Annotated in this window: 54 protein-coding genes; 21 read left to right on the top strand and 33 right to left on the bottom strand. The window is 70.5% G+C overall.

The window, feature by feature from the left end; translation table 11 throughout:
* Window positions 1-242 precede the first annotated feature (242 nt).
* Window positions 243-1,400 (top strand): tRNA dihydrouridine synthase DusB, encoded by a 1,158-nt coding sequence (gene dusB / locus O2L52_RS19285; RefSeq protein WP_270117539.1) that lies wholly within the window; start codon window positions 243-245, stop codon window positions 1,398-1,400.
* 71 nt (window positions 1,401-1,471) lie between these two features.
* Here dusB and O2L52_RS19280 read toward each other — a convergent pair whose 3' ends face one another.
* Together O2L52_RS19280 and O2L52_RS19275 are read right to left on the bottom strand one after the other, a co-directional pair.
* On the bottom strand, window positions 1,472-1,726 hold the full coding sequence (locus O2L52_RS19280) for a type B 50S ribosomal protein L31 (RefSeq protein ID WP_270117537.1): 255 nt from the start codon (window positions 1,724-1,726) through the stop codon (window positions 1,472-1,474).
* Window positions 1,723-2,979: a CobW family GTP-binding protein gene (locus O2L52_RS19275; protein ID WP_270117535.1), complete on the bottom strand. Its 1,257-nt coding sequence runs from the start codon at window positions 2,977-2,979 to the stop codon at window positions 1,723-1,725. Before O2L52_RS19275 ends, O2L52_RS19280 begins: the two co-directional genes overlap by 4 nt.
* A 63-nt stretch (window positions 2,980-3,042) precedes the next feature.
* Here O2L52_RS19275 and rpmB point away from each other — a divergent pair, with 63 nt between their 5' ends.
* The 4 genes from rpmB (at window position 3,043) to O2L52_RS19255 (ending at window position 4,229) form a co-directional block, all read left to right on the top strand.
* Window positions 3,043-3,279 carry a 50S ribosomal protein L28 gene (gene rpmB / locus O2L52_RS19270; protein ID WP_270117533.1) on the top strand — a complete coding sequence of 79 codons (237 nt, stop codon included), beginning with the start codon at window positions 3,043-3,045 and terminating at the stop codon, window positions 3,277-3,279.
* Between the two features lies 1 nt (window position 3,280).
* A complete protein-coding gene (gene rpmG / locus O2L52_RS19265) occupies window positions 3,281-3,451 on the top strand; it encodes a 50S ribosomal protein L33 (RefSeq protein ID WP_270117532.1) in 171 nt (56 codons plus the stop codon).
* Window positions 3,452-3,492: 41 nt separating this feature from the next.
* Window positions 3,493-3,798 carry a 30S ribosomal protein S14 gene (gene rpsN, locus O2L52_RS19260; RefSeq protein ID WP_270117530.1) on the top strand — a complete coding sequence of 102 codons (306 nt, stop codon included), beginning with the start codon at window positions 3,493-3,495 and terminating at the stop codon, window positions 3,796-3,798.
* 227 nt (window positions 3,799-4,025) lie between these two features.
* Window positions 4,026-4,229: a hypothetical protein gene (locus tag O2L52_RS19255; RefSeq protein ID WP_270117528.1), complete on the top strand. Its 204-nt coding sequence runs from the start codon at window positions 4,026-4,028 to the stop codon at window positions 4,227-4,229.
* A gap of 48 nt (window positions 4,230-4,277) precedes the next feature.
* On the opposite strand, the gene O2L52_RS19250 is transcribed toward O2L52_RS19255, so the two are convergent.
* Window positions 4,278-5,429 (bottom strand): hypothetical protein, encoded by a 1,152-nt coding sequence (locus tag O2L52_RS19250; protein ID WP_270117527.1) that lies wholly within the window; start codon window positions 5,427-5,429, stop codon window positions 4,278-4,280.
* A 66-nt stretch (window positions 5,430-5,495) separates the two neighbouring features.
* On the opposite strand from O2L52_RS19250, the gene O2L52_RS19245 reads away from it, so the two are divergent.
* Window positions 5,496-6,383 (top strand): hypothetical protein, encoded by an 888-nt coding sequence (locus O2L52_RS19245; RefSeq protein WP_270117526.1) that lies wholly within the window; start codon window positions 5,496-5,498, stop codon window positions 6,381-6,383.
* A 4-nt stretch (window positions 6,384-6,387) separates the two neighbouring features.
* Here the strand turns inward: O2L52_RS19245 and O2L52_RS19240 are convergent, their stop codons facing one another.
* From O2L52_RS19240 to O2L52_RS19230, 3 genes are all read right to left on the bottom strand, one after another.
* Entirely contained in the window at window positions 6,388-7,764 is a 1,377-nt protein-coding gene (locus tag O2L52_RS19240) for a glycine--tRNA ligase (RefSeq protein WP_270117524.1), read from the bottom strand.
* A 232-nt stretch (window positions 7,765-7,996) separates the two neighbouring features.
* Window positions 7,997-10,900 carry a tetratricopeptide repeat protein gene (locus tag O2L52_RS19235; protein WP_270117523.1) on the bottom strand — a complete coding sequence of 968 codons (2,904 nt, stop codon included), beginning with the start codon at window positions 10,898-10,900 and terminating at the stop codon, window positions 7,997-7,999.
* 59 nt (window positions 10,901-10,959) lie between these two features.
* A complete protein-coding gene (locus O2L52_RS19230) occupies window positions 10,960-12,771 on the bottom strand; it encodes an HSP90 family protein (protein WP_270117521.1) in 1,812 nt (603 codons plus the stop codon).
* A gap of 233 nt (window positions 12,772-13,004) precedes the next feature.
* Between O2L52_RS19230 and O2L52_RS19225 the strand changes: the two genes are divergently transcribed.
* Together O2L52_RS19225 and O2L52_RS19220 are read left to right on the top strand one after the other, a co-directional pair.
* Window positions 13,005-14,300: a hypothetical protein gene (locus O2L52_RS19225; RefSeq protein WP_270117519.1), complete on the top strand. Its 1,296-nt coding sequence runs from the start codon at window positions 13,005-13,007 to the stop codon at window positions 14,298-14,300.
* Between the two features lie 16 nt (window positions 14,301-14,316).
* A complete protein-coding gene (locus tag O2L52_RS19220) occupies window positions 14,317-15,072 on the top strand; it encodes a hypothetical protein (protein WP_270117518.1) in 756 nt (251 codons plus the stop codon).
* 10 nt (window positions 15,073-15,082) lie between these two features.
* On the opposite strand, the gene O2L52_RS19215 is transcribed toward O2L52_RS19220, so the two are convergent.
* The 9 genes from O2L52_RS19215 to O2L52_RS19175 all read right to left on the bottom strand — a co-directional run bounded on the left by O2L52_RS19215 (window position 15,083) and on the right by O2L52_RS19175 (window position 21,974).
* Window positions 15,083-16,075, bottom strand: coding sequence for a hypothetical protein (locus O2L52_RS19215; protein ID WP_270117517.1), 993 nt, complete (start codon window positions 16,073-16,075; stop codon window positions 15,083-15,085).
* Window positions 16,072-16,446: an antibiotic biosynthesis monooxygenase gene (locus O2L52_RS19210; RefSeq protein ID WP_270117515.1), complete on the bottom strand. Its 375-nt coding sequence runs from the start codon at window positions 16,444-16,446 to the stop codon at window positions 16,072-16,074. The genes O2L52_RS19215 and O2L52_RS19210 overlap by 4 nt, the downstream gene beginning before the upstream one ends.
* A 10-nt stretch (window positions 16,447-16,456) precedes the next feature.
* Complete coding sequence (locus O2L52_RS19205) at window positions 16,457-16,855, bottom strand: Fur family transcriptional regulator (protein ID WP_344472634.1); 399 nt, start codon at window positions 16,853-16,855, stop codon at window positions 16,457-16,459.
* A 26-nt stretch (window positions 16,856-16,881) separates the two neighbouring features.
* Window positions 16,882-17,193: an ArsR/SmtB family transcription factor gene (locus tag O2L52_RS19200; RefSeq protein ID WP_270117512.1), complete on the bottom strand. Its 312-nt coding sequence runs from the start codon at window positions 17,191-17,193 to the stop codon at window positions 16,882-16,884.
* A 62-nt stretch (window positions 17,194-17,255) separates the two neighbouring features.
* Window positions 17,256-18,137 carry a metal ABC transporter permease gene (locus tag O2L52_RS19195; protein ID WP_373897048.1) on the bottom strand — a complete coding sequence of 294 codons (882 nt, stop codon included), beginning with the start codon at window positions 18,135-18,137 and terminating at the stop codon, window positions 17,256-17,258.
* A gap of 11 nt (window positions 18,138-18,148) precedes the next feature.
* Window positions 18,149-18,913: a metal ABC transporter ATP-binding protein gene (locus O2L52_RS19190; RefSeq protein ID WP_270117510.1), complete on the bottom strand. Its 765-nt coding sequence runs from the start codon at window positions 18,911-18,913 to the stop codon at window positions 18,149-18,151.
* Window positions 18,914-18,928: 15 nt separating this feature from the next.
* Entirely contained in the window at window positions 18,929-19,963 is a 1,035-nt protein-coding gene (locus O2L52_RS19185; RefSeq protein ID WP_270117509.1) for a metal ABC transporter solute-binding protein, Zn/Mn family, read from the bottom strand.
* 260 nt (window positions 19,964-20,223) lie between these two features.
* Window positions 20,224-20,931 (bottom strand): TIGR03943 family putative permease subunit, encoded by a 708-nt coding sequence (locus O2L52_RS19180; RefSeq protein ID WP_270117508.1) that lies wholly within the window; start codon window positions 20,929-20,931, stop codon window positions 20,224-20,226.
* The gene (locus O2L52_RS19175; RefSeq protein WP_373897015.1) at window positions 20,928-21,974 is read right to left on the bottom strand and encodes a permease; all 1,047 of its coding nucleotides are present in this window, start codon (window positions 21,972-21,974) and stop codon (window positions 20,928-20,930) included. The genes O2L52_RS19180 and O2L52_RS19175 overlap by 4 nt, the downstream gene beginning before the upstream one ends.
* 73 nt (window positions 21,975-22,047) lie before the next feature.
* Between O2L52_RS19175 and O2L52_RS19170 the strand changes: the two genes are divergently transcribed.
* Window positions 22,048-22,899 (top strand): ion transporter, encoded by an 852-nt coding sequence (locus tag O2L52_RS19170; RefSeq protein ID WP_270117505.1) that lies wholly within the window; start codon window positions 22,048-22,050, stop codon window positions 22,897-22,899.
* Between the two features lie 254 nt (window positions 22,900-23,153).
* On the opposite strand, the gene O2L52_RS19165 is transcribed toward O2L52_RS19170, so the two are convergent.
* Complete coding sequence (locus O2L52_RS19165) at window positions 23,154-23,939, bottom strand: isoprenyl transferase (RefSeq protein ID WP_270117504.1); 786 nt, start codon at window positions 23,937-23,939, stop codon at window positions 23,154-23,156.
* Between the two features lie 501 nt (window positions 23,940-24,440).
* Here O2L52_RS19165 and O2L52_RS19160 point away from each other — a divergent pair.
* Window positions 24,441-25,196 (top strand): alpha/beta fold hydrolase, encoded by a 756-nt coding sequence (locus tag O2L52_RS19160; protein WP_270117502.1) that lies wholly within the window; start codon window positions 24,441-24,443, stop codon window positions 25,194-25,196.
* A 57-nt stretch (window positions 25,197-25,253) separates the two neighbouring features.
* Here the strand turns inward: O2L52_RS19160 and recO are convergent, their stop codons facing one another.
* On the bottom strand, window positions 25,254-26,000 hold the full coding sequence (gene recO, locus O2L52_RS19155) for a DNA repair protein RecO (protein WP_270117501.1): 747 nt from the start codon (window positions 25,998-26,000) through the stop codon (window positions 25,254-25,256).
* An 83-nt stretch (window positions 26,001-26,083) separates the two neighbouring features.
* Here recO and O2L52_RS19150 point away from each other — a divergent pair, with 83 nt between their 5' ends.
* The gene (locus O2L52_RS19150; RefSeq protein ID WP_344472515.1) at window positions 26,084-26,725 is read left to right on the top strand and encodes an MOSC domain-containing protein; all 642 of its coding nucleotides are present in this window, start codon (window positions 26,084-26,086) and stop codon (window positions 26,723-26,725) included.
* A 228-nt stretch (window positions 26,726-26,953) separates the two neighbouring features.
* On the opposite strand, the gene O2L52_RS19145 is transcribed toward O2L52_RS19150, so the two are convergent.
* From O2L52_RS19145 to O2L52_RS19135, 3 genes are all read right to left on the bottom strand, one after another.
* Window positions 26,954-27,403, bottom strand: coding sequence for a hypothetical protein (locus O2L52_RS19145; RefSeq protein WP_270117500.1), 450 nt, complete (start codon window positions 27,401-27,403; stop codon window positions 26,954-26,956).
* 82 nt (window positions 27,404-27,485) lie between these two features.
* Window positions 27,486-28,172, bottom strand: coding sequence for an endonuclease V (locus tag O2L52_RS19140; RefSeq protein WP_270117498.1), 687 nt, complete (start codon window positions 28,170-28,172; stop codon window positions 27,486-27,488).
* A gap of 53 nt (window positions 28,173-28,225) precedes the next feature.
* A complete protein-coding gene (locus O2L52_RS19135; protein ID WP_270117497.1) occupies window positions 28,226-28,609 on the bottom strand; it encodes a hypothetical protein in 384 nt (127 codons plus the stop codon).
* Window positions 28,610-28,742: 133 nt separating this feature from the next.
* Between O2L52_RS19135 and O2L52_RS19130 the strand changes: the two genes are divergently transcribed.
* Window positions 28,743-29,849: an NAD-dependent epimerase/dehydratase family protein gene (locus O2L52_RS19130; protein WP_270117496.1), complete on the top strand. Its 1,107-nt coding sequence runs from the start codon at window positions 28,743-28,745 to the stop codon at window positions 29,847-29,849.
* A gap of 52 nt (window positions 29,850-29,901) precedes the next feature.
* Here O2L52_RS19130 and O2L52_RS19125 read toward each other — a convergent pair whose 3' ends face one another.
* From O2L52_RS19125 to O2L52_RS19085, 9 genes are all read right to left on the bottom strand, one after another.
* On the bottom strand, window positions 29,902-30,603 hold the full coding sequence (locus O2L52_RS19125; RefSeq protein WP_270117494.1) for a DUF2127 domain-containing protein: 702 nt from the start codon (window positions 30,601-30,603) through the stop codon (window positions 29,902-29,904).
* A gap of 116 nt (window positions 30,604-30,719) precedes the next feature.
* Complete coding sequence (locus tag O2L52_RS19120; RefSeq protein WP_270117492.1) at window positions 30,720-32,075, bottom strand: hypothetical protein; 1,356 nt, start codon at window positions 32,073-32,075, stop codon at window positions 30,720-30,722.
* The gene (locus O2L52_RS19115; protein WP_270117491.1) at window positions 32,075-34,393 is read right to left on the bottom strand and encodes a GTPase-associated protein 1-related protein; all 2,319 of its coding nucleotides are present in this window, start codon (window positions 34,391-34,393) and stop codon (window positions 32,075-32,077) included. Before O2L52_RS19115 ends, O2L52_RS19120 begins: the two co-directional genes overlap by 1 nt.
* Before the next feature lie 3 nt (window positions 34,394-34,396).
* Window positions 34,397-35,605 carry a zinc ribbon domain-containing protein gene (locus O2L52_RS19110; protein WP_270117490.1) on the bottom strand — a complete coding sequence of 403 codons (1,209 nt, stop codon included), beginning with the start codon at window positions 35,603-35,605 and terminating at the stop codon, window positions 34,397-34,399.
* Between the two features lie 2 nt (window positions 35,606-35,607).
* A complete protein-coding gene (locus O2L52_RS19105; RefSeq protein ID WP_270117489.1) occupies window positions 35,608-36,789 on the bottom strand; it encodes a hypothetical protein in 1,182 nt (393 codons plus the stop codon).
* Between the two features lie 54 nt (window positions 36,790-36,843).
* Window positions 36,844-37,995, bottom strand: a complete 1,152-nt coding sequence (locus O2L52_RS19100; protein WP_270117487.1) for a uroporphyrinogen-III synthase — start codon at window positions 37,993-37,995, stop codon at window positions 36,844-36,846.
* Window positions 37,995-38,336, bottom strand: a complete 342-nt coding sequence (nirD, locus tag O2L52_RS19095) for a nitrite reductase small subunit NirD (RefSeq protein ID WP_270117486.1) — start codon at window positions 38,334-38,336, stop codon at window positions 37,995-37,997. The genes O2L52_RS19100 and nirD overlap by 1 nt, the downstream gene beginning before the upstream one ends.
* Before the next feature lie 5 nt (window positions 38,337-38,341).
* Window positions 38,342-40,819 (bottom strand): nitrite reductase large subunit NirB, encoded by a 2,478-nt coding sequence (gene nirB, locus O2L52_RS19090; RefSeq protein ID WP_270117485.1) that lies wholly within the window; start codon window positions 40,817-40,819, stop codon window positions 38,342-38,344.
* Complete coding sequence (locus O2L52_RS19085; RefSeq protein WP_270117484.1) at window positions 40,816-42,237, bottom strand: FAD-dependent oxidoreductase; 1,422 nt, start codon at window positions 42,235-42,237, stop codon at window positions 40,816-40,818. The genes nirB and O2L52_RS19085 overlap by 4 nt, the downstream gene beginning before the upstream one ends.
* Before the next feature lie 358 nt (window positions 42,238-42,595).
* On the opposite strand from O2L52_RS19085, the gene O2L52_RS19080 reads away from it, so the two are divergent.
* Window positions 42,596-42,859: a hypothetical protein gene (locus tag O2L52_RS19080; RefSeq protein ID WP_270117483.1), complete on the top strand. Its 264-nt coding sequence runs from the start codon at window positions 42,596-42,598 to the stop codon at window positions 42,857-42,859.
* Between the two features lie 135 nt (window positions 42,860-42,994).
* Here O2L52_RS19080 and O2L52_RS19075 read toward each other — a convergent pair whose 3' ends face one another.
* Genes O2L52_RS19075 through O2L52_RS19070 form a run of 3 tightly spaced genes read right to left on the bottom strand, consistent with a single transcriptional unit; the run spans window position 42,995 to window position 44,362 of the window.
* Entirely contained in the window at window positions 42,995-43,228 is a 234-nt protein-coding gene (locus O2L52_RS19075; protein WP_270117482.1) for a DUF397 domain-containing protein, read from the bottom strand.
* Window positions 43,229-43,271: 43 nt separating this feature from the next.
* Window positions 43,272-43,502 carry a DUF397 domain-containing protein gene (locus tag O2L52_RS25490; protein WP_344472523.1) on the bottom strand — a complete coding sequence of 77 codons (231 nt, stop codon included), beginning with the start codon at window positions 43,500-43,502 and terminating at the stop codon, window positions 43,272-43,274.
* The gene (locus tag O2L52_RS19070; protein WP_270117480.1) at window positions 43,499-44,362 is read right to left on the bottom strand and encodes a helix-turn-helix domain-containing protein; all 864 of its coding nucleotides are present in this window, start codon (window positions 44,360-44,362) and stop codon (window positions 43,499-43,501) included. The genes O2L52_RS25490 and O2L52_RS19070 overlap by 4 nt, the downstream gene beginning before the upstream one ends.
* A gap of 222 nt (window positions 44,363-44,584) precedes the next feature.
* On the opposite strand from O2L52_RS19070, the gene O2L52_RS19065 reads away from it, so the two are divergent.
* The 3 genes from O2L52_RS19065 to O2L52_RS19055 all read left to right on the top strand — a co-directional run bounded on the left by O2L52_RS19065 (window position 44,585) and on the right by O2L52_RS19055 (window position 47,704).
* Window positions 44,585-44,959 carry a hypothetical protein gene (locus O2L52_RS19065; protein ID WP_270117478.1) on the top strand — a complete coding sequence of 125 codons (375 nt, stop codon included), beginning with the start codon at window positions 44,585-44,587 and terminating at the stop codon, window positions 44,957-44,959.
* Window positions 44,956-45,264 carry a hypothetical protein gene (locus O2L52_RS19060; protein WP_270117476.1) on the top strand — a complete coding sequence of 103 codons (309 nt, stop codon included), beginning with the start codon at window positions 44,956-44,958 and terminating at the stop codon, window positions 45,262-45,264. Before O2L52_RS19065 ends, O2L52_RS19060 begins: the two co-directional genes overlap by 4 nt.
* Window positions 45,265-45,364: 100 nt before the next feature.
* Window positions 45,365-47,704: a terpene synthase family protein gene (locus tag O2L52_RS19055; RefSeq protein WP_373897014.1), complete on the top strand. Its 2,340-nt coding sequence runs from the start codon at window positions 45,365-45,367 to the stop codon at window positions 47,702-47,704.
* Here the strand turns inward: O2L52_RS19055 and O2L52_RS19050 are convergent.
* The gene (locus tag O2L52_RS19050) at window positions 47,620-48,339 is read right to left on the bottom strand and encodes a hypothetical protein (RefSeq protein ID WP_270117473.1); all 720 of its coding nucleotides are present in this window, start codon (window positions 48,337-48,339) and stop codon (window positions 47,620-47,622) included. The two genes, O2L52_RS19055 and O2L52_RS19050, sit on opposite strands and share 85 nt — an antisense overlap.
* 76 nt (window positions 48,340-48,415) lie before the next feature.
* Between O2L52_RS19050 and O2L52_RS19045 the strand changes: the two genes are divergently transcribed.
* The 5 genes from O2L52_RS19045 to O2L52_RS19025 all read left to right on the top strand — a co-directional run bounded on the left by O2L52_RS19045 (window position 48,416) and on the right by O2L52_RS19025 (window position 54,220).
* Window positions 48,416-49,198: a bestrophin-like domain gene (locus O2L52_RS19045; protein ID WP_270117472.1), complete on the top strand. Its 783-nt coding sequence runs from the start codon at window positions 48,416-48,418 to the stop codon at window positions 49,196-49,198.
* Between the two features lie 93 nt (window positions 49,199-49,291).
* Window positions 49,292-50,716 (top strand): family 2B encapsulin nanocompartment shell protein, encoded by a 1,425-nt coding sequence (locus O2L52_RS19040; protein ID WP_270117471.1) that lies wholly within the window; start codon window positions 49,292-49,294, stop codon window positions 50,714-50,716.
* A gap of 217 nt (window positions 50,717-50,933) precedes the next feature.
* Window positions 50,934-51,950 (top strand): polyprenyl synthetase family protein, encoded by a 1,017-nt coding sequence (locus O2L52_RS19035; protein WP_270117469.1) that lies wholly within the window; start codon window positions 50,934-50,936, stop codon window positions 51,948-51,950.
* 121 nt (window positions 51,951-52,071) lie between these two features.
* Window positions 52,072-53,043, top strand: coding sequence for a 4-hydroxy-3-methylbut-2-enyl diphosphate reductase (ispH, locus tag O2L52_RS19030; RefSeq protein WP_270117467.1), 972 nt, complete (start codon window positions 52,072-52,074; stop codon window positions 53,041-53,043).
* Between the two features lie 565 nt (window positions 53,044-53,608).
* A complete protein-coding gene (locus O2L52_RS19025) occupies window positions 53,609-54,220 on the top strand; it encodes a DUF1349 domain-containing protein (RefSeq protein ID WP_270117465.1) in 612 nt (203 codons plus the stop codon).
* Window positions 54,221-54,298: the final 78 nt, after the last annotated feature.

Below are 54,298 nucleotides of genomic sequence, written 5' to 3'. Positions count from 1 at the left end.
GGGGCGCGTGGGTGACGGTGGACCTCTATTAGACCCAGCCCTTTCTCTGCCCGCCCGGCGATCGCCGGGCGGCCTTCGTCGTTCGACGCGGACCGTGGCGAGCGGTCACGGCAGTACGGCAGCCCCGCCTGCGGCACCGCCGCCGCTACGAAGGGGCGGATTCGCCGCATGGAGGCCGAGGGCTCAGGTGCGGCGCGTCACCGGGTAGGGCGGCCCGCCCGGTCCGCTGGAATAATGGACCGGTGACACAGCAGCTCTCGCTCGCAGGCACCACGGTCGACCCGCCGGTGGTGCTGGCACCCATGGCCGGGATCACGAACCTCCCGTTCCGCAAGCTCTGCCGCGAGCAGGGTGCGGGCATCTACGTCTGCGAGATGATCACGACGGTGGCGCTCACCGAGCGCAACCCGAAGACGATGCGGCTGATCGAGTTCGATCCCGAAGAGCAGACCCGCAGCCTGCAGCTGTACGGCGTCGACCCGGCCGGGATGCGCAAGGCCGTGCAGATGGTCGCCGACGAGAACCTCGCCGACCACATCGACCTCAACTTCGGCTGCCCGGTCCCGAAGGTCACCCGCCGCGGCGGCGGCTCCGCGCTGCCGTGGAAGCGGCGGCTGTTCCGCGAGATCGTGACCGCGGCGGTCGGCGCGGCCGGGAGCATCCCGGTCACCGTGAAGATGCGCAAGGGCATCGACGACGACCACCTCACCTACCTCGAAGCGGGGAAGATCGCCCAGGACGCGGGCGTCGCGTGGGTCGCGCTGCACGGGCGCACCGCCGCCGAGCGGTACTCCGGCACCGCCGACTGGGACGCGATCGCGAGCCTGAAGGAGCACCTGGACCTGCCGGTGCTCGGCAACGGCGACATCTGGGAGGCCGACGACGCGCTGCGCATGGTCGAGCAGACGGGCTGCGACGGCGTCGTGGTCGGCCGCGGGTGCCTGGGGAGGCCCTGGCTCTTCGGGGACCTTGAGGCGGCGTTCAACGGCCGGGAACAGCGCATCATGCCGTCCCTCGGCGAGGTCGCGAAGGTCATGTACCGCCACGCGGAGCTGCTCGTCGAGTGGATCGCGGGCGCCGAGTCGTACGAGGCCCGGCGGAACATCGCCGCCGAGGAGCACGGCTGCCGCGAGTTCCGCAAGCACGTGGCCTGGTACCTCAAGGGCTTCCCGGTCGGGGGCGACATGCGGCGGGCGCTCTCGATGGTCTCCCACCTCAGCGAGCTCGAAGACCTCCTCGGCAAGCTCGAGGCGGACGCACCGTTCCCCGAGTCGACCATCGGCAAGCCGCGCGGCCGCACCAACAGCCCCGGCAAGGTGACCCTCCCGGAGGGCTGGCTCGACGACCGGGACGACCTCACGGTCCCCGAGGGCGCCGAGATCGACTCGTCCGGCGGCTGACGCCGGGCGCGAGACGCGAAAAAGGGGAGGCCTCCGGTGCCGGGAGGCCTCCCCTTCGCTCTTGCCCGCCCTTACTCGGCGGGGGTCTTGCCGTACTTCTTGTAGAACTTGGCGACACGGCCCTCGTCGTCCAGGACGCGGCTCTTACCGGTCCAGAACGGGTGCGACGCCGAAGAGATCTGCACGTCGATCACCGGGTAGGTCTTGCCGTCCTCCCACTCGACGGTCTCGGCCGAACCGACCGTGGACCGGGTGAGGAAGGCGAAGTCCGCGGCGCGGTCGCGGAAGACGACGTAGTCGTATTTCGGGTGAATACCTTGCTTCATTCCTGGTTCCTCTCCTTGCTATCGAAACAACCGTCGAAGGGGTCGGGGTATTCCCGCCAGGCGGCGGCCCCTTCGGCCGCTTCGGCGTCGGTGAGCAGGCAGGCGTCGAGGACGGCCGCGAGCTCGTCTGCCGCGAAGTGGATGCCCACGAACGCGAGTTCGATGCCCCGGTCACCGAAATCGGCGTCCCAGTGCAGGTCGGCGTTGACGCGCCGCTCGGGGCTCGACTCCTCCCACTCCTCGTCGGGGGTGGCCGCGAGCCAGCGCCCCAGGTCGCCCATGGAGACGCCGCCGCCGCTGGACTCCCAGGCCACGATCGTGTCGGGCTGTCCGGCGAGCCACAGGTGGCCGCGGCCGCGCAGGGTGCGGCCGGCCAGCGTCGGGAGCGCCCGGTGGAAGCGCTCGGGGTGGAAGGGGCGGCGGGCGCGGTAGACGGTGGCGACGACGCCGCAGTCGGGTTCGGGCTCGTGGCAGCCGACGGCGTAGCCCTCGAGGCCGCGGCCGTGCGGTTCGGGCGCTTCCGGATCGAAGCGGCCGCTGCGGCGGATGCGCGCGGAGAGCCAGGCCGGTTCGGGAAGGTCGAGCACCAGGTGGCGGGCCCAGGGGTTGAGCCGCTGGAGCAGCACGGACAGGCGCGTGTGCTCGTAGTCCCGCTCGGAGTCAGGTGCCCAGAGGAGCACGGTGTCGGCGAACTCGATCTGGCGGGCGGCGACCTCGGAGACGGAGCGAGTGTCGTCGTCGGCGGCCTGCAGGCGGCGGTCGGCGAGGTCCTGGTCGGAGTCGAGGGTCTCGAGGAGGGTGCCTGGGTCGCAGACGGCGACGACGGAGTCGATGCGGATGGCGTCGGTGACGGGCGCGCCGTCGACGTCGCACCAGCCGCAGGCGGTGGTGACGGCCTCGGGCTCCATCGAGGGCGGGAGGACGAGGGCGAGGTCGACGGCGGGCCGGGCGCGGGCGAGGCGCACGAGGGCCGGGAGGAGGTCTTCGCGGATGGTGCAGTTGATGCAGCCGTGATCGAGGGTCACGCGCTCGTCCTCGATGGGGCCGCGTCCGTCGTGCACGAGGCGGCGGACGGTGCCGTTGTCGAGGAGTTCGGCGAGGTCGTAGGTGACGACGAGGAGGCTCGGGTCGGCGAGGGTGAGCAGGTCGGCGGCCTCGCGGGTCGCTTTGGGGGCGAAGCCGGTCAGGAGTGTCAGGGCCGGCCGGAGGTCGGCCGGTGACACCGAGGAACCGGGTTGGGCGAGCTGGCTCATGAGGCCTCCGATCTAATTGAAAACGATTGTCATTATACTAGAACTTGCGAAGGGAGGACGACAGTGTCCAGAACATGCGAGGTGACCGGCGCCGGGCCCGGCTTCGGCAACAACGTGCCGTGGTCGAAGCAGAAGACCAGGCGCAAGTGGAACGTCAACCTGCAGAGCAAGCGGTACTACCTGCCCAGCGAGGGCCGGCACGTGCGGCTTCGCTTGTCCGCCAAGGGCATCAAGGTGATCGACCGCGACGGCATCGAGTCCGTCGTGGCGCGGCTGCGAGCAGAAGGAAGGAAGATCTGAGATGGCGAGCAAGAGCACCGATGTGCGGCCCGTGGTCAAGCTGCGGTCGACCGCGGGGACCGGCTACACGTACGTGACCCGCAAGAACCGCCGCAACGACCCGGACCGCTTGGTCCTCAAGAAGTACGACCCCGTCGTGCGCAAGCATGTCGAGTTCCGGGAGGAACGCTAGTGACGACCCGGAACCAGAAGCACAGCCGGGAGGACCGCTAGATGGCGAAGAAGAGCATGATCGCCAAGCAGCGGCAGCGGGAGGTGCTGGTCGAGCGCTATCGCGGGCAGCGTGCCGAGCTCAAGCGGCTCGTCGCCCATCCGGGAACCGATCCCGAGGTCCGGGCGGCGGCCGTGGTGCGGCTCCAGAAGCTGCCGCGGGACTCCTCGGCCACGCGCCTGCGCAACCGGGACGTCGTGGACGGGCGCCCGCGCGGGTTCAACCGCAGGTTCGGACTGTCGCGTGTCCGACTCAGGGAAATGGCACACCGCGGCGAATTGCCCGGAGTGCGAAAAGCGTCCTGGTAGTAATTCCCCGCACACCGGGCAAACGCCGCACCAGGTCGGCGCCCTCTTGCGACTCCATGGAATGAAAGCGTTATACGACCGTCGCAAGGGGGCGCTAGTGTGGGCGTTGCGAGTGCGCTGTGAGACTGCTCTCAAGCCCGGAACCATGTGAGCTCCTCCTGCGTTTGACTCGATGAACGAAGGAGCGGCCTCGGCGAAGCTCGCGAGCCGCGATTGAGGAGAGTGCGATGGCCCAGCAATTGGAGACCGCCCCGGCAACGACGCCCGAAGGGGTGAGCGAGCCCAACCCGCTCGCCGCGACCTCCGCCGACGTGCCCGCCAGCCCCGCCGCCCTCTGGGCCTCGGAGAGCCGCGCGAACTACTCCATCACCCACACCGACCAGGTCGAGCACGCCTGGATCGACTGCGGCTGCGTCATCCACAGCGAATAGCGCGTACCGCCGCCATGCCTGGGGCCTGACCTGCGGATCAGGAGCGCCCTAGACCTCGACGAGCGAGCGGCAGTGGTCCTCGAACATCTCGTAGCCGGCGTCGATCGAGAAGCCAACTTCGAAGTCGAACGCCGCGTAGAGCCCGTTCACCCGGATGGGGCAGCTGACCAGCGCCGTGCGCGTCTGGCCGTCCTCGGTAATCTCGACCTGCACTTGCGCCTCGCCAGGCAGGGACGACTCGAGGCCGAAGCCCGCGCCGTGCTCGTACCAGAGCCGCTCTGAGCGCACCTCGGGGTAGACCGCGACCTGCCACTGCGCGCCGGGCGCGAGCGCGAGTTCGCGCGCGGGGTCCTCGGGGAATTTGAACGGGCAGCCCTCGACCGTAGGGTCGGCGGCGCACCCGTCGTAGAACTCGCGCAGGGCCGCGTTCACCGCGTCCTCGCCCTCCTGGGAGACGACCACCCACGGCGAGGGCATCCACTCGTCGAGCACGCCGGACTCGATCTGGAGGAACTTGCTCCCGAGCACCATCATCGCGCCGTCGTCCTCGAACTCCATCGTGGACGGCAGGTCGGGGTAGAACTCGTAGTACCCGGGCAGGAGCAGGATGTAGACGGGCCCCTGCTCCAGGTCGAGCTCGAGCTTGACGCCGTTCAGGTCGAGGTAGTCGAAGGACCCGTAGGCCTCGTGCTCGATCATGGCCCCCTCGATCTCGGCGTGGCCGCGGTCGATCGCCACGTGGTAACGGGTGCCGATGAGGGCGTGGTCCGGGCCCTCGATCTCCGCGTAGACCTCGGCCGTCGCCTTGCCGTCCCCGGTGTCGGTGTACGCGACCTGGGCGACCCGGGTGATCTCCCAGCGCGCGTCGAGCGCCTCGGGCACCAGGTACGGGCCTTCGGCGTCCCTCTGGTCGGTGAAGGCGAGCGCGGCCTCCACATCGCCGTCGTGGACCGCTTCGAGAAATCCGGTGACTGTGGACTCGGCGAGCGGCCGGTGCAGCGGCGACCACTTCACGACCGTGACGACCGCGGCGGCCAGCGCGATGGCGATGGCCGCGTATGCCAAGGCGGCGTTGGGGATCCGCAGAAATCGGCGGGGTTGCGAGGGGGCTGGTTCGGGCTCCGGGCCGGCTTCGCCGACGGCGCCCAGATCGATCATGTGCTCCTCGCCCCACCGCTGCGGAGAGGCGGATTCCGACACGCTCGCTCCTGTGATTCGACTGCTACCGTTGCTGTGGAAAGTGTAGCGGCCTCAGCTAGGAACCCCATGCCCTCGAACCGGTGGCCCAGGCGCCTCGCCCGCGCGGTGCGGGACCTCGCGACCCATGCCCACATGCGAGCGGAGCTCCTGCCGAGCCTGCCGTTCGTGATCGCGCTCGTCGTCTCGGCGGTGGCGCTGGTGGTCGCGGTCGAGCACCGGCCGGCGACGGACGCGAAGGTCGCCTCGGTCGACGAGCAGACCTCCGCGGGCCCCGAGGAGTACACCGACGAGGCGGCCCTCGTCGAGCAGCGGGTCGAGCTCGAGATCGTCGAGCAGGGCTTCAGCAAGATCGTCGACCAGCACGGCGAGGAGCGCATCCTTGTGGCCGTGGTGGTCCGCAACCCGCACGACGGCGAGCTGGTGCCGGGGGCGCTCTCGATCAACACGGAGACCGCGCGCGGCTACCCGGTCAACCTGGACACCCTGTACCTCGGTTCGATCCCGCCGCTCGCGACGGCCTCGGTCGGCTACGTGATGGCCGTCGACGTCACCGCGGTCGAGGTCGAGGACCTGAAGCTGAAGCAGGAGGAGCCCACGGTCCTCTACCCGTCGGAGTACCTGGAGGACGTGGACGGCATGGAGTGGTTCGAGATGTCGCCGCTGCCGGCGTTCTCGTTCACCGGGCTGGAGCCGATGGCGAGCCCGGACGGGTACCGCGTGCACTTCCGGGCCGAGACCGCCGAGGAGACCGATGCGCAGATCGCGGTGCTGTTCCGCGACGGCGACGGGAAGCTGCTCGGGGGGCTCCCCGCCGGCAGCGACTCGGAGTACTACACGGGCGCGTTCCGGACCCTCCCCGAAGGGGTGTCGGATCAGTACGTGGACGTGGCCGCGGAGTGGATACCCGAAGGGGCCGACCTCGATCGGATCGAGATCGGCCCCAGCCGGTACTGACGTCTTACAGGCGCTCGAGCAGGAACCGCTCGACCTGGTCGATGGCGACGCGCTCCTGCTTCATCGAGTCGCGGTCGCGGATGGTCACGGCCTGGTCTTCGAGGGTGTCGAAGTCGACGGTGATGCAGTACGGCGTGCCGATCTCGTCGGCGCGGCGGTAGCGGCGGCCGATCGCGCCGGCGTCGTCGAAGTCGACGTTCCAGCGCTTGCGCAGGGTCGCGGCCAGGTCCTTCGCCTTCGGCGAGAGGTCCTCGTTGCGGCTCAGCGGCAGCACCGCGGCCTTGACCGGCGCCAGGCGCGGGTCGAAGCGGAGCACCGTGCGCTTGTCGACGCCGCCCTTGGTGTTCGGGGCCTCGTCCACGTCGTAGGCCTCGATGAGGAAGGCCAGCACCGAGCGGGTCAGGCCCGCGGCGGGCTCGATCACGTACGGGGTCCAGCGCTCGCCCTTGGCCTGGTCGAAGTACGACAGGTCGGCGCCCGAGTGCTTCGAGTGGGTCGAGAGGTCGAAGTCGGTGCGGTTGGCGATGCCCTCGAGCTCGCCGAACTCGCTGCCGGCGAAGTTGAACTTGTACTCGATGTCGACGGTGCGCTTCGAGTAGTGGGAGAGCTTGTCCTTCGGGTGCTCGTAGCGCCGCAGGTTCGCTTCCTTGAGGCCGAGGTCGACGTACCAGTCCCAGCGGGTCTGCAGCCAGTACTCGTGCCATTCCTCGTCGGTGCCCGGCTCGACGAAGAACTCCATCTCCATCTGCTCGAACTCGCGGGTGCGGAAGATGAAGTTGCCCGGCGTGATCTCGTTGCGGAAGGACTTGCCGGTCTGCGCGATGCCGAACGGGGGCTTGCGGCGGGACGCGGTCATGACGTTCGTGAAGTTCACGAAGATGCCCTGCGCGGTCTCGGGGCGCAGGTAGTGGGTGTTCTCGGTGTCCTCGGTGGCGCCGAGGAAGGTCTTCATCATCCCGTTGAACATGCGCGGCTCGGTGAAGGAGCCGCGGGCGCCGCAGTGCGGGCAGGTGAGGTCGGCGAGGCCGTTCTCGGGCTCGCGGCCGTCGTGCTTCTCCTGGTACGCCTCGATGAGGTGGTCCGCGCGGTAGCGCTTGTGGCAGGACTGGCACTCGGTGAGCGGGTCCGTGAACTCCTCGAGGTGGCCGGAGGCCACCCACACCTGCGGGTTGAGGACGACGGCGGAGTCGAGGCCGACCACGTCGTCGCGCTCGCGCACCATCGCGTTCCACCACTCGCGGCGGATGTTCTCCTTCAGCTCCACGCCGAGCGGGCCGTAGTCCCAAGCGGAGCGGGTGCCCCCGTAGATCTCGGAACTGGGGAAGACGAAGCCGCGGCGTTTGGACAGGCTGATGAGCGCTTCGGTGCGATCTTGGGACACGATGATTCCTCTCGATCCGGCTGGCGGTCGGTGAGACTGCGGATGATTGCTCTCGGTTGAGATCCTCTGGACAGACTGCCCAGGCGGCGGATACTCGGTCAACTCGGTTTCGCTGCTGAGTCGTCCCCGAGTCGCACGTCAAGTACGGTCCGCCAGTGGGCAAGCGTACCTCGCAGCGGACCCGGGACTCGCCGCGGCCCGCTCGGCGGGTCACCGCCTCACAGCACCCCGCTCAGGCTTCTGCCGCACCCTGCCGGAGGTCGGCCAGATGCCCCTCGAAACCCTCCCTGGCCTCGGCGGACTCCGGCGCGGTGAGCCAGGTCAGGGCGTCCTCCCCCACCTCGATCGCGCCCTGCGCGTCGCCGAGCTCGGCCAGCAGCCACATGGTCTGGTGGGCGGTCAGGCTCGCCCGTTCGAGCAGCAGCGGACCCTCCCGGAACACGGCCAGCGCGCGGCGCTGGAGGTCCAGCACCGGCTCGGCCTCGTCGCGGTGCAGGCCCTGCTCGCCGGCCTGGCTCTCCAGGAACTGGAAGGTCAGCTGGGCGTGCTGGCGGTAGGTCTCGCCGAGCTCGAAGCGGGCGGCCTCGCGGAGCGTCTCGGGCGCCTCGGCGTCGGCGCGCACGGTGTGGAGGCGGGCGGCGATCTGCGCCATCGTCTGGAGCCCCTCGCCGAACGCGGCGTCGCCCATGATCGTGCGCAGGAGCCACGCTCGGGAGCGGCTGACGCGGGTCCAGCAGGCCAGGTCGCCGACGGCGTCGGCCGCCTCGATCGCGCGGGTGTACACCTCGAGGGCGTGCTCGTGCTCGCCGAGCTTCTGGAGCAGCTCGCCGGTGAGGAACAGCGTGTCGGCGTACAGGTTGACGAGGTAGTCCTCCTCCGCGGACTCCATGAGCGCCAGGGCCGCGAGGCCGTGCTCCACGCCTTGGCGGGTGTCGCCCTGGCGGTCGTAGGACTCGGCGAGGTTGAAGCGCACGTTGCAGATCCGCCACAGCTCGTGGGGCGGGAGGTCCTCCAGGGCGGCCTCCAGGAGCGGCACGGCCTCGGCGCGGCGGTCGAGCTCGACCAGGGCCACGCCCATGAGGTGGCGGGCGACGGCGGCCGGGACGGTCATGCCCACGGCGTCGCAGTGGACGGAGGCGGCCAGCGCGTGCTCGTAGGTCGCGTCGTGGTCGGCCGCGCGCATGGTGAACTCGGCGGCCTGGAGGTGGAGCTTCGCGGCGACGGTGTGGGAGGGCTCGCCGCCGAGCGCGGCGAGGCCTTCGCGGCAGATGGCAAGGGCCGCTTCGAAGTCGCCGGTGAGGCCGACCTGGTCGGCGAGGTCGGCGCTGGCGCGGGCGACCGCCCAGCCGGCGCCGGCGGCGCGGGCGAGCTCGATCTGGGCGGCGAGGAGCGCGGTCTTCGCGGCGGGGTCGGGTTCGAGGCGGGCGCGCAGGTCGAGGAGGTCGCAGCGGCGGATGAGCGCATAGCGCCGGTCGGGGAAGGCCGCGAGCTCCGCTTCGAGCGTCCGGGCGCGTTCGTCGAGGTCGGCGCGGAGCAGGTCGGGCCTGGCGGTGGCGGCGAGGTACTCGGCGCGCATGGCGAGGACCTGGCTGGTGTGGAAGCTGCGGTCGTCGATGCGCTGCTCCGCGCTCAGGGTGCGGGCGGCGGCGGTGATGCGGCCGGCGCCGTCGCCGATGGCCTCGGGCTCGGTCTCGGAGCGGTGGATGAGGAGGAAGGACTCGGCGACGAGGGCGCGGCCGGGCTGGGCCGCGAGCCCGAAGAGCTCGATGGCGCGGGTGAGCCCCGATGCGACGGCCTCGGGGTCGTCGGACTGGGCCGATTCGGCGTGCGCGATCTCGGCGCGGTGCTCCGGGATGAGCTCGATGCCGAGCGCGTCCGCGAGGGCGCCGACGCGGAGCCAGGCCTTCCACGTGTCGGGCGAGCAGTCGTCGTAGGCGGCGTACGCGGCGTCGATCGCGGCGTCGAGGTCGGGCCCCTGGACCTCCTCGGGGGCCGGGAGCAGTGCGGCCACTTTCGGCTTGGGCTCCTTGAGGCCCAGGTGGACCGGCTTCTCGTAGGGAGTGGACTCGGTGACGCAGACGGACATCCGGGAGTGGTGGTCGTTGCCGTTGCGGGCGTCGAAGCGGGCGCAGATCGCGGCCCGCTCGGCCTCGGCCCAGTCGTGGAGCGTCGCGACGGTCCAGTCGGTCCCGGTGGGGCCGGGCATCGCCGTGTCGGTGAACCCGAGGGCGGTGAGGCGCCGGCAGGTGAGGACGGTGACCTCCATGAGGCGCTGGCGGTCGCGCACGCCGAGGTCGAGGTCGTAGAAGCGGGCGTGGTCGGTGAGGATCTCGAGGGCGCGGTGCTCGTTGCCGGTGAGGGCGCAGAACTCGACATGGAGGGCCCACATGTGCACCATGTCCTCCTTGCCCTTGCACATCGGGTAGCCGCGCAGGTGGTTGGCGCGGGCCTCGTCGATGCGGCCGAGCTCGACCAGGGGCAGGAGGGAGAGCGCGAGCCCGTAGTGGGGTTCGTGGGCGCAGGTCTGCTCGCCGGAGAGGACCGGTTCGAGCATCTCCATCGCGGCGTCGGCGGCGTCCTCCTCGGCGTAGAACACGATGGTGGCCAGCGAGGTGTACTGGCAGGCGGTGCAGTCGGACATCTCGTCCTCCTCGGCCTCGCCGAGGGCCTCGATGGCGGCGGCGACCCGGTCGTAGTCGCCCACGTGGTAGGCCAGCTGCATCTCGTAGGCGGCCGGGGCGTGCATGGAGTAGCCGGCCTCGCGGTAGCGGCGGCGCATCTCCTCGAGCCAGTGCTCGATGGATTCGAGCGGCACGTCGGGCTGCTCGATCATCGTGTCGACGATCCACTTGAACGTCCAGTACAGGGAGCGCGTCAGGTAGGCGTCGAAGTGCGCGGGCTGGGAGTCGAAGTTGCGCAGGAGGCGGGCGAAGGGGACGAGGAGTCGGGTGGAGTCGCGGGAGAACTCGTAGGCGTCGACGAGGCCGTTGAGGGCGTAGTTCTGCAGTTCGGGGTCGCCGACGGCGTCGGCGGCCTCGACCGCCCGCTCGAGGGCCGCGACCTTCGCCTCACTGGCCTCTTCGAAGCGGGCCTCGTTGAGCAGTCGCCAGATCTCGTCGGGGTCGGGAGTGGCCATACCAGTCCTTAACTGTCCTATGTGAGGAGTGAGCCGCGGGTCAGACGATGGGGTGCGGCTCAGTCCTGCGTGATGTGTTCCAGCAGGTTCATGAAGGAACGGTTGAGGAGCGCGGTGTCGGCGCTGCGCAGCGGCCGGTGGCTCATCAAGAGCGCCTGGCCGTACAGGGATTCGACCGCGGTGCCCGCGAGCTGGGGGTCGCCGATGGCACTGACGCGGCGGACGGTGGGGTTGCGGTGGTTGAGGACGAGCTGGGCGCGGGGCGCGTGCTGCTTGATGGAGGCGAGGATGCCGCCCCACAGGTCGTCGGCCTCGGCTTCGGCTTCGGCCCGTTGGCGTTCGCGGCGGGACTCGCGGTCGTCGAGGAGCAGCGCGGGTACTGAGACGGGGTTGAACTCGCGCACGACCACGTCCACGTCGACGCTGTCGAGGCGGGCGCGGGCGGCATTGAGGAAGGGGTGCAGTGCGAGCTCGGTGCCGGTGTCGACCGGGTCGAGGCTCGCCGAGATCACGCCCGGCTGCAGGTTCTCGACCTTGACCTGCGGGTCGAGGCGCGGCAGGGCCTGCACGAGCTCCGCGTCGTAGGTGTAGCCGCCGTTGACGACGCCGATGCCCTGCGCGGCGGCGATCGGGGCGACCTGCCGGTACTCGTCCACGCTGGAGGCCAGGTAGATCGGCTGGTGGGCGCGGGCGAAGTCGGGCAGGTTGGTGTGCCCGGCGGTGGTCTCGAACCGCAGCCACGGCAGCATCGCCGCGAGCAGTTCCGGGTCGTGGCGGGCGAGGGCCTTCACGCCGAGCTCGTGCACGGCGAGGAAGGACTCGAGGCGGTGCGGGTCCTCGGCGGCGAGGCGGGAGATCCACTCGCGGATCTGCGCGCCGATCGCGTCCCGGGCGACCGCGAGCGCCTCGTCGTCGTAGAGCGATTCGCGGGAGGCGGTGGGGCGCAAGGAGTCCGTGTCGATCACGCAACGGACGAAGAACGCCCACTCGGGGACCAGGTTGTCCGCGGTGTCGGTCAGGAGCATCCGCTTGAGGTGCACGCGGTGCGCCGGGCGGGTCGAAGGGGAGGTGGCGTGCGGGAGGACGAACGCGACGCCCTTGATGCCGGCGAGCGGCACGTCGAGGTCGATCACGTCGAGCGGCGGGAAGCCCAGCACCTGCTCGCAGTAGGTGTTCAGGGCGAGGCGGCGGGCCGTCGCAGTCGGATGCCGCCGTTCCCACAGCGGCGGCGTGTCGGAGATGTCGACCGGCGTGCCGCCGTCGGAGACGGTGATGCGCACCGGCAGCAGCGACCCGTACTCGCGGGCGAGGTCGGCGACCCGCTTGGGCTGCAGCCAGTCCTCGCCGCGGCGGGCCACGAGCTCGACCGTGGTGCCCGGCTCGGGGTGCTCGCCGGGCGGCACCTCGGTGACGGTGTACGAGCCGTCGTCGCGGGCGGTCCACCGGACCACCGGCGCCGCCGGGTCCTTGGCCGAGCGCGAGGTCACGGTGATGGCCGAGGCGACGGTGAAGCACGCGAGCAGGCCGATGCCGAACTGCCCCAGGAAGTCCCGGCGCGCGCCCTCGATCTCCTCGTCCCGCTTGGAGGAGCCGCCGATCGTCGCGAGCAGCTTGTGGACCTCATCGACGGTGAGGCCCACACCGGGATCGGTGATCCGCAGGCGCTTGCCGTCGGCGATGATCGCGACGTGCTGGTCCCCGGGCGCGAAGCCCGGGTCGGTCTGAGCGCGGGCGGTGATGGCGTCGACCGCGTTCTGCAGCAGCTCGCGCACGTAGACCTTCGGCGAGGAGTACAGGTGGTGGGACAAGAGGTCCACCAGGCCGCGCAGATCCACTTGGAAGGTATGGGAGGTGGGCGTCGTCTCAGCCACAGCGCGTCCTGCTTCACTCGGAGGTCGTTCGGCGTCAGTCAGACTAGCAAACCGCCGCATCACGGGAACGCGTGAAAAGGACCCTCAGGACGAACAGGGACGCGGAGCGCTTGCGGCCCTTCAGAGATGCCGTAAACCGGCACGCACCGCCCGATTGGGCACCGCCCGGATGGGTGAGGTCCGGTAAGGTGACCGCTACCGAAGCCCCAGAAGCCAAGAGGAACTCACCCCGCATGACGATGCCGCCCCCGCCCCCGGACCGGATGCACCTCCAGTACCAGCCCGCCCCGCCGCCACCGCAGGGCCCGCAGCAGATGGGGCCCGCCGGGGCGTACGGCCCGGCGCAGTACGCCCCCGGTCAACCCGTACCGGGGCAGATGCCCGTGGGCATGTCGCCTTCCGCGATGCTTGCGAGCGGTCAATTTGCACAGGTCAAGCCCGGCACGATCACCGGCATCCAGGTCATCCTCTACATCTTCTTGGCGCTCAGCGCGATCGGGAACGTCTTCTCGATCATGGGCATGGTCGAGTTCTTCAACCCGTTCAGCCTCATCGGGCTCGGGTTCGCCGTGTACTCGGCGATCCAGTCGCTCGCCAGCGGCGTGCAGATCTCGCGCGGCAAGCGCTGGGCGTGGATCTGGTCGCTCGTGAGCGCCATCCTGGGCCTCGCCCTGGCCTGCACCGGGATCGTCTACGGGACCATCTTCTGGGACACCGGCGGCGACGTCATGCTCCTGATCACCTGCCCGCTCGCGGCCCTCTACGGCACGCTCCTGATCCTCCTCTGCACCAAGTCCGCCAGGCAGTGGATCCTCATGCACCGCATCCAGCGAGGCGAAGTGCAGGTCCCGGGGATGCCCATGGGCGCGATGCCCGGCATGGGCGGCACGGGCGGCACCGCCCAGGCACCGGCCGCGCCGCAGCGACCCGACACGCGGCCGGCCGCGGCCACGTTCCTCGTCGCCGTGCTCGGCCTGACCGTCGCGCTGAGCGCGTGGACCGTTTACGGCAGCGTCCGGTCCATGATGATGCTGGCCGGCACGGCCGCAATGGACTTTCACGACCCCGCGCTGATGTACGGCGCGCGGATCGCGCTCATAGCGGGCTGCGTCGCCTTCCTCGCGCTGGTGGGCGCCCTGATCTCGGCCCTCGGCGTACACCGTGGAAAGTTCGGCGCCCGCGTGTACACGCTCATCTGGACGCCCCTCGTCTTCCTCTGCGCCGCATTGCTGGCCTTCGTCAACCTGCGCGAATACCTCCACTGGGCGGACGTGATGCCGCCCCCGGCCCGCACGGCCTGGACCATCGACATCGTCCTCGACCTCGCGCTGGTCGCGTTGATCGTCACCGCCTTCATCACCGTCCTGACACCTGCGGTGAAGTCGTGGACGCCCGGAAAACCCGCGGTCGCGAACATCGTCTTCGTCCCCATGGGACAACCGCAGGCCCCGCAGCAGCCGGGACCGTACGGCGGCCAGCCCCAGCAGGGCTATCCTCAGCAGCAGCAGCAATACCCGCCCCAGTACTGAACCCTCAAGGCAGGCAATGTCCTTCAACCAGGCACCCCCACTTGCCGGGCCGGGCGGGGCGTACGGCCCGGTCCCGGCGCGAGCCGACCAGATCGTTCCCGGCGGTGCCGTCGACCTCGGCATGGCCAAACCCCGCACCGTCACCGGGATCCAGACGATCCTGTGGCTCTTCGCGGTGCTCGCCGCCGGCGGCGACCTGATCGCAGCCCTCACCATGGCCGAGAAACTCAACCCGCTGAGTCTGATCAGCCTTGTCTACGCGATCTACGCGACCATCCAGGCGGTCGTCACGCCCCTCCAGATCGCGCAGGGCAAGCGCTGGGCGTGGATCTGGGCGGTCGTGAGCGCGGTCCTGGGCATCGCGGTCGCGCTGACCGCCACCATGTTCGGCATGACGATCCTCGACCGGACGACGTGGCCGGTGCTGGGCGGCATCGCGGTCGGTCTGCTCTACGCGGCCCTGCTCGCCCTGCTCCTGTCGAAGCCGGCGCGGGCCTGGATCCTCATGAACCGCGTCAAACGCGGTGAGATCACGATGCAGCAGGCGGCGGCGGTGCACCCGGTCCCCCGACAGCCCGGACCTCGGTACCGGGCGCCGTTCGAGGCGGCCCAGCCGCCTGCGCCGCAACCGGTTCTGGAAACGCCCGCACCGGCGGCACCTCCGCCGGGGCACGCACCGCAGCGGCCGCAGGGACCGCCGCCCCGGCAGCACTGCGCGATCCATCAGCACGGGCCGTGCCGGTGCCGGGTCCCGCAGGGGCCGGTTCGCTAGAGCGGCAGGGCTATCCGGCCGACTCCCAGCCGCACACGCTGGTGGTGAGGCTCTCGGAGGTCTGCTCGATGGGGATGACCAGCTCGATCGCGGAGCCGTCGTCGAACTCGACCGTGACGTTCCCGGTGCTGGGGTCCATGGGCTGGACCTCGGCGCCCTCGGCGTCCCAGGAGTCCCACTCGTCCGTGTAGTCCTGGACGGGGCGCTCGCGGAGGGAGTCGCAGAGCATCGCGTAGGCGGTGTCCCAGTCGTCCTGGGCGACCGCGCCGATGAAGTCCTCGGCGGTGCCCTCGACCTTGTCGGTGATCGAGTTCGTGAAGACGAAGAGGGCGAACACGACGGCGAGGACGACGACGATGATTGCCACCGCACCGCCGGTGATGCCGAAGCCGAGCTTCACGCCGAAGTGCCGGGAGTGCCCGGTCGGCGGGGCCGCGAACGGGACCGGCACACCGGTGGGCGGCGGCGGGCTGGAAGGCGCGGGCGAGGGCTCGACCTCTTTGGTCGTGGGCGGCAGCGCGAGCGTCTGGTCGGTCTCGGGCGAGAGCGCGACGGGCGCGCTCGTCTCGGCCGAGATCGGTTCGGGGACGGAGGGTTCGGGCGCCATCGGGATGGGGGGCGCGCCGGCCTCGGGGGCGATCTGCTCCGGAGCGGAGTACTGCGTGAAGTTCGCCTGAGTCGCGGCATCGACCACGGGTTCGACGGAGGTGTGCGGCTCGGCCTCGACCGTTTCGTGCGATTGGGAGTCCGGTTCGGGCGCTGGCGCGGCGGTCTCGGCCGGGAGCGGCGGGGTCGGTTCGAGGGGGATCGGTTCGACCGGGACCGACATCGGCACGGGCTCGGCCGACGGGCCCGGCGGGGAGGCAGCCGGGCTCGGCGGGGAGGCGGGCGCGAGGACTTCCGGGTTGGGGACGGAGGGCTCGGGCTCCATCGGGATCGGCGGCAGGTCGGGCTCGGCGTCGCGGTCCTGTTCGGGCCTTCCGGGGTTCGGCCGGTCGCTCATCGGGCGGCCTCCCGGCGGGCCTGGTCGGGGTCGGCCTCGCGGTCCGAGCCGGTGCGCCGCGGTTCGCCGCCCGGCTCGCATTCGGCGAGCACTTCGAAGCCGGAGGCTTCGGGCAGGGCGCGGGAGAGGAGCGGGGTGGCCATCTTCACCTGGAAGGCGGAGAGCGCCCGGCGGTAGGAGCCGACGTCGCTCCACTCGGTCCAGAGCATCCAGGTGGCGTCCTCGCCGTCGGTGAAGGAGTCGAGCGCGCGGCCCAGGCCGCCGCGTTCGTAGCCACCGCAGGAGGCCAGCGCGGCGAGGGCGCCCTCGGCGTCGCGGGCGAAGGCCTCCGTCTCGCCTTCGGTTACGGCGAAACGATATACAACCAGCACGGCGCCCAGCCTACTGCGCTTTGAACGACTGCGAGCACTCGGCGCAGAGGCCGTGGAGTTCGAGCGTGTGCCCGACCTCGGTGAAGCCGTGGTCGGCCGCGACCTTGTTGGCCCAGCGCTCGACGGTGGGCCCGGCGACCTCGACCGTGCGCCCGCACGAGCGGCACACGAGGTGGTGGTGGTGCTCCTCGGCGGAGCAGAGGCGGTAGAGGTGGTCGCCCCCGGGCAGGCGCATGACGTCGACGATGTCGGCCTCGGCGAAGGCCTGGAGGGTCCGGTAGACGGTGGTGAGGCCGATCTTGGAGCCGGCTTCGCGGAGGATCGCGTGGAGGTCCTGGGCGGAGCGGAACGCGTCGTCGTGCTCGAGCAGTTCGAGGATCGCGGTCCGCTGCTTGGTTGAGCGGGCCATGTTCTCGGCCGGAGGCTTGGTGGCCACTAGCGTTCCTCTCGGGCGTGGTGGACGGCGTCGGTGACGATGTGCGCGATGTGGTCGTCGATGAGCGAGTAGGAGATCTCACGGCCCGACCGGGTGCCGCGCACGATACCCGCTCCCCGGAGCACCCGCAAATGCTGGGAGACGAGCGGCTGGGTCACGCGCAGGGTCTCGACGATCTGGTGCACGTACTTCGGCCCGGCGGCCAGCTCCATGACGATCGCGATCCGCAGCGGAGCGGCGAGGGCGCGCAGGAGCTCCCCTGCCGCTTCGTAGTCGGCTGGGGTCTCAGGTGACTCGGTCTCGGTCCGCACACTGCAAAAATATCGCGTCCCGCGCTCGTCGGCGGGCCCAGGTGGCGCGGGTCCCGGTCCCGTCATGCGTTCCCGGCGGGCAGTTCCACCTCGAGCGGCTCGCCTTCGGGCGGGAGGTGGCCGCGGCGCACGCGCCTGACGCGGCGCACGACGGCGGCCAGGACGGCCGTGGCGACGAAGACGGCGACGCCGATGAGCACGATCGTGGAGCCGGGCGGGACGTCCTTCACGGCGGAGGCGAGGACGCCCGCGCCGGCGATGAGGAAGCCCGCGGCCATCGCGGCGAACATCGTGGCCTTGAAGGAGCGCGTGAACTGCTGGACGGTGACGACGGGGATCACGAGCAGGGCGCTCACCAGGAGCAGGCCGACCGCGCGCATCGAGACGGAGACGACCACGGCCGTGGTGATGAGGAGCAGCAGGTTGAGCGCGGCGACGGGCAGGCCGGAGACGCGCGCGTACTGCTCGTCGGCGCAGATCGCGGCGAGCCAGGGCCGGAGCACGAGCATGAGGACGGCGACGATCGCGCCGCCGATCGCGATGGTCCAGACCTCGTCCCAGCCGGCGGTGAGCAGCGAGCCGAACAGGTACTGCTGGAGGTTCGCGACGCCTTTGTCGGAGGCGATGCCGGTGAGGTAGACGCCGCCGGCGATGCCGCCGTAGAACATCATGGCGAGGGCGACGTCGCCGGAGGTCTTGGAGTGGCTGCGGAGGATCTCCATGACGATCGAGGCGGCGACGGTGACCGCGAGGGTCGTCCACATCGGGGCGGCGCCGGTGATGAAGCCGATGGCGACGCCGGTGAGCGCGATGTGGCCGAGGCCGTCCCCGATGAGCGCGAGCCGCTTCTGGACGAGGAACACGCCCACGGCGGGGGCGCAGAGTCCGACGACGAGCGCGCTGATGAGGGCGCGCTGCATGAACTCGAACTGGAAGTAGTCCAAGAGGCCGAGGTTCATTTGCCGCCCCAGAAGGGTTCGTCGGCGCTGTCGCCGTTGGCGTGCGGGTGGGCGTGCTCGTGGTGGGGGTCGGCGTGCTCGCCGACCGGGCGCGGCGGGGCGCCGTCGTGCACGACCTTGCCGTCGGCGAGGACCACGGCGCGGTCGAGCCGGTCGGTGAGCGGGCCGAGCTCGTGGGTGACGAGGAGGACGGCGCACCCGGCGTCGATCCGGTCCGAGACGACCCGCGCGAGCGCGGCCTGCGTCTCGGCGTCGACGCCCACGGTGGGCTCGTCCATGATGAGCAGGTCGGGGTCGGTGGCGAGGGCGCGGGCGATGAGGACGCGCTGCTGCTGGCCGCCCGAGAGGGTGTCGACGGAGCAGTGGGCGTGGTCGGCCAGGCCGACCTCGGCGAGGCTGCGGGACACGGCGTCGCGGTCGGCGCGGCGCGGGGGCATGCCGAGGAACCGGTGGGCGAGGCGGCCCTGGGAGACGACCTCGGCGGCGGTCGAGGGGACGCCGGAGGCGGCGCCGGTGCGCTGGGGCACGTACCCGATGCGCTTCCAGGCGCGGAAGCGCTTCTGCGGGGCGCCGAAGAGCTCGATCGACCCGCCGGCGAGCGGGACGAGCCCGGCGACGGCCTTGATCAGCGTGGACTTCCCGGAACCGTTGGCGCCCATGAGGGCCACGGCCTCTCCGGGCTCGACGGCGAGGTCCACGCCGCGGACGACGGCGCGACCGCCGTAGGAGACGGTCGCACCGCGGACGTTGAGAACGGGCATTGGGCTAATGCTGCCTTATGCCGCGCCCAGCGCCGTCTGCAACGTGGCCAGGTTCTCGCGCATCACAGTGAAGTAGTCGGCGCCGGCGTCGGCCTGCTCCTGGGTGAGGCCTTCGAGCGGGTTGAGGACGGCGGTCTGCGCGCCGGTCTCGGCCGCGAGCGTGTCGGCGATGTCGGGCGAGACGAGGGTCTCGAAGAAGATCGTGGTGATGCCGTTGGCCTCGACGTAGGCGGCGACCTCGCCCATGTGCTGGGAGTCGGGCTCCTGGTCGGGGCTCAGGCCGGAGATGGCGATCTGGGTGAGGTCGTAGCGGTCGGCGAGGTAGCCGAACGCGGCGTGGGAGGTGACGATCGCGTCGCTGGTGCGGGCGGCGAGGGCGTCGGTGAACTCCGTGTCGAGCGCGGTCAGGTCGGCGTTGAAGGCCTCCGCGTTCGCGGTGTAGTCGGCCGCGTTGGCGTCGTCGAGACCCGCCAGGCCCTCGCCGATGGCGGTGCCGATCTGGCCGTAGCGGATCGGGTCGAGCCACACGTGCGGGTCGACGCCTTCGGGCGCCTCCTCGTGCTCGTGGCCGTCCTCTTCGCTGTGCTCCTCTTCGGCGGTGGCGCTCTCGGCGGCCTCTTCGGCGTGCTCGTCGGCGTGCTCGTCCTCGGCGTGCGCCTCTTCCTCGATGGCCTGCTGGTAGTCGTACTCGCTGGTCTCGACGGCGGTGAGCACGTCGAGGGACTTGTCGGCGGCGTACTCCTCCACGGCGGCGTCGAGCTCGGGGATGAAGCCCTTGAGGTAGACGACGTAGTCGGCCTCCTCGATCGCGGCGATGTCGGAGGGCGCGAGCTCGAGGTCGTGGGGCTCCTGGCCGGCGGGGGTCAGGTTGGTGACGGCGACGTGGTCGCCGCCGACCTGCTCGGTGGCGAAGGTGAGGGGGTAGAACGCGGTGACGACGTTGATCTCGCCGTCGGCGGCAGGGTCGTCGGAGCCGGTGCCGCAGGCGGCGAGGGCGGCCGCCGCCGCGAGTCCGGCGGCGGGCACGAGAAGGAATCGGGTACGGCGCATGCCTGCACTCTGCCCAGTCATGACAATCATTGTCAACACCTAATATGTGCGCCCCGGACGGGAGCGGCATTCGCGAGCAGCGTAAACGCTGCGGCTCCACCCGATCGCCGACGCGCGCGGATGACCGGCGTCACGCGAAAGGATGAACTCGGCGGCCGCCGGGCCGGAATCGTCGTACCCCCCGGGCATCGTTGCAATCCGGGGGCCCAACCCGCCCGGCCCCGCGGACCTGCGGCGTGCCCGGCAGCCGGGCGTGCCCGCTACTGGTACTCGTTGTCAGGGGTCGGGATGTTCGTCATCGACTCGACCTCGATGTACGGCACCAGCTCGCCGTTGATCTCGTCGCGACCCTGGCGCGGCGTGTAGACGCCGACGACCTCCACCCACCGGTCCTGCTCCAGGTTCGCGGGCACGTCGCCATCGAAGCCGATCTTGACCGGCCGCGCGTCGGCCGCGCAGCAGGACACGACCATGCGCGCCAGCTGCGGCTCGTCCCCTTCGTAGAGGATGAAGCCGCGCAGCTGGATGCGATGGCCCTCCAGGGTCTCGCCCTCGTCGAAGATCGCCCGCGCGGCGTAGTCGAGGAGGGTGATCGGCACGGGGTCCACGTCGTCCGGCAGGTCGGGGTAGTTCGAGCGGTTCTCCTCGGCGCCGATCACCGTGCCGGTGCGCTCGGCCTCGTAGGACCCGAGCGCGTCCGGGGCCACGAGCAGCATCCCGACCACGGGGGCCAAGAGCAGCCAGGCGACCTTGGGTTCGCCGTGCCCGTGGCCGTCGTCGGCCTCGCGCTTGGCGCGGAACACGTTCCAGCCGGTGATCGCGGCGACCGCGAGGAGGATGACCCCGGCCGGCACGATGAGCCAGAACGCGTACGGCTTCACGTAGTTGAGGTAGTCCCCGGTCCAGGCCAGGCGCAGCATGCCGCCGCCGACCAGGAGCAGGATGACCGCCTGCGCGTCGCGTCTCACAGCAGCAGGGCTCCCATCAGCACGGCCGCGAGCACGGCCGCGACGAACGCGGTCGGCGCGAAGCGCAGGGCGAACCGGCGGCCGAAGGTCCCGGCCTGCATCGCCGCGAGCTTCACGTCGATGAACGGGCCCACGACCATGAACGCGAGCTTCGCGGTGGGCGAGAACTGGGTCAGCGAGGCGGCCACGAACGCGTCCGACTCCGAGCAGATCGACACGAGCACCGCCAGGACCGCCAGCGCGAGCACCCCGAGCACGGGGTTGTCGGCGATCGGCTGAAGCCAGGTCTCGGGCACGAGCGTGTTGAGGCTCGCGGCGATGGCCGCGCCGATGACGAGGTAGCCGCCGGCGTGGAGGAAGTCGTGGCGGATCGCCGACCAGAACGCGGCCCACTTGCCGTCGTCGTGGTGGTGGTGCTTGGGCAGGTTGAGCCATTCGGTCTTGCCGAGGCGGGCCCAGAGCCAGCCGATCGCGATCGCGGCGCCGAGGGAGGCGGCGACGCGCGCGAACACCATCTCGGGGTTGCCGGGGAAGGCCACGAAGGTGGAGACGACGACGATCGGGTTGATCGCCGGGGACGCGAGCATGAAGGTGAACGCGGCGGCGGGGGCGACGCCCCGGCGCACGAGCGCCCCCGCGACGGGCACGGAGGCGCATTCGCAGGCGGGCAGCACGGCCCCGGCGACCCCGGCGACGGGCACGGCGAGGGCGGTCCGCTTGGGGACGACCTTGTGGAAGAACCCGGCGGGCACGAACGCGCTGATGGCGGCGGAGAGGACCACGCCGAGGACGAGGAACGGGAACGCCTGCACGCAGACCGCCACGAACCGGGCGGACCAGGCCTGCGCGGCGGGGGCCGCGAAGATCTCGGTGAGGCCGGGGCGGGCGGTGAGCCCGAAGATGAGCAGGAGCGCGAGAGCCTCGATCGAGGTGAGGCCGCGGCGGCGGTGCGAGGGCTTGGATGCGCGCGCGGGAGTGGCCGATCTCTCGGCGGGGTTCTCGGTCTCGGCGAGTTCTGCGCTCACGCTGCCATTGTGCGGCATGGCCGCAGGTGAACATCGGCCGCCCGACGTGACCCACCAGTACATGAGGGTTCCGCTTTATTACTCTTGGGCGGTGCGCGTTCCCACCCTAGGTACCGATCCCAGTCGCGTCCCGGCCGCCTGCCGGTGGCTGCTGGCGAACCCTCGGTTCCAGATGCTGTCGATGGTGGTGATCATCGTGAACGCCGCCGCGCTGGGAGCCATGACGTTCCCGCACTCGGCCGAGTTCGCGGAGCTCCTGCACCGGGTGGACTACGTGTGCCTGGGGTTCTTCACGTTCGAGGTGCTCGCCGGGCTCCTGTCGTTCGGGCGGCGGCCGCTCAAGTTCTTCAAGGACGCCTGGAACGTCTTCGACTTCGTGATCGTGTTCGCGTCGTTCATGCCGGGCCTGCGCGAGAACGTGACGATCCTGCGGATGCTGCGGCTGGCCCGGATCGTGCGGATCTTCCGGAACCTGCCGTCGCTGCGCCTGCTCCTCGTCGCGGCCGGGAAGGCGATTCCGAAGTCGGCGGGCGTGTTCGCGCTCACGGGCGTCGTCATGTACCTGTGGGCGATGGTCGGGTGGATCGCGTTCAGCGCCAGCGACCCCGCCCACTTCGGCACCGTCGGCAAGGCCCTGCTGAACCTGTTCCAGCTGGTGGCGTTCGACGACATGGGGAACGTCATGCGCAACAGCATGGCGAACAACATCTGGACGCTGCCGTACTACCTGGTGTTCATCCTGTTCGGCGCGTTCGTGCTGGTGAACCTGCTGCTCGGCGTGGTCCTCGCGTCGATGGAGGAGGCGCAGCGCCTCGACGACATAGACGACCAGATCTCGGCCGACACCGCGATCATCCTCGAGCGGATCGACAAGCTGCAGAACACGGTCGACAAGCTCCAGGCGGACCAGGAACGAGGCCGGGGCTACACCCCGTTCAGATAGCGGGCGCCGGGTCGCGGCGCGACGGGGTCGGGCAGGGCTCCGGCCCTGCGGCTCCGGTTCGGCTCCGCCACCGCCCCGTCCCGGGCATCCCTCCTAGGTGCGACGCGGTTGGGCGCGGCCTCGCTCCTGCGGCTCCGGTTCGCCTCCACCGCTACCCCGACCTCGGCATCCGCCTACGGCGCCACGGGGTCGGGCACGGCTCCGCCCCTGCGCTTCCGGTTCGGCTCCACCGCTACCCCGACCTCGGCATCCGCCTACGGCGCCACGGGGTTAGGCACGGCGCCCCCGAAGCGGCGGTCGCGGCTCGCGTAGATCTCGCAGGCGTGCCACAGGTGGCGGCGGTCGAAGTCGGGCCAGAGGACGTCGAGGTACACCATCTCGGCGTAAGCGGACTGCCAGAGCAGGAAGTTCGAGGTCCGCTGCTCGCCCGAGGGGCGCAGGAACAGGTCGACGTCCGGCAGGTCCGGGTTGTACAGGTACTTCGCGAAGGTCTTCTCGGTGACGCGCTCGGGGTTGAGCCGCCCGGCCTTCACGTCGCGCGCGAGCGCCGCGGCGGCGTCGGCTATCTCGGCGCGGCCGCCGTAGTTCACGCAGAACTGCAGCGTGATCTTGTCGTTCTTCTTCGACATCTCCTCGGCCACTTCGAGTTCGCTGATGACGCTCTTCCACAGCTTCGGGCGTCGCCCGGCCCAGCGGATGCGCACGCCCATGGCGTGCAGCTCGTCGCGGCGGCGGTGGATCACGTCGCGGTTGAAGCCCATGAGCCAGCGGACCTCCTCGGGGCTGCGCCGCCAGTTCTCGGTCGAGAAGGCGTACGCGGAGACCGTCGAGATGCCCATCTCGATCGCGCCCTCGATCGTGTCGAACAGCGAGGCCTCGCCCATGGTGTGGCCCTCGGTGCGCTTCAGGCCGCGCTCCTTGGCCCAGCGGCCGTTGCCGTCCATCACGAGCGCCACGTGCCGGGGCACCAGCTCGCGCGGCAGCGCGGGCGGGACCGCCCCCGAGGGGTGCGGCTTCGGCGGCTCGTACGTGCGGCTCACAGGACCTCCAGGCGGCCAAGTCGTCAGCGGGGGCCTCGATACTAATCCGGGCGCGAGGGAGGCGGGGAGCACGCCTGCCCCAGTGCACCTCCCGAACCCGTGGGCGACACACGCAGCTGTCGGCGCCGGAGCACTCGTGCCATCCGGTGCCGAATCCAAGCGATGAGCGAAACCCGGTGCCGCATCGGAGCAACCAACCGCATCCAGTGCCGCCCGGGCGGCGAGCGATACCCAGTGCCACATCAGAGCGACCAGCCACATCCAGTGCCGCATCCGAGCGACGAGCGCCATCTGGTGCCGCATCGGACCGAGCAGCCCCATCCAGTGCCGCTACCGAGCGACGAGCGACATCTGGTGCCGAATCCGGGCGACGAACGCGATCCGCCCCCGCCGCCCTGTCGGACCCTCGACGCATCATTGAATACGGGGGCGATCGCGAACCCGTGCCACGCTCACCTTTTCGTCATGGCGGCCCAGTGTGCGCTCTGTTACGTTCGGGCCGTGGAACCTCTCAACGTCGAGCACGCCGGCCGCACTCTCCGCGGCGTCCTCCACCTCCCCCATCCGAACCCCTCCCCCGCACCCGCCGTCGTCCTCTGCCACGGCTTCGGCGCCAACCGCTTCGAGTTCGGCAACATCTTCACCGAGCTCGCCCGCCGCCTGGCCGCCGAGGGGCTCGCCGCCTACCGGTTCGACTTCGCCGCCTGCGGCGAATCCGACGGCGACTTCGCCGACCTCACGGTCTCGGACCAGGTCGCGCAGGTAGGCGCCGTGCTCGACACCGTGGCGTCCCACCGCGCGCTCGACCCCGATCGCCTGTCGCTCCTGGGCATGAGCCTCGGCGGCCTCACCGCCTCGCTCGCCGGCGCGAAACGCCCGGTCAGCTCACTGGCGCTGTGGGCGCCGGCCGCCCTCGCGGTGGACGCGAACGTGCCCGACGAGGTCGCCTACTGGCCCGAGATCCTCGAGAACGGCTACGAGGACCTGCTCGGGAAGCCGGTCACCCGGCACTTCACGGAGGACGGCTTCGGCATCGACCCGTGGGCCGACGCCGCCGGGCACGCCGGGCCGGTCCTGCTCGCCTTCGGCACCGACGACGACCTCCTTCCCGACGACGTGGTCGACAACTACCGGAACCTCTACGACGACCGGCTCGAGATGCACGTGTTCGAAGACCTCGGCCACACCTTCGAGACAGTCCCCGCCCGCGCGGCGCTGGTGGACGTCACCGTCGAGTTCCTGCTCCGCACCACCTAGGGCCTGTCGGTGAATCCGAGTGGGGGCCATCCGGTTTCACCGGACGGGCCCGCACCGTCAGGCCTGGTGCGGCACGTACTTCAGCGTCTTCAGGGGCCGCTCGGAGTGCCACTGGAAGTGGGCGGCGATGAGTCCGGCCGCTTCGGAGCGCTGGCGCGGGTCGGCGGCCGTGGCGCTCGCCCAGTCGCCCTGCTCCAGCGCGCGCATGAGTTCGAGCGAGGCCGGTTTCGGCACCGTGGCGCCGCCGGGGCGGCAGTCGCCGCAGACGGCGCCGCCGGCCGCGACGGCGAAGGCCCGGTGCTCGCCGTCCTTGCCGCAGCTGGCGCATTCGTGGAGCGAGGGCGCCCACCCGGCGGTCTTCATGCCGCGCAGCAGGTACGAGTCCATGACGAGCACGGCGGGCAGGTCGGTCTCGGCCAGCGCCCGGAACGCGCCGAGCGTGAGCTGGAAGACGTCGAGGTCGGGCTGGTGGTCCTCGGGGACGAGCCGCTCGGCGGCCTCGGCGATCACGCACGCGGCGGTGTACGCGGTCCAGTCCGCGGCGATCGAGCCGCCGGAGAGGTGGAGGCCGACGGCCTGGGTGACGGTGTGCAGCTCGGCGCGGCCTTCGATGAGCTGGAGGTCGACGTGGCTGAAGGGGGAGAGTCGCGCCCCGAACTTGGAGGAGGTGCGGCGCAGGCCCTTGGCCATGGCCCGGTAGCGGCCCCGCTGGCGTCCGAGCAGGGAGACGATCGCGTCCGCTTCACCGAGTTTGAAGGTGCGCAGGACCACCGCGTCGTCGCGGAACAGCTTCCGAGTGCTCACCCCCACGCAGCAAGCCTAGCCGGAGGGTCCGACACCGCTAATGCGGTTGAGGCCGGGGGCGCGGCGCCGTTAGGCTCCCGGCCGTGAAGATCATGAGCGTGAACGTGGGCAGGCCGCGCGAGAACCCGTGGAAGGGCCTCGAGGCCACCTACATCGACAAGCAGCCGGTGGCGGGCCCGGTGCGGGTGACCGCGCCCGGCCCGAAGGGCGACGGCTCGGTCGGGCTCGCGGGCGACCGGGTGGGCGACGTTCGGAACCACGGCGGCACTGACCAGGCGGTGTATGTCTACAGCCTCGAGGACTACGCGCATTTCAATCAGTTGACGGGTAGGGATTTCGGCGCGGGCGCGTTCGGGGAGAACCTGACGACGAGCGGGTACGACGTGAACGCGGCGCTCATCGGCGAACGGTGGGCCGGTCCCGGCGGGCTGGTGCTCGAGGTGGCCTGCTCGCGCATCCCGTGCGGCACGTTCAGGGGCTGGATCGACGAGCGGGGCTGGTTGAAGACGTTCACGCAGGAGGCCCGGCCGGGCCCGTACCTGCGGGTCGCGGAGCCGGGGCATGTGGAGGCGGGTGCTGATCTCGAGGTGGTGCACCGTCCCGACCACGACGTCACGGTCTCGATCCTGTTCAGGGCCGCGATGGGCGAGCGGGAGCTGATCCCGCGGATCCTCGAGGTGCCCGAGGTGTCGCAGTCCGAGAAGGACTGGCTGCTCGGGAAGTGAGCGGTGCCCCCCCGGCCTCGCGGTCGGGCGCGATGACCGTCGCCCGAGCGGAGCCGAGTGCCCCGGCCATCAGGCCGGGTCGCGATGACCGTGGCTTCGCCCGGGCGGAGCCAAGTGTGGACTAGCGGTCGGCGCGCGATGACCATGGCTTCGCCCGAGCGGAACCAAGTGTGCCCCGGCCTGATGGCCGGGGCACTGTCGTTCTATGCGGCATTCACGGGAGAGGCCCTAGGCGGTCGCGAGAGCAGGCTTGCGGAAGTAGTCGTTCGCGGCCGGGCTGAGCATGAGACCCGTGGCGAGGAGGACGGCGGCGATGTGGGCGAGCCGGACGACGAAGAACGCGAGGGCGAAGTCGCCGTCGCCGCCGACTGCCGCGATGAGTGATTCGCCGTCGGCGAGCTGCATCGCGGAGGGCACGACCATCGCGGCGAGGCCGACCACCGAGAGCAGCAGGGCGAGGCTGACGCGGGCCCAGCGGCGGCCCCGGGCGAAGAAGGCGACGAGGACGAACGCGCCGAGGTAGATCACCGAGCGGACGCCGATGTTCATCCAGACGCCTGCGTCCAATCCGGAGTCGCGGGCGATCTCGCTGACGGCGAGCACGGTCTCGACGATCCCGGCGGCGATCGCGGTGGTCCAGAGGAGGGCGGCGTGCTTGACGGTTTCGGGTGCTTCCATGCGGTCCACGCTATTGGCGGCGCGGGCCGCGATCCATCCTGCGAGCGCCCCGGTGCAGGGTAAGGACGGCCCTACCGCGTGGTCATTCGGTCGCGGCGAGTCGCCTGCGGCCCAACTGGTCCGCGGCGCGGATCGGCTCGGGGAGCCGGTAGGCCGGGGCGAGTTCGAGCACGAGCTCGCGGGCGGACGTGAGCGTGCGGCGGTGGCCGACCGAGACGAAGACGGGCTTGACGCCGTCCTGGGTGCGCAGGGAGCAGCCGACGGTCTCGCCGCTCGCGGTGATCGCGGTCCACGCGCCGCGCTCGGGCCCGGGGGCGTCCCACGGCAGGTGCGGCGGGTTCTTGGCGACGCCGATCGCGGGCGCGTCGAGGACGACGCCGAGGTGGCAGGCGAGGCCGAACCGGCGCGGGTGGGTGAGCCCGTAGCCGTCGCACACGTAGAGGTCGGGGGTCACCGAGAGCGCTTCGATCGCTTTGAGCAGCAAGGGAAGTTCACGGAAGGCGAGGAGGCCGGGCACGTACGGGAAGTCGGAGGTGCCGTGCACGATCGACTCGTCGAGCACTTCGAGGTCGCCGCGGCGCAGGACGACGGCGGTCGCTATCGCGGTGTCGCTGTCCTTGTCGTAGGCGATGTCGAGACCGGCGATCGTCTCTATTGGATTGTCGTCGTCAGCGACGACCACGCATCCGGCGAGTTCGGTCTGCATGGCGACCGCTTCGGCCTCGTCACGCGGGAGGCGGGCATAGGCGGCTCGAGATTGATCGCTCACGCCCGAAGCCTAACGAAAGGGATCTATCGGCGGGGAGGACCTCGGAGACCGGGTCAGAAACCGCGGCCGAACTCGGAGCCGAACTCGCCATCGCCCTCGTTGTCGAGGTCGCCGTCGGGGTCGTAGTCGGGCTCGATGTCGATCTCCGCATCGGCACCGGGATCGAAGTCGTCGCCGTAGTCGACGCTGTAGGAGCCATAATCGAAAGCGCTGTCGAATTCGGCCTCGAATCCGCCGTCGAGGTCCTCGTCGCCGAAGTCCTCCCCTTCCGTCTCGAAGCTGCCGTCGCCCTCGGACTCGTAGAGGAACTCGTCCTCCCCCGCGTCAAGGCCGATGCCGGGCTCGTATGCCGACGCCGGGTCGTCCGGGTTCGCCGCCAGGGACGAGAAGAAGCCGTCGCCGAACATCCCGTCTTCATCCGTCAGGTCGTCGGTCATGGCATCCCCCTCTCCGCCTGCCTCCCAGCATATTCCGCGGGTGCGACGCCCGGGCCCGCCCGCGTCGCCGCACCCGATCCGCTCAGGGCGAACGCCCCTTGCCCGCCGCCCGGTCAGGGGCCATGCTCAGGTGATGAGCACCGAGAAGAACGTCCTCGTCCTCGGCGGGACCGTGTTCCTGTCCGAGGCGATCGCGAAGCAAGCCGTCGCGCGCGGGCACCGCGTCACCATCGCCTCCCGCGGCACCACCGGCGAACCGCCCGAAGGCACCGCGTTCACCAGGCTCGACCGCTCCACCGGGGAGGGCCTCGATGCCTTGCGCGGCAAGGAGTTCGACGCGGTCTTCGACGTCGCGCGCGTGCCCGGCCACATCGGCCCGGTCCTCGACGCGCTCGCCGACAGCGTCGGCCACTGGTCGCTCGTCTCCACGATCTCGGTCTACGCGCGCAACGACATCGTGAGCGACGAGCTCCACGAGCCGACCGCGCCCGACTCGACCGACGCCGACTGGGCGACCTACGGCGCCAGCAAGGTCGCCTGCGAGACCCTCGTGCGGGAACGCATGGGCGACAGGGCCCTCATCACCAGGCCGGGCCTCATCGTCGGGCCCGGGGACCGCAACGACCGCCTCGGGTACTGGCCGCTGCGGTTCGCCGAGGGCGGCGAAATCCTCGCCCCCGGCACGCCCGACCGGCGGGTCCAGTGGATCGACGTCGAGGACTACGCGGCCTGGCTGCTCGACTGTGCCAATCTCGACAGTGCCAATCCCGACCGTGCCGACGCGGCCGTCACCGGCACGATCGACGCCATCGGCGAACCGGTCCCCTTCGGGCCCTTCCTCGACGGGATCGCCGACGCCCTCATCAAACGCGGCGTCCTCACCGAGCGCCCGAACCTGACGTGGGTGCCGCAGGAGTTCCTGGCCGAGCACGGCGTCAACCCGTGGGCCGGGCCCGACTCGCTGGGCATGTGGCTGCCCTCGCCCGACTACGACGGCATGCAGGGCCGCCCCGGCGGGCCCGCGGTGGCAGCGGGCTTCCGGGCCTCGCCCCTCGACGTCACCGTGGACCGCTGGTGGGACGCGAACGCCGCCGCGCCCCGGCTGAAGGCCGGGCTCACCAGGGAGAAGGAGAGCGCCGTGCTCGCCGCCTGGCACGGCGACCCGGACCGCGTCCCCGCGTACACCGTCGAGCGCCGCTTCACCGTGCCCGAGGCGGGCAACCTCAAATACGAAGGCTGATCACACGGCGACAGCCCCACCGCGAATGCGATGGGGCCGTTGCAATATCCGTTTACGGCGCGGGCGGGCCCTGGCCGTACGGGGGCTGGCCGGGACCGGGCTGGCCCGGGCCGGGCTGGCCGTACGGCGGCTGGCCCGGGTACGGGCCCATCGGGGCCTCGTCCTTGCGGAAGAACTCGTTCGAGGCCGGGACCGCGAGCAGGATGATGATCAGCAGCGAGCCGACGATCAGCACGATGAGCGTCAGCCAGTCGACGATGTTGACCCAGGACGGCGTCGCGTCCTCGATCGCCTGCGTCGCCTCGTCCTGGTACTCCTGGCCGTTGACGTTCGTGGTCATCGAGCCGAGCTGGCCGACGATGCCCCCGATGCCGCAGCACAGCAGGCCGATGCCGGAGAGGATCCAGCTGAGGATGCGGGCGGGGCGCTTGCCCTTGTTCACCAGCAGCGCCAGGACCACGTAGAAGATCGCCATGACCACGTAGACGCCGGCGATCAGCGCGAACGTGAAGGTCATGAGCTGGCTGATGTTTTCAACGGTGAGCCCCGACTCGGCCAGCTCGGGGTCGCTGAGCAGTTGCTCGGTGACGGTGTCCTCGACCGAGGACATCGTCGCGAAGAGGGCGATGCCGCTGATCACGAGGAGTGCGGCCGTGAGGATCTGGGTCCACACCACCGCCGTGACCGACCCCGGCCGGGTCCTCGGCTGCGGCGGAGGCGACTGCGGGTACTGCGGCGCCGGCGGGTATGCCATGGCGTTCTCCGATCAATGACAAGCTGGGCGTGACGGTCTCAGGAACCTCATCGTACGGAGTGATCGTTCCCCATGCCAGCGGTCGCCCATGACTGATCGGAATCTCGCCGGCCTCGTCAGGTACGCCGGTCTGCGATCTCCACGCGCCGAGGCGAACCCGACAGCAGCCAGCGCCAAGCCTCCCGGTCGTCGCTGAACCACCTGTGCCTGATGGACTCCGCGGCCAGCGCGGACCGCAGCGGGTCGAGATCGGACAGTGCTTCGGGGTCCGCCGCGGCGCCGGAGAGCACGAGGGCGATCTTCACCCGGCGTGGATCGTCGCGGTTGAGCGGCAGGCGCTGCCGCAGCACGTTGAAGCGCTGCCGCACTCGGTCGGGTTCGACGACGCGTCCCTGCTCGACTTGAATGACGAATGCGGCCGCATGGCATTCGTCGAAGGCGGGGAGGTCGCGGCTCGCTTCGACAGTGTCAAGGTATTCGGCTGCGGCCACCTTGCAATGCAGTCGGATCGGAGTGCCGGCCATGCGATGGAGACGTATTGCAACGGTATCGGGGCGCGGGCCACCGGGTACGAGCGGCGTGGCGGCCCGGCCCAAGGCCGCGGCGAGCGGTTTCGGGCCGTCAGCGCTCGATTCGAGGAGCTGGCGGAGCCCGCGGGTGACGAATGCGGTGCCGCCCTCCTCTGACGCGCCGGTGACAAGGATTTGGCGGTGCGCGTCGCGGTCGGCGCCCTTGCCTAGGGCGCGTCCGCAGTATGGGCAATAGGCGGGAGCTGCGCGGCCCAGGAACGGCAGGGTCGAACGGCGGTGCCCGTGGCGGTCCCTCGTCCACAGCACACCGGCTGCGGACGGGTATCGGTCGAGCCGGGCGTCGCAGTCGCGGCCGCAGTCGTAGGCCGGGCGTGGGCCTGCGCGCAGGCACTTCCCGTTCGTGCACACCACACCGCCGGTGCGGTGGCGGTGCCTGCGGTGGGCCAGGCGCAGCAGCGGCGTCACGGCCATCCACAGGAGACGCCATGCTCCGGTGACCGCGAGCGCGACCGCGGTGAAGGCCGTTGCGAGCGCCGCGAGTGCCGCAGCCGCGGCGAGCCACCACATCAGGAGGATGGCGAAGCCGGGCCAGAGGGCGACCCACACGAGCGGTCCGAGCCAGGTGGTCCATCCCAGTAGCCGCCTTCCGGTGTGCAGCACCGCGCGCCAGTGGCCGCGGATGTCGGCGAACACGCGACCGCGCGGGTACGGCTGGATGATCCGGTAGCGGCGACGGGTCGCGCTCGCCGGGTCCGGTTCGGCCTCGACCAGGTCATGCGCGGCCCAGCGGATCGACGCGGCGACCCAGGCGCCTGCTCCGGCGAGGCCGCCGACGGCGGCGTCAAAGGCGTAGAAGGGCCCGAGGTCGACCAGGTTGAGCAGGACGAGCGCGATGGCGGTGGGGGCGAGGGCGAGGGCGACGATCAGGAACAGGAACGGCATCAGCTGCCTCCCCGGGTCAGGACGGCGAGCGCCTTGTCGTTCTTGGCCTCGGCGAGGACCAGGCGAAGGGTCCCGCGCCAAGTGGAGTTGTTGCCGAGGTTCGCGATCACCCCCTCGGTCCCCGCGACGGACAGGTACTTGGCCTCGTCCCTGATGTAGGAGGCGATCGAGCGGCGCAGCGGAGGGGCTTTGCGCCGGTACAGGGCGATGCCGAGGGCGAACTGCGCGGGCGTCCAGGTGGAGCGCTTGAGCCGGTCCCGGATCGCCTCCTCGACGTCAGCGCGCAGATCGGGGCCGCACTTGTTCAGCGCCGCGACCGCCGATGCGGTGCCCTCCATGTCCAGGAACGCATCGACCACCCGGCCGGTGATGCGGTCGAGGATCCAGGGCGCGTGCCGGGCCAGGGCGACCACGTCGGCCTGCTCCAGGGGGCGGCCGGAATCGGGATCCGCCGCCGCGGCCGCGCGCCCGGTCTCGGAGCTGGGGTCGCAGAGCCCGCGTTCGACGGTGATCCGCAGGTTCTCCAATGCCAGCACGGCGTCGCCGACTTCGACGATCCCGGGGTCGAGCAGCCGTCCCATCAGGACCGGGCCGAACGGCGACGACGGCCCTGCGTCCAAGAGCCGCCGTATCAGCTGTGGTCGGATCCGCGCCCTCCGTTCGAAGAGCGCGGACGCGGCGGCGGTCAGATCGTCCGGTCGCACCGACCTGATCTGCTGGAACAGACCCTGCTCCAGGCCATCGTCGTTCGCTCTCGCGCCCGCTTCGGCGAGGCAGGCGCGGTAGACGGGGCTGCCGAGGGGCGAGGGGTCGAACCAGGTCAGCAGCTGAGTGAACCAGGTCTCGGCGGTTCGGGCGAGCGCGGCCGGGTCGCCCGCGCAGCGGCGGTCGAGGCGGCGCAGGAGTGCTTCGTGCAGTTCGTACCGGTAGGAGCTGCTCGGGGACAGGCTCGGGCGGGCCTCCCAGGCGGCGAGGTACCGCTCGACCGCGTCGGGTGTCTCCTGGTGGAGGTCGACTCTGGCGAGGGCGAAGCGGTCGGCGACGCTGAGCACGGCGTCGAGGGCCTCGGACCGGCCGGTGCGCAGCATGTCGAGGAGCAGCGCCGAAGCGGCGCGGTCGGCGTCGAGGTCCCACAGGCCGCGGCCGAGGGGTTCGATCGGCGCGGTCGCGATCGGCCTGCCGCCCTGGGCGGACCGCAGTTCCTCCGCGATGAGGTCGAGTCGGATCGCGGCGGTGCCGGGGGTCGGGCGTCCGCTCGTGGCAAGCCGGTCGAGTTCGAGCAGGAGCGGGCGGGGCCGGTCGGGCAGGTCGAGGACGGCGGTGATGGCGGGGGTGGCGTAGGCGCGGTGGCGTTCGGGCGGGCAGCGGGCGAGCCAGGACGCGACGGCGCTGGCATGGGTCAAGGAGAGGGCTCGGCCGGCGAACACGGCGAGGGCGAGGTCCTGCGCGGCGGCGGGGGTGAGACCGGAGTCGTCGGCGAGTTCGACCGCGTCGGTGAGGTCGAGGTGGTCGACGAGGCCCAGCTGGGCGAGCCAGGTCTGCTCGATGGGACCTGGTTCGGGCCCCTGGTCGCCGCCACCGGTGAGGTCGATGACGGCCGAGCCGGAGAGCTGGAGCCCGGCGGCGGTCTGGGGGCGGATGGCGATGGCCGCGAAGTCGCCGAAGTAGGGGCGGGTGGTGAAGGCCTTGAAGCCGATGCGCTGCGCGAGGCGCCGGGGCAGGAGGAGGGTGGCGGTGGTGATCCAGTTCAGGACCTCTTCGAGGTCTTCGCTGACGAGGATGAGCCGGCCCTCGAAGGCGGGGTCGCCGAGGACGGTGAGCGCGACGGCGAGTCGGTCGCGCCATTTCGGAGCGGCCATGACCGCGGCGAAAGCGGCGTCGGCGGTGCGGTCGCCGAAATCCCAGTCGTCCGCCACCGTGTCGAGGTCGGTGCGGCCGGGGTCGGCGCGGAGCCAGAAGTCCGCGGCCGCGAGCTGCGCGGGCCGCAGGCCACGGTAGTCGGATCCGTCTCGGGTGCAGATGATCTCGGTGAGGTGGTTGCCTTGGCGGTTGCCTTTGCGCTCCCGGCCGAGGTAGGCGCCGAGGGCCGTGCAGTACCAGTCGCCGCGGTGCAGGTGGGCGAGCATCGGCGGGTAGTCCTCGACGGGCCGCTCGCGGCGCATCCACTCCTCGGGGGCCTCGTACAGGAGCTGGCGGGACGCGGTGTCCTGGACGACGCCGTCGGCGCCCGGGGAGGCGGCCCGGAAGCCGAGCCCGGCCTGCCCGGAGAGGCTCTCTCCGGGCAGGCAGTCGGTGTACACGAGGCGCTCGAAACCCACGGTTCAGCGTCCTTTGAGTACCGGGACGGTGCCGAGGCGCGACAGCAGCCACAGCAGCGGGTCCTCGACGCGCAGCGGCCGCACACCGCGCGGGCTGACACGCGACTGCTCGTAGTCCGGGGGCTCGCCGAGGGCCGAGACCGCGAAGTACCGGAAGTCGCTGTAGTTCATGCTCAGGTGCTGGTCGAGTTTCATGCCGTCCCAGCGTTCGAGGAGAGTGCGGACGTGCTCGTGGATCTCGAGGCTCTCCTGCTCGTCGAACCCGGTCCCGGTCTCGGCGACGCGGCGGATCGGCGACTGGGAGGGGATGTGCTCGAAGAACGCGTCGATCTTCGCGAATGTGGCCGCGACCGGCATGCGGATCTGCCCGCGGCGGAACGACCGGTGGCTCTCGCGCAGTGCCTCGGTGACCCGCTGGAGGACCATTTCGGGCGGTTCGGGCGCGGAGTCCGGCAGTCCGGTCTGGTCGGCGATCTCGTCCCGGGCTGTTTTGAGGGTGAACGGGTCGAGCAGCACCAGGACCGCGTCAGCGGCGGACAGGTACTTGAGGTCGCGGGCGCGATCCTGCCCGCCCAGGTCCTCCCCGGCAGTGTCGTAGAACGAGAGGTAGTTGCTCTTCACACCCAGCTGGGTGCGGTGCCTCCACTGGATCACGACCGGCTCCTTGCGGCCGTCCACGGCCCGTGAGGTCTGCGGGAACAGATGCCGCGTGTGGATGAGCGTGTCGATGTTCCCGTTGATCCAGTCCCGGCCGGACTCGCTGCCGCCCTGCTGGTCCCCGAACAGCTCCACTGAGGAGCCGAATCGGGAGCCGAACTTGTCCAGGAGCTGGTGGGCGAGGACGGTGAAGTAGACGGTCTTGCCAGTGCCGTATGCGCCGACGATCGCGATCAGGGGGCTCTTGGACTGAGTGAAGTCGGAGGGCAGGGTCGAGTGGCAGTGCGGGCAGGCCCGCTCACCGGACGGGGCGCCGCACTGGTCGCAGTCGGCGATACGAGGCGGGCGGAGAAGCGGGAGCCCGGGCTGGATCGCGAAGACCCGCCGGGACGCGCCCTGGTATCCGGTCTCGCGCCTCCGGTCGGGGTCGACCGTGATCTCGCAGGCCTCCAGTCCGGGTCGGTTCCTCCCGGAGCATCGGTACATGACCGCCTTGCGGCTGGCGATGGCGCGATAGCAGAAGGGGCAGCGCAGGGTTGGCCTGGATGCGCTCATGGTCAGCCTTTCAGTGTCGTGAACGAGGGGTCGACGACCTCGACGTGCCGGTCGCCGATCACGAAGCAGCGCAAGGTGTAGGGGCGGCCGAGCTTGGCGGGGACCTCCACGGGGAAGTCGAATCCGCCGAGCAGGCCGCCGATGGGGATGCGCGAGATGATGGCGCGCTGTTCGAGTCGGGAGGGGACGACGGTGCCGCGCTGTGCGACGACGGCGAGCTCGAGGTCGGTCCCGTCGCCTTCGATGCTGCCGCGGATTATCCAGGTGCGCTTGCGGTCGCGCGACGCGAACCGAGGCGGGGGCTCGGCTGTCCAGGTGACGGTGATCCGCGGCGGCGACACACGGACTTCGACGGGCTCGGAGAGGATCGTGTCGCCGTCGGGTCCGCGGCGCAGCGACCGGATCTGCGCCGACCCCGGCGGGCCTTCCCACGGGAGGACGCAGCCGCCTTGGGCGAAGTACTGGTTGCGCGAGAGGTTCCGGGTCTGGAAGCCCTCCGGGAGGAACTCGTCCCGACTCCCCGCGTCGACGATCCCGCTGACGATCTCGGCCGCGGTGCGCCTGCCCGGCACCAGGGTCACGCGGACCCAGTTGACACCCTCAGGCCATTCCCAGGCGACCCGCAGATGGTCGGAGAGCCATTCCGCGCGCACCTCCGCCACCGGTGCCGGCGCGGGAACGGCCGGGCCGGGGTCGGACCGGCGTTCGGAACGCGCCCTGGGCGGGTGCTCCACCACCGGCGGTTCGACGCCAGGTACGGGATCCGGTTCCGCCGCTTCACGGACGGGCGGCACCGGTCCGTCGACCGGCCGGGGACGAGCGTCGGTCTCGAGACCGGACGCGGAGGCAGTGGATTCGTACGTGCCTGTGTGGGCGGTCTCGAACCGCCGGTCCGACCCGGGATCGTCGCTCGCCGCAAGCCGGGCGCATACCTCCGCGAGCGTGCCGACGCCGCCGGCGGTGACGGCCCAGAAGCGGCGGACCTCCTCCGCATGCACCGCCAGCGCCTCACCGGTGAGCGGCTCGAACAGTCCGTACTTGGCTTCGAAGGACGACGGCAGTAAGCCCGGGCGAAGCCGCAGCGGACGAAGGACTTCCGCTCGGTATCGGTCGGCGTCGAAGGTCATCGCGGCTCCGGAGGGTACGGGTGCGGCACGGGGGACGATGCGGCGTTCGGCGCGCATCGCGTGGCACACCACCATATTCCGCCTCGGCCACCGTGTCGACCACCCGTCGGGTCAGACCTCCAGGTTCAAGCGGTAGCCGCGCTTGATCACTGTTTCCACACAGGACCGCAGGTGGACGGCGTCGCGCAGGCGGGTCACCGCCATCTCCACGGCGTGGCCGTCGGCGCCGCGCGGCAGGTGGCCGAGGAGCTCGGCGCGGGAGAGCACTTTGCCGTTCGCGGAGGCCAGCGCTCTTATGACGGCCATCGGCGCGGGCGGGAGCTGGAACGGCTGGTCGTCGAGGAGGACCATGTGGCCGCGCAGCTCGATGCTGTGCCCGGTCGCGAGCTGGAGCTTGCGCGAGCGCTTGGGCAGGGCCGAGGCGACGGTGCGCACGAGCGCGCCGAGGCGGGCCCGCTGCGGCTGCACCGATTCGACGCCGAGTCGGGTGAGCGGCGCGGCGGTGATCGGGCCGACCGAGACGGAGAGGACCCCGTTGTCCTCGGCCGAGGCGCGGAACGCCTCGAGCATGTCCGCGGCCTGGTCGCCCGCGATGCGCAGCAGCGCGTTCGCGGCGGGCGCGGACGTGAAGGTCACGGCGTCGATGCGGCGGGCGCAGATGGCGTCCACGAGGCGCTGCACGGGCGTGATGTCGGTGGGCAGGGTCCAGCGGTAGACCGGGACGGCGACGGCCGCGCCGCCGCCGTCGCGCACGGTCTGGATGAAGTCCTCGGCGGGGTCGCCGTGGAGCTGGATCGCGACCCGCTGGCCGTTGACGCCGCTCTCGCGCAGGTACTCGACGACCTCGTCGCCGGTCTCGCTCGGCGCGGTCCACTCCTCGGTGAGGCCCGCCGCGCGCACCGCGCCGAGGGCCTTGGGGCCGCGGCACAGGATGCGCGCGCGGCCCATCACGGTGAGCAGGTCGTCGCCCATGCCCCAGCCCTCGGCCGCCTCGAGCCAGCCGCGGAAGCCGATGCCGGTGGTCGCGACCACGAGGTCGGGGGCTTCGCGGATGAGCTCCACTGTGGCCGCTCGCAGCGCCTCGTCGTCCGGCAGCGGGACGATGCGCAGCGTCGGGGCGACGATCGTCCGGGCGCCGCGGCGCTCGAGGAGGGTCGCCAGCTCGTCGGCGCGGCGCTGGGCGGTGACGGCCACGGTGTAGCCGGTCAGCGGCGCCAGCGTCGAGTCGACGGCTTCGCGGGAGGGGGCAGGGGCTGCGACCATCAGGCGCTCGCTTTCACTTCCGAGTTGACGCCGACGCGGACCTGCCCGTCGAGGACCTCGACGGCGAAGACCTCCAGGGCCACCGTCTCGTCGTCGAGGCAGATGCCGGTCTTGAGCGAGAACGCCTGCTTGAGCAGGGGACTGGTGACGATCGGCTCGCCGCCGCGGTCGCCCACCAGGCCCCGGCTCATGACGTTGGCGTCCATGAACGGGTCCAGGTTGGACAGGGCGTAGAGGCTGTCGTCGTGGAGGCGGAACACCGCGACCTGGGTGCCGTCCTCCAGGAGGGCGGCCACTCCGCGGCCGGGAATGATGCGATCGAACCGGCAGATGGTTTGCATTCTGATCACTTCCTTGTCGGAGTGCCGAGAGCGACGGGCGTGCTGTGCGAGCGCTCGGTGGTCCCGGCCGGGAACTTCTGGCCGCGGACGGTCTCGAACTCGATCTTCGGGTCCGGGGCCTCCGGGGCGTTGACGAAGGACACGAAGCGCTGGAGCTTCTCGGGGTCGTCGATGACGCCCTTCCACTCGTCCGCGTAGTTCTCGACGTGCTTCTCCATGAGCGCGTCGAGTTCGCCGCAGATGCCCAGCTTGTCGTCCACGATGACCTCGCGGAGGTAGTCGATGCCGCCTTCGAGGCCCTCGACCCACTTCGAGGTGCGCTGGAGCCGGTCGGCGGTCGAGATGTAGAACATCAGGAACCGGTCGATCGTCCGCACCAGCGTCTCAGTGTCCACGTCGGACAAAAGAAGGTCGGCGTGGCGCGGCGTGAAGCCGCCGTTGCCGCCCACGTACAGGTTCCAGCCGTGCTCGGTCGCGATGATCCCGAAGTCCTTGCCGCGGGCCTCGGCGCATTCGCGCGCGCAGCCCGAGACGGCGGACTTGAGCTTGTGCGGGCTGCGCAGCCCGCGGTAGCGCAGCTCCAGGTCGATCGCCATCTTCACCGAGTCCTGGACGCCGTAGCGGCACCAGTCGGTGCCGACGCAGGACTTCACCGTGCGCAGGGCCTTGCCGTAGGCGTGGCCGGACTCGAAGCCCGCGTCCACGAGCTTGCGCCAGATCTTCGGCAGGTCCTCCACGCGCGCGCCGAACATGTCGATGCGCTGGCCGCCCGTGATCTTCGTGTAGAGGTCGAACTCCTTGGCGACCTCGCCGATGACGATCAGCTTGTCCGGCGTGATCTCGCCGCCGGGGATGCGCGGGACCACCGAGTAGGTGCCGTTGCGCTGCATGTTCGCCAGGAAGTGGTCGTTGGTGTCCTGGAGGGACGCCTGCTCGCCTTCGAGGATGTGCCCGTTGGAGAGGCTCGCGAGGATCGACGCCACCGTGGGCTTGCACAGGTCGCAGCCCGCGCCGGTCCCGTACCGGGCGATGAGCTCGGAGAACGTGGTGATGCCGGTGACCTTGACGATGTCGAACAGCTCGGCCCGCGACTGCGTGAAGTGCTCGCACACCGCGTTGGAGACCTCGACGCCGCCTTCCTTCAGCAGCTGCTTGAGCATCGGGATGCACGATCCGCACGAGGTGCCGGCCTTGGTGCAGGCCTTGAGCTCGCCCACGTCGGTGCAGCCCTGCTCGTGGATGGCGCCCATGATGTCGCCCTTGGTGACCGCGTTGCAGGAGCAGACCTGCGCGCCGTCGGGCAGGGCGCCCTCGATCTCGCCGCCGCCGAGGAGGTCCGCGAGCTTCCCGGGGACCTTGCCGCCCACCGAGGCCCGCAGCAGCGGGTACGGCTCGGCGTCGCCCACGAGCATGCCGCCCAGGAGCGTCTGGGCGTCGTCGGAGAGGATCAGCTTGGCGTACGTGCCGTGCGCCGGGTCCAGGTACGTGGTGGAGAGCGGCCCCTCCATCGCCCCGAACTGGGCGACGTCCACACCGAGGAGCTTCAGCTTCGTCGACATGTCGGCGCCCGGGAACGTCGCCTCGCCGCCCGCGAGCCGGTCCGCGACCACTTCGGCCATCGAGTAGCCAGGGGCCACGAGGCCGTAGCACATGCCTTCCATCGCCGCGACTTCACCGATCGCGTACACGTCCGGGTCCGAGGTCTGGCAGGACAGGTCGGTGATGATGCCGCCGCGCTCGCCCACCTCGATGCCGCAGTCGCGGGCGAGCTGGTCGCGGGGGCGCACGCCCGCCGCGAAGATGATCAGGTCGGTGTCGTACGCGACGCCTTCGCGGTTGGTCTCCATCCGCAGACGCCCGTCGACCGCCTCGATCTTCGTGCCGCCGGTGCCGCAGTCGACGCCGATGCCCAGCTTCACAATGTGCTGCTTGAGGATGCCGCCGCCCGCTTCGTCGAGCTGGCGGGCCATGAGCCAAGGGGCGAACTCGACGATCTGCGTCTCGAGCCCGAGGAGCTTCAGCGCGTTCGCGGCCTCGAGGCCGAGGAGCCCGCCGCCGATGACCACGCCGTGGCGCCGGCCCTGCGAGTGGGCCTTGATCGCCTCGAGGTCCTCGATGGTGCGGTAGACGAACACGCCTTCGAGGTCGGCGCCCTCCATCGGGGGCACGAACGCATAAGAGCCGGTGGCGAACACGAGCTTGTCGTAGGCGTACTCGCCGGAGGCGGACCGCACGACCTTGGCTTCGCGGTCGATCGACACGGCCGCCTCACCGAGGCGCACGTCCACGCCGTCGAGCTCCGAGGCGAGCGAGAGCTCCTCGGCGCTGACCCCGTCGAAGAACGCCGACAGGCGCACCCGGTCGTAGGCCGGGCGGGGCTCCTCGCAGAGGACCGTGACCTCCCAGGACGGGTCGCGCTGGGTGACCGCCTCCAGGAACCGGCGGCCGACCATGCCGTCGCCGATGACTACCAACTTGCTCATGCTGACACCTCATTCAATTGCTCGGCAGCCTGACCGATTCCAGCGACGGTGCTGTTCAGCCACTTGCACAGGCCGGCGACGTCTTCGGCACAAGTGCCGCAGCCGGTCGAGGCCTGCGTGGCCTCCGACAGGGCCTCGGGCGTGCGCGCTCCATTGAGGAACGCCTTGCCCAGGACCCCTTTCGTAACGTTGTTGCAGCGGCAGACCACGACCTCGTCGGACATGGACGCCGGGGTATCGGGGGCCACCGACACGGACTCGCCGGGGCGGCCCATCAGGAGGGTGCGGCGGTCGTGCGGCACCGGGTCACCGGTGTCGAACAACTGGACCACCTGGCCCACCATGGGGTTGTCGCCGAGCATGACCGCCCCCGCGAGGCGGCCTTCGGCGTCGATCACCAAGCGGGCGTACGTGCCCCGCGTCGGGTCGGCGAAGGAGACGACCTCGTCGCCCTCGACCTCGCCCATCGCGGCGAGCTCGATCCCGGAGGCCTTCAGCCGGGTGACCAGCCGCGAGCCCTCGTAGGCCGCGTCCGGGTTCACCCCGGAGAGGAGGTCGACCACGACGTCCGACTGCTCCCAGGCCGGGCCCACGAGCCCGTAGGGGATGCCGCGGTGCTCGGCGCAGTCGCCCACGGCGAACACGTCCGGGTGGGAGGTGCGGCACTGGTCGTCGATCTTCACGGCCCGGCCGCACTCGATCCCGATCGAGCGCGCCAGGTCGGCGTTGGGGCGGATCCCGCACGACACGACCATGAGCTGGCCCGTGACGGTGCGCCCGTCCGCGAGCACGAGCGTGAGGCCGTCGTCGCCGTGGATGACCCGGGTGGTCTGCGCGTCCACGACCGACTGGACGCCGACCTCGGCGTAGGAGTCGGCGAGGACCTTCGCGCCCAGCTGGTCGAGCTGCCGGTCCATGAGGTGCCCGGCCGCGTGGACCACGGTGACGTCCATGCCGCGCTTGGCGAGGCCGCGCGCGGCCTCGAGGCCGAGGAGCCCGCCGCCGAGCACGATCGCGCTGGCGCGGTTGGCGGCCTCGTCGAGGATGGAGCGGGCGTCCTCGATCGTGCGGAGGACGTAGGCGCCGGTGGGGAGGGGGTCGAGGCCCGGGATCGGCGGGACGAACGCGTCCGCGCCGGTGGCGAGGACCAGCTTGTCGAAGGCGACGCCGTTGACGGTCTTGGCCTCGAGGTCCACGGTCTCGACCGCTTCGCCCAGGCGCACCTCGACGTTCGCGGGCGGGACCGGCAGGGCGATCTCGTCCTCGGTCTGCTTGCCCGCGATCATGCTCGAGAGCAGGATGCGGTTGTAGGCGGCCTGGGGCTCGTCTCCGAAGACGGTGACCTCGACCCCGCGCCGCCCGAGCTCGCGGGCGATGCGGGCCCCGGCCATGCCGTAACCGACGATCGCGACCTTCACGCGCTGGACCTCCCGGTGCTGGACTGACTGCGTAGGCGGCGGTGGGCTCGCTGTCTTGCGTTTCCCGCAAGCCCGCCCGCCGCGCGCTGTCTGGGCGACGACGCTGTCAGTCCCCGACTGGCGTCTAGATTCGCCCGGACCTGTTACGCGATCGAGCGGTGAATGTTTCGCGTGTGCTAAGTAGTCCGCACTCTCCCGATTCCCGCACTCGACAGCTCGCGCCAGGAACCGGACACGGGGTGAGCACCGGCAATGCGGATACAGGGCAGCGCCGTGGGCAGATTCATGATCAGATTCATGGGCCGAGCCGGGGGCCGGCTCATAGGCCCGCCTCTTGTTCTAGGAATCGAGGAGCACAGTGCAAGACGATTACAGGACCACGCTGGTGGAGCAGGTGCGCAAGTACGCGCCGTCGCTCGCCCAGCGCGTGGTGGACGCGCTGCGGGAGAAGGTGGTCGTGGGCGAGCTGTCGATTGCTGCGGCCGATTTCGTGAGCGCCCTGGTCCGGGCGGGTGTGCCCGTCGCTGCGGAGCACGTACCGATCCTTCGGTGGCTCCTCGAGAGCGTGACCCTCCCGCCGGACACCCCGGCCGATTTGACCGATCGGCTCACGGTCGCCTGAGCCTGGCTATCCACGGAACACGAAGGCGCGCTTCCCAAAACAACGGGAAGCGCGCTTGGTTTCTTCGTGGGTGGGCCGGGTTATGCGACGGGTCCGGCCCAGATCGCCGGAAGGCGCTCGCGCGCGTGGGGCGGTCTAGGCGATCGTTCCAGCCTTGATCGCGGCGAGAAGCCCGCCGAGGTCAGCGGAGCTGACGCGGAGGTGGGCGTAGGAGTCGGCGAGAGGAGTCTTGGTGTCCCCCACCGCAACCTCATCGCCATGGACAGCGACCGCGACGCAGTTGCCACTCGAACCGCCGTTGCTCCGACTGCTCTTCCGGAACAGCTGACGGCCCCACGAAACTGTCTGACTGTTGAACGTATCGCTCACTTCAACTCCTTGGAGATGGTGTGATCGTCGCGGACGGGCTCGTCTAACGGGGAGCGTCAGCCTTGATCGCAGCGAGAAGCCCTCGGAGGTCGGCGGAGCTAACGCGGAGATGGGCATAGGTGTCGGCGACAGGACTCTTCGTGTCCCCCATCGCAACCTCGCCGCCCTGGACAGCGACCGCAACACAGTTGCCATCACCAGAGCCGTTGCTGCGGCTGCTCTTCCGGAACACACCACGCGCCCAGCGAGCATCGACACCAGCATCATGACTCATTGTTCCACTTCCTTCAACCTCTTCGATATCAAGCTGGATGTCCGCTTCTCGTCCAAGGCATCCTGCCAAAGCACCTCGTAGACGCCTATAAACGAGTCTATGTCAGGTGTCTCCGCAACCACCGCGCCCACGGGAGTCTCCGCATGAAGCAGCGTAGGCCAGGATTCGTGCATCTCAAGAATGGTGAAGCTGCTGGTCACCGCTCGGACGTTGTGGGTCGCCGATGAGAGCGGAAAGACCCGGATACTGACATTTGGCAGCTCGCCGAGCTCTAGTAGGTGCTCGAGCTGAGCCTCGTGCACCACTGAGGGCGCATTCGGCAGCCGCTGGTGCAAGACCGCCTCATGGATGAGAAAGCGAGCAGTCGGGCCGTTGACCCTCCGCAGCAGCTCACCTCGTTGAAGCCTCGCTTCGATCAACTTGGCGACCTCGCCCTTCGACTTCTCCGAGGATCCGGTCTGGATGAGCCGCTCCGCGTAGTCAGGGTGCTGCAGCAAGCCGGAGAAGATCGAGATCTGGAAGTCATGGATCGCGCGGGAGTTGTTCTCCGCCCATACGAAGTCCGCGAACGCGGGTTTGGAAACGAGGCTGTCCCACCACCCCCGCTGGGCGACCTCTTCAGCAAGCTGGATGAGCTCCGATCGCTCGCGGCGCTCCGCAACGCCGTAGAGATTCATGAGCATCACCAGGACATCGGTCTTGACCGGGAAGGTTCCCGCCTCATACCGATTGACCGTCGCCGTGCCGGCCCCGAGGTAATCCGCTACGTCCGAGACCGCGAGCTTCTTGTTCTTGCGCAGGTCACGAAGCTTCTGACCGAGCCACTTGGCCCGCCATGTGGGGTCCTTCGGTTCTGCCATCCCTGCCGCCTTCCGAGAGCCGAGTCGCGAGTCAGGCATCGAGCGCTCGATCGAATCGCCGCAGTGATACTTGACATCAATGATGATTTGCATCAGTATAGCGATGTAGATCGCAACAGCGATAAACGGGCAAGGTTCACATAGACCGCGGCCCGCGCTGGGACAGATTCTTGGCGGAGTCACCCAGCGCGGGCCGCTTTACCTCAGAGAAACGGACTTCTCATGGGTCTCATCAGCGTACCCGTCGACCCGGTTCCGTCCCGAACCAAAATCGACCTGCAACTCCACCGGCCCTACCGCACCTGGCTGGGCTTCGGCCGCCTCCGCTGCGACTGGTGCGGCGACCGTTGGGGCGATCACGGCTGCACCGTCCGCGAATCCGCGGCCCGCCTGTTCCTCTACACCGCCACCGCATCGCAGCGCGCCGCCGCACTCGACTCCGGCGAGATCACGACAACCGACCTCAAGCTCCACCGCCACGCGCGACCTCACTCCCGCACCCCCGCCCGCCACCGCCGCCGCAAACCGCGTCCGTACCCGACTCCCCCGAACCCCCTTGCGGCCCTTCGCCTCGAACTCGAGGCGGCGACCCGGTGATCGAGATCAGCCGCCGCGACGACACCGCCGCCTCCCCCGACTGGACGAAACTCGGCGAGTTCTACATCGGCATCGGCAGGGGCGACCGCGTCCGCTTCACCGTCTTCCGCTCGAACCCCGACCCGACCCTCCACCGCCTCACCGCGGACGAACTCACCAAAGCAGGCCCCCGGCTCATAGCCGTCCTCACCGAACCTCCGACCAAGGCCGAGGAATGGCACCCGGCCTGGCGGCGAGACCCGATGCGCCCGACCGTCGAATCCCAATCGCGCGACATCATCCACGAGGCGACAGTCGGCCAATAGCCACCGCCCGGGGACACCCCTACTGGGGGTGGCGGCGCGCCTTCGGAGGGCTTACAGTGAACGGCGTTGCAATCAGCCGGTTTCGCCCCTAAGGAGTGATATGGCGGAAAATCACCCGTTCGTGTTGCCAGTGTTCTATCTTCCGTATCCAGCGCGTCTGAATCCGAACGTCGAGGGCGCCCGCGCGCATGCGCGCGTGTGGGCCAAGGAGATGGGGATGCTCGACGCCCCGGCCGAGGGAGGCGGCGTCATCTGGGATGAGGCCGAGCTCGACCGGCACGACTACGGTCTTTTGTGCGCGTACACGCATCCCGACTGCGACGCGCCCGCACTCGACCTCGTCACCGACTGGTACGTGTGGGTGTTCTTCTTCGACGACCACTTCCTCGACGCGTTCAAGCGGACCCGGGACATGAAGGGCGCCAAGGCGTACCTCGACCGCATCCCGCTGTTCATGCCGCTCGACCTCAGCGAGCCGCCCGAACCGGAGAACCCGGTCGAGCTCGGCCTGATCGACCTGTGGCGGCGCACGGCGCCGTCGATGTCGATGGGCTGGCGCAAGCGGTTCCTCGAGAGCACGATCAATCTCCTGTTCGAGTCCATGTGGGAGCTCACGAACATCACGACCGACCGGGTCGCGAACCCGATCGAGTACATCGAGATGCGCCGCAAGGTCGGCGGTGCACCGTGGTCGGCGGGGATCGTCGAGTACGCCGTGGGCGCGGAGGTGCCGGACGCGGTCGCGTACGAGCGGCCGCTCGAGGTCCTGCGTGACACGTTCAGCGACGGCGTGCACCTGCGCAACGACCTGTTCTCCTACGAGCGCGAGGTCACCGACGAGGGCGAGAACGCCAACGCCGTGCTGGTCTTCGAGCGGTTCCTCGGCATGGGGACCCAGGAGGCCGCGAACCTGGTGAACGACATCCTCACCTCGCGGCTCCACCAGTTCGAGAACACGGCTCTCACCGAACTGCCGATCCTCGCCGCCGACCGGCGGCTCTCCCCGTCCGAGCAGCACGCGATCGGCTTGTACGCCAAGGGGCTCCAGGACTGGCAGGCCGGCGGCCACGAATGGCACATGCGCTCCAGCCGGTACATGAACGACGCGGCGGACCGGGTCCTGGGCGGCCCCAACGGGATCGGGACCGGCGCGGCCCGGATCTCGCTGTCGGGGCTGAAGCAGCATGCGCGCGAGCCGTTCCGCGAGGTCGGCCCGATGACGATCCCGGAGATCCACCTGCCGTACGAGCTGCGGCTCAACCCGCTGCTCGACCAGGCCCGGCGCCACGGCGAGGAGTGGGCGTCGGCGATGGGGTTCCTCGCGCCCGACCCGGCGCTGCCGGGCTCGGGCCTGTGGGACCGGGAGCAGTTCCTCGGCTTCGACTTCGCGATCTGCTCGGCGGGCATCGCCCCTGATGCGGAGCAGGCGGAGCTGGACACCTCTGCGGACTGGCTCGCCTGGGGCACTTACGGGGACGACTACTACCCGGCGGTGTTCGGGCGCGGGCGCAACCTGGCCCCCGCGATCGCGCAGCACCGGCGGCTCCTGGAGTTCCTGCCGCTGGACTTGGGCCCGACCCCGGTGCCGGCCAACCCGATCGAGATGGGGCTGGCCGACCTGTGGCGGCGCACCGCCTCGCAATTCGAGGAGCGGGCGCGCGCGGAGTTCAAGGGCGCGGTCACGGTGATGATCGAGTCCTGGCTCTGGGAGCTGCACTCGGAGAACCAGAACCGGGTGCCCGACCCGGTCGACTACATCGAGATGCGGCGCCGGACGTTCGGCTCGGACCTCACCATGGCGCTCGCGAGGCTGAAGGCCGGCCGCGAGATACCGGACGCGGTGTTCCAGTCCCGGCCGATCCGCGCGATGGAGACGGCCGCGATGGACCAGTCGTGCCTGGTCAACGACCTCTTCTCGTACCGCAAGGAGACCGAGTTCGAGGGCCAGATCGCGAACGCCGTCACGGTCGTCGAGGAGTACCTCGACTGCGGGCCGGTCGAGGCGATGGACGTCGTCAACGCGCTTATGACGGCGCGTGTCGAGCAGTTCCAGTTCATCGCCGAGAACGACCTGCCGCCGGTCGTCGCGGAGCTCGAGCTCGACTCGGACGCGCGGCGGGCGCTCGACGCCTACGTGGTGAGCCTGCAGGACTGGAACGCGGCGATCCTCAACTGGCACCGCGTCACCGCCCGCTACGACGACGACAAGCTCCGGCCGCTCATGATCGCGGGCCCGGGCGCGGCGGGCGGACCGAACGCGTTCCCGAAGAGCACTCCTTCGGACCCGTTGGCTCCCAAGGAGTTCAGGCTGCCCGCGACGGCGACCGCTGGACTGCGGCCGCCGTCGTGGCGGGACTACCTGCCGACGCGGCGCGAGAGCGCCGATCCGGCTCCGGTGGCGACGACGAACCCGACCATGGCGGCGATCATGCGCCGCTGAGGCGTGCCGTCGTCGGAGTCGTCCGCGACCGCTTCGGGGGCCTCCTCCTCTTCGACCGCGAGCGCCTCGGGCAGGGGCCCGGGGGGCTGCGGCGGGGCGGGGTCCTCGGACGGCGGGTCCGCGACGGGCGTGGGCGTCGCCGCCGCCGGTGCGGGCGGGACGGGCGGGGCCGCGGGGTCGGGGCTCACGGGCTCCGGGTCCGCCGGCTCCGGCTCCTCCGGCGCGGGCGGGCTCGGCGGTTCGGGCGCGGGCGGACTCGGCGGCTCGGGGGCCGGGGGTGAAGGCGGCTCAGACGGCGGCGGTTCGGGTGAGGGCGGTTCCGGCGGCTGATGCGAAGGCGGCGTTGGGGGTTCAGGTGAAGGCGGTTCGGGCGACGGCGGCTCCGGCGGCTCAGGGCAGTGGTGATGGTGGTGCCGGCCTTCGGCCCGCTCCCCCGGGTAGTCGGGGTAGGTCGGGTACTCGGGGTAGGTAATGCAGTAGGTCGGATAGTCCGGCCAGGTCGGGTAGTCGGGGTAGCCGTCGCGCCCCTCGGCCGCCGGGTCCGGCGACGCGGGGCCGCCGTCGAAGGCGAGCGCGAGCGCCGGCAGCACCGTCAGCACGACGGCGGCGACCACCAGCGCTATGAGGCGTCGCATGTCCGGCTCCGGGCCGATGTTCCGAATTCACTAGTATCCACACGCATATTCTGCTTTACGAGGTTTGGTAGGGACAATGGCCATTTGGGTGCAAGGTCTGCTGTTCGCGCTCGTGGTGGTCGCAGCCGCGAGCGTCGTCGTCGCACTGCTCCAGAAATTCGCTCCGCCCACGGCCCGCGGGCACAACAACGAACTGGGCACGACCCTGTTCGAACTGCTCACGGTGTTGTACGCGATCGTCCTGGCGTTCGTGCTCATCACGGCCTGGGAGGACAAGAACGAGGCGGGCCACGTGACCTTCCTGGAGGCCAACGAACTCGTCGACGTGTACTGGTCGGCCGCGGCGCTGGAACCGGCGCAGCGGGACGAGGTCCGCGCGGCCGTGCGGGCTTACACGGACGAGGTGATCGCGACCGAGTGGCCCGCGATGCAGCACCAGGACCCGGTCCCGTCGACCGGCCTGCTGATGCTCGACGCGATGCGCGCGCCCGTGGCCACCGCGCAGACCGACGACGACGCGGTCCAGATGCGCCTGGACACCGTGCGCGACGGCGTCCTCGAGGTCGAGGCGTACCGCACGGACCGCCTGTTCCAGGCCCAGCGGGGCCTCGGCCCGACCATGTGGACGGTCCTCGTGCCCGGTGCGCTCCTGGTCTTCGCGGTGATGCTGACGCTCGGCACCCCCACCCGCAAGTACCAGTTCGTCCTGGTGGGGCTCATCTCCGGCATGGTGGCGCTCATGCTATTCGCCGCCTACCAGCTCGAATACCCGTTCAGCCGCGGCGGCGCGATCGACCCCGTGGCGTACGAGACGGCGATCGAACGCTTCGACGTCATTGACGCGGAGTACTCACAATAATGACCCTTATGGGTGAAATATTGGCTTTCCGTCTCTAATGAGCGCTAAGATGCTCTACGAGCCAAACCAGCCCCAATGTGAGGAAGTGACTGCATGACCGACTCTGTCGTCGACAGCACGCCGGCCGTTCCAACGCAGACCTCGAACGGTCAGCATCCCCAGACCAGCCTCAGCACCGCCGCTGCGCGCAACCTCGCCACCACCACCAAATCCGCGCCGCAGATGCAGGAGATCACCTCCCGGTGGCTCCTCAAGGTCCTGCCGTGGGTCCAGACGCAGGGCGGCGCCTACCGCGTCAACCGGCGCCTGACCCACACGGTCGGCGACGGGCGCGTCGAGTTCTCCACCGAAGGGGACAACGTCCGCGTCATCCCCACCGAACTCGGCGAGATCGCGCAGCTGCGCGGCATCGACGACGAGGAAGTGCTGTCGGCGCTCGCCGACCGCTTCGAGCAGCGCGAGGTCCAGTCCGGCGAGCACCTGGCCCAGGAGGGCCGGCCGGTCGACGGCGTGCACCTCATCGCCCACGGCCGCGTCGAGCAGTTCGGCGCCGGCCCGTTCGGCGACCAGTCCTCGCTCGGGCTCATGGTCGACGGCGACCACTTCGGCGAGGAGATCCTCGTCGAGGACGACGCCAAGTGGGACCACGACGTCGTGGCCGCGACCCCGGTCACGGTCCTCACCCTCCCGGCCGCCGCCGCGGCAGAGCTCATCGACCAGATCCCCGCGCTCGCCGAACACCTGCGGCGCTACAAGGCCGGCCGCTCGGCGAAGGCCAACAAGCACGGCGAAGCCGCGATCGACGTCGCCGCGGGCCACACCGGCGAGCCGGAACTGCCCCGCACCTTCGTGGACTACGAGCTCACGCCGCGCGAGTACGAGCTCTCGGTCGCCCAGACCGTGCTGCGCGTCCACACCCGCGTCGCCGACCTCTACAACCAGCCGATGAACCAGATGGAGCAGCAGCTCCGGCTCACCGTCGAGGCCCTGCGCGAACTGCAGGAAGACCAGATGGTCAACAACAAGGAGTTCGGCCTCCTCCACAACGCGGCCCTGAGCCAGCGCATCCCGACCCGCTCGGGCCCGCCGACCCCGGACGACCTCGACGAGCTCATCAGCCGCCGCCGCAAGCCCGAGATCCTGCTCGCGCACCCGAAGGCGATCGCCGCCTTCGGCCGCGAGTGCACCAAGCGCGGGATTTACCCGTCCACGGTGGACTACCACGGGCACCACATCCCGGCCTGGCGCGGCATCCCGATGCTGCCCTGCAACAAGATCCCGATCACCGGCGCGCGCACCACGTCGATCCTCTGCATGCGCACCGGCGAGGCGGAGCAGGGCGTCGTCGGCCTGCACCAGATCGGCCTGCCGGACGAGTACGAACCCGGGCTCTCCGTGCGGTTCATGGGCATCGACGAGAAGGCCGTCATGTCCTACCTCGTGAGCGCCTACTACTCCGTCGCAGTCCTCGTACCGGACGCGCTCGGCATCCTCGAGCACGTCGAGATCGGGCGCTGAGAACCCCGGGCGGCCGCCTCCGCACTGAGGCGGCCGCCCGGGCCCGCCGTACCCGTGCCGCGAATCCGACCGGTCGCCATCCGGCCCGTTCGCCACTCGCCGCGTCGTCGCGGTGCCTGCCACCGGTATGCAGACACCGCTCCGCCTTGCGAGCAGACGGCACAGGCCCCAGCCCCCACCACGTTCCCGCAGACCCCGCCGCCCAGGGAGGCCCCGCTTGACCGTCCTGACCGACCACACCGCCGCCCGCGAGGCCGTCGACGCGGGACTCCGCGCCGCTGCCGCCCGGCTCCCCGCCCCCGCCGCACGCATCGCCGCCTACCACTTCGGCTGGACCGACGCCTCCGGCTCGCCCGTCCAGGCCAACTCCGGCAAGGCCCTCCGCCCGCTCCTGACCCTCTTGGCCGCCAAGGCCGTCGGCGGCGAGGAGGGATGGCGCCAGGCCGTCCCGGCGGCCGTCGCCGTCGAGATGGTCCACAACTTCTCCCTCATCCACGACGACATCATCGACCGCGACAGCCTGCGCCGGCACCGCCCGACCGCGTGGAAGGTCTACGGCGTCAACGACGCCATCCTCGTCGGCGACGCACTGCACGCGCTGGCGTTCGAGGTCATCGCCGAGTCCGGCTGCGACAAGGTCCCGGCGGGCACGGGCCTGCTGGCCCAGACCGTGCGGGCGCTCATCGAAGGCCAGCTCGAGGACACGCGGTTCGAGACCCGCGAGCGAGTCGAGCTCGCCGAATGCGTCGCGATGTCCGAGGCGAAGACCGCCTCGCTCATGGGCTGCGCGACCGCGCTCGGCGCGCTCTTCGGCGGCGGCACCGCCCAGCAGGTGGATGCGCTGCGGGACTTCGGGTTCCGGCTCGGGCTGGCGTTCCAGCACGTGGACGACCTGCTGGGGATCTGGGGCGACCCTGCGGTCACCGGCAAGGCCGTGTACTCGGACCTGCGCAACCGCAAGAAGTCGCTCCCGGTCACCGCCGCACTCGGCTCCGGGCACCCCGACGCGCCCGAGCTCGCCGCGATCTACGGCTCCACGGTGCAACTCACCGAGACCGAGCTGCGCCGCGCCGCCGACCTCGTCGAGGCATGCGGCGGCAGGCAGGCGAGCCGGCGCGCCGCCGAGATGCTCACCGACGCGGCCACGAACAGCCTCAACGTCGAGGGCCTGCGACCCGAAGCCGTGGAAGAACTGACGGACCTGGCCGCGAGCACGGTCCACAGAGCAAACTGATGGCTCGCAAGCTTCGCCAAGAGGGCAGATTCACGCCTCCCCAAGAGGGCGAATCGACAGCCCGCAAGCTCGGCCAAGGGGCGAATTCATGACTCGCGAGCTTCGGCGAGAAGACACACCGATGGCACTGAAGGCCCACGACACAGTTCGCCGAGTGCTCCTCCCCGCGCCGCGCTCATTCTGCGCAGGCGTAGAGCGGGCGATCGAGATCGTCGAGCGACTGCTCGAAGACCACGGCCCGCCCGTGTACGTGCGCAACCAGATCGTGCACAACGCGCACGTCGTGGCCGACCTCGAGGCGCGAGGGGCGGTCTTCGTGGGCGAGCTCGACGAGGTGCCCGACGACGCCCTCGTGGTCTTCAGCGCGCACGGCGTCGCCCCGGCGGTGGAGCGCGAGGCCGCCGCACGCGGGCTCGACACGATCGACGCGACGTGCCCGCTGGTCGCGAAGGTCCACGCAGAGGCCAAGCGGGCGGCCGAGGGCGGCGACACGGTGATCCTCATCGGACACGAAGGCCACGAAGAGGTCGTCGGCACGATCGGCGTCGCCCCGGACCGGACCCTGCTGGTCGAGAGCACCGCCGAGATCGCCGCACTGCAGGTCCCCGACCCGTCGAAGCTCACGTACCTGAGCCAGACGACCCTCGCGGTGGCCGAGGTCGAGACCATCGCCGAGGCCCTGAAGCAGCGCTTCCCGCAGATCAAAGGCCAAGGGGCCGAGGATATCTGCTATGCCACGAGCAACCGCCAGGCCGCTGTCGCCGCAGTGGTGAACGAGGCCGACCTGGTCCTGGTGCTCGGCTCGGCGAACTCCTCCAACTCGAACCGCCTGGTGGAACTGTCGACCAGCGCCGGCGTCGCGGCCCACCTCATCGAGGACGCCGAGGCGATCGACCCGACCTGGCTGGAAAACGCCTCGACCATCGCCGTGACAGCCGGCGCCTCAGCACCGCCGCGCCTCGTCGACGAAGTAGTGCAAGCCCTCGCCGCATTGGGCCCCGTCGAGATCATCGAGCGAGTCCACACCCGCGAAACCCAAGAGTTCCTACTCCCCCAACGCCTCCGCCCCACCGCCCAGCGCCGCCCAAGCTGAGCCCCAACGCGAACCGACAGGCCGCACCCTCCGACCGACTCGCCCCCAGCCCGACCGAACTAAGCCCGACCCCGACCCCGACCCCGACCCCGACCCCGACCCCGACCCCGACCCCGACCCCGACCCCGACCCCGACCCCGACGACCATGCCACACCCCCCGACCGTCTCGGCCCAGCCCTGCAGCGCTGTACCCCGCCCCCGATCCCGAACCCACGAGCCGGCATCCCCCGACCGTCTCGCTCCGGCGAAGCCCCACCTCCCGCCCAAAACCGGACCGGACCACATCCCCCGACCGCCCCTCCCAGTCCCGCAAAGCCGAACTCCCACACCGGCACCGACCAGACCGCATCCCCCGCCCCCGCGCCCCCGCCCCAAACCGGACCGGACTGACCGCGCCCCGCCCCACGCCGGCCCCGGACCGGACCACATCCCCGACGTCTCTCTCACCGTCCAGATCACCCTGCCCCGCAAAGACTTCAGCCAAATGAGGCCGCCCGCCACCTCCTTTTCTCAACCGTTGAAAAAAGAGCTCCCGGGACTTCCCTGCACGGCTAAGCTGACCGGATGACAGTCAACATTCCCGCGCTCCCCTTCCCCCTCGCCTGGGAAGGCGCCGTCGAGCCGCCGAAGTGGCGGGTCACCGACGCCGGCCTGGAGGCGACCGCTACAGGCGGCACCGACTGGTACGTCTACGCCCCCGCGCCCGCGACGCACGCCCCCGCCAACGGCGCCCGCCTCCTCGGCGTGCCGCCCGAGGGCGACTGGCAGTTCAGCGCCCGGATCACCGTGGGCTTCAACGGCAAGTACGACGCGGGCACCCTTTTCCTCCTCGCCGACGACACCCATTGGTCGAAGCTGTGCTTCGAGTACTCCCCGGACGAGCAGGGCATGGTCGTCTCGGTCGTCACCCGCGGCGTCTCCGACGACGCGAACGCCTGGAACGTCGATGGCGACTCGGTCTGGATGCGCGTCAGCCGCATCGGCGAAGGCTTCGCCTTCCACGCCTCCTCCGACGGCCAGCGCTGGGAGTTCGTGCGCTGCTTCGGCTTCGGCGTAGACGCCCCCATCAAGGCCGGCTTCGGCGTCCAAGCCCCCGAAGGTCAGGGCTGCGAAGTCCAGTTCACCGACATCACCTTCAAACCCGAAACCCTCCAGGACCTCCGCAACGGCTCCTGACCCCCCAAGCGCCCCCGCGGGGGGGGGGGGGCGGGCGGGGGGCGGGGGGGGGCCCCCCCCCCCCCCCCCCCGGCGGGG

This window comes from Glycomyces algeriensis (assembly GCF_027622855.1).
In the GTDB taxonomy this organism is placed as follows: domain Bacteria; phylum Actinomycetota; class Actinomycetes; order Mycobacteriales; family Micromonosporaceae; genus Glycomyces; species Glycomyces algeriensis.
This window is presented reverse-complemented; position numbering and strand designations above follow the sequence as displayed.

Bases quoted from the DNA above. Each gene is read 5' to 3' on its own strand.
- O2L52_RS19280 (WP_270117537.1), bottom strand. From the start codon at position 1,726: ATGAAGCAAGGTATTCACCCGAAATACGACTACGTCGTCTTCCGCGAC.
- O2L52_RS19275 (WP_270117535.1), bottom strand. From the start codon at position 2,979: ATGAGCCAGCTCGCCCAACCCGGTTCCTCGGTGTCACCGGCCGACCTC.
- rpmG (WP_270117532.1), top strand. From the start codon at position 3,281: ATGGCGAGCAAGAGCACCGATGTGCGGCCCGTGGTCAAGCTGCGGTCG.
- rpsN (WP_270117530.1), top strand. From the start codon at position 3,493: ATGGCGAAGAAGAGCATGATCGCCAAGCAGCGGCAGCGGGAGGTGCTG.
- O2L52_RS19255 (WP_270117528.1), top strand. From the start codon at position 4,026: ATGGCCCAGCAATTGGAGACCGCCCCGGCAACGACGCCCGAAGGGGTG.
- O2L52_RS19245 (WP_270117526.1), top strand. From the start codon at position 5,496: ATGCCCTCGAACCGGTGGCCCAGGCGCCTCGCCCGCGCGGTGCGGGAC.
- O2L52_RS19235 (WP_270117523.1), bottom strand. From the start codon at position 10,900: ATGGCCACTCCCGACCCCGACGAGATCTGGCGACTGCTCAACGAGGCC.
- O2L52_RS19225 (WP_270117519.1), top strand. From the start codon at position 13,005: ATGACGATGCCGCCCCCGCCCCCGGACCGGATGCACCTCCAGTACCAG.
- O2L52_RS19220 (WP_270117518.1), top strand. From the start codon at position 14,317: ATGTCCTTCAACCAGGCACCCCCACTTGCCGGGCCGGGCGGGGCGTAC.
- O2L52_RS19215 (WP_270117517.1), bottom strand. From the start codon at position 16,075: ATGAGCGACCGGCCGAACCCCGGAAGGCCCGAACAGGACCGCGACGCC.
- O2L52_RS19205 (WP_344472634.1), bottom strand. From the start codon at position 16,855: ATGGCCCGCTCAACCAAGCAGCGGACCGCGATCCTCGAACTGCTCGAG.
- O2L52_RS19190 (WP_270117510.1), bottom strand. From the start codon at position 18,913: ATGCCCGTTCTCAACGTCCGCGGTGCGACCGTCTCCTACGGCGGTCGC.
- O2L52_RS19185 (WP_270117509.1), bottom strand. From the start codon at position 19,963: ATGCGCCGTACCCGATTCCTTCTCGTGCCCGCCGCCGGACTCGCGGCG.
- O2L52_RS19175 (WP_373897015.1), bottom strand. From the start codon at position 21,974: ATGCCGCACAATGGCAGCGTGAGCGCAGAACTCGCCGAGACCGAGAAC.
- O2L52_RS19145 (WP_270117500.1), bottom strand. From the start codon at position 27,403: ATGGAAGCACCCGAAACCGTCAAGCACGCCGCCCTCCTCTGGACCACC.
- O2L52_RS19135 (WP_270117497.1), bottom strand. From the start codon at position 28,609: ATGACCGACGACCTGACGGATGAAGACGGGATGTTCGGCGACGGCTTC.
- O2L52_RS19130 (WP_270117496.1), top strand. From the start codon at position 28,743: ATGAGCACCGAGAAGAACGTCCTCGTCCTCGGCGGGACCGTGTTCCTG.
- O2L52_RS19125 (WP_270117494.1), bottom strand. From the start codon at position 30,603: ATGGCATACCCGCCGGCGCCGCAGTACCCGCAGTCGCCTCCGCCGCAG.
- O2L52_RS19120 (WP_270117492.1), bottom strand. From the start codon at position 32,075: ATGCCGTTCCTGTTCCTGATCGTCGCCCTCGCCCTCGCCCCCACCGCC.
- O2L52_RS19110 (WP_270117490.1), bottom strand. From the start codon at position 35,605: ATGAGCGCATCCAGGCCAACCCTGCGCTGCCCCTTCTGCTATCGCGCC.
- O2L52_RS19105 (WP_270117489.1), bottom strand. From the start codon at position 36,789: ATGCGCGCCGAACGCCGCATCGTCCCCCGTGCCGCACCCGTACCCTCC.
- O2L52_RS19100 (WP_270117487.1), bottom strand. From the start codon at position 37,995: ATGGTCGCAGCCCCTGCCCCCTCCCGCGAAGCCGTCGACTCGACGCTG.
- nirD (WP_270117486.1), bottom strand. From the start codon at position 38,336: ATGCAAACCATCTGCCGGTTCGATCGCATCATTCCCGGCCGCGGAGTG.
- nirB (WP_270117485.1), bottom strand. From the start codon at position 40,819: ATGAGCAAGTTGGTAGTCATCGGCGACGGCATGGTCGGCCGCCGGTTC.
- O2L52_RS25490 (WP_344472523.1), bottom strand. From the start codon at position 43,502: ATGAGTCATGATGCTGGTGTCGATGCTCGCTGGGCGCGTGGTGTGTTC.
- O2L52_RS19070 (WP_270117480.1), bottom strand. From the start codon at position 44,362: ATGGCAGAACCGAAGGACCCCACATGGCGGGCCAAGTGGCTCGGTCAG.
- O2L52_RS19065 (WP_270117478.1), top strand. From the start codon at position 44,585: ATGGGTCTCATCAGCGTACCCGTCGACCCGGTTCCGTCCCGAACCAAA.
- O2L52_RS19055 (WP_373897014.1), top strand. From the start codon at position 45,365: ATGGCGGAAAATCACCCGTTCGTGTTGCCAGTGTTCTATCTTCCGTAT.
- O2L52_RS19050 (WP_270117473.1), bottom strand. From the start codon at position 48,339: ATGCGACGCCTCATAGCGCTGGTGGTCGCCGCCGTCGTGCTGACGGTG.
- O2L52_RS19045 (WP_270117472.1), top strand. From the start codon at position 48,416: ATGGCCATTTGGGTGCAAGGTCTGCTGTTCGCGCTCGTGGTGGTCGCA.
- O2L52_RS19040 (WP_270117471.1), top strand. From the start codon at position 49,292: ATGACCGACTCTGTCGTCGACAGCACGCCGGCCGTTCCAACGCAGACC.
- ispH (WP_270117467.1), top strand. From the start codon at position 52,072: ATGGCACTGAAGGCCCACGACACAGTTCGCCGAGTGCTCCTCCCCGCG.
- O2L52_RS19025 (WP_270117465.1), top strand. From the start codon at position 53,609: ATGACAGTCAACATTCCCGCGCTCCCCTTCCCCCTCGCCTGGGAAGGC.